Genomic DNA, 52,048 nt, shown 5'->3' with positions numbered 1-52,048 from the left:
CTCTTAGCTTCTTTCGGCGCTTGAAGAGGGAGTCCTCTCGGTGGGCATGATAGAAGCGGATCGCTTCATCGTAGTCCTTCACTAAGATCGTAATATGGCCAAATGTCCTGTTCAAGATGCAACCCTCCTTTCTCTCTTCAGGCCTCCCCTGACGGAGACGGCAGACAGCCCGATCTGGCCAGCTTACGGAATCAACAGCACCTTGCCCCGGCTGCGCCGCTGCTCGACCCAATCCTGCGCTTGGGCTGCCTCTTCCAGCGAAAACGTCCGATCGATGATCATGCGCAGCCGTCCAGAAGCGAGAAGCGCGATCACCTCTTCCCCGCTCTGACGCAGCGCCTCTGGACGCTCTCGCCGATAGGTCCCGAGACTGTACCCGAGAATCGAGCGGCAGCCAGGACTCAGCGAACCCCAAGAGATGCCGCCTGCCCCGCCCCCGGCGTTTCCGAACTGGACGAGACGACCGAACATTGCCAAACAGGAGAGGCTGTTTTCCAGGACTTGCCCGCCGATGGAATCCAGGATCACGTCGACGCCTTTACCGTCGGTCAGCTCTTGTACCTTGGCGGCAAAATCGGCGCGGTCACCGGCAATGACGAAGTCCGCACCAGCCTGATAAGCAGCGTCCGCCTTGGCTTCACTTCCAACCGTTCCGATCACCTGACGCGCCCCGAGAATTTTGGCGAGCTGGATTGCCGTCGTCCCCACTCCTCCGGCGGCAGCGTGGATCAGCACGGTTTCTCCCGCTTGCAGGGCAGCGGCTTTGTGAAGCATATTGTAGGAGGTAAACGATACGATCGGACAAGCCGCCGCCGTCTCCATGTCCAACGCGTCCGGGATGGCGTAGGTCAGCACCTGGTCCGCCGTCGTATACTCGGCATAAGACCCCCGATTAGGGAAGGCGATCACACGCTGGCCGACCTGAAATTGTGTGACCTCACCGCCGACCGCCTCGATCGTGCCGGCCACGTCCAGTCCCGGTATGTACGGAGGTGTCTTTGCTCCGTGGTACTTCCCGTATCGCGCTTTAATGTCGGCAAAATTGACGCTGGCTGCCGCTACCCGGATCAACACTTCAGTCGGTCCAGGGGAAGGCATGTCGGTATGTTGACAGGCTAAAACCCCCGATCCGCCAAATTTTGTTACGAATACTCCTCTCACAGTTGCCCTCCTTGATCAAAAGTAGCCTTCCTGCTGATTGCCTTCAGGCATGCTTCCCATTTTGAACACTCAACCTGTCTGAATTGTATCATTTATTCCGACTTTAGAGCTATAATCACGGTAGGAATCCATTATCTGCAATTAAAGGAGCCAAAGGATGTTTACCATACCCGGCTATCGGTTTCAGGAGTTGATTTTGGAAGAACCTCATATGTTTGTTTGCCGTGCCTTTTCTGAGCAGAACTCAAGCTATGTGACGATGAAAATTGTAAAGGACGGGCCTCGTTCCATCATCGAGAACGCAAAATTAATGCATGAATACGAAATAGCCGGCAATTTGCACATCCGGGGCGTCCTGAAACCGTATTCGCTGATGAGACAAGGAAATGTGCTTGTATTAACTTACGAATGGGTCAATGGCTTAACATTGCAGCATTATTTTCAAACCTGCGCCGTCCCCCTGCCGCTGTTCTTACAGTTGGCGATAAAGACCTGTAAAATACTGGATAATCTGCACCAACAGCAAATCATCCATATGAATATTCGGCCGGAGACGCTCATTTTGTCTCCATCGTCACAGCGAATCTACATCACCGGGTTTGGCCACGCGATCACAACGGCGAGGCAAGATCAAACACGGAGAAGCATCCCCATGATGGAGGGAAGCCCGCCCTATATGTCTCCGGAACGCACCAGACGCATGAGTTGGGGGATTGACGGCAGGTCGGACCTGTACTCGTTGGGAATTACGTTTTACGAATTGCTGACGGGAATCTTGCCGTTTTACGGAAAAGACCCGGTTGAATGGGCACATGCCCACCTGGCCAAACAGCCGCTCCCTTTTCCAGACGGGGTCTCTATCCCACCCATTGTTGGGGCCATCATTTACAAGCTGCTGCGGAAAAATCCTTCTGAGCGTTACCAAAGCGTTCGCGGATTGATCGCCGATCTCAACAGGTGTCTTGCCGGTTGGGAAAAAAACGGTACTTGGGATCATTTTGAGCTGGGAATGCATGATGCAGCAAACGCAGAACTCTTTGCCTATCCCGGGCAGACCGATAGCGGCGACCGGGGGATCCTCGCTGCAAACAGCGATCCGAATGAACCAAAAGCGGTGGACTCGCCAGGAGTAGAATATTCGCAATTGATCGATTTGGCCGCCGTGATGAAAGCGTCACAAGCTTTTTCACAGGAGATGGATCTGGATGCGCTCCTGCAGAAGCTGATGACGATTATTCTCGAAAATGCGGGAGGCCAAAAGGCATTTTTACTGTCTGTCCGGGATGGTCAGATGTATGTCGAGGCGGTCGCGAAAGCGGGCGAGCGGGTGAATTCCCCCGGGGAATCTGCGCCGTTGTCCAAATACGGCGATCAACTATGCCAAGCAATCGTGCAATTCGTCGCGAAGACATCTGAAGAATTCATTCTGAACGATGCCGCATGCCCAGCTTGGTGTCTTCAAGACCCATATATCGTCCAAATGCAGCCGAAATCAATCCTGGGGCTGCCCATCCCGATCCAGGGAACGTTGGCCGGGGTTCTTTACATCGAGAACAACCTGATCCAAAGCGCATTTTCCCAGGACCGAATCCATATTCTGCAAATGCTGGCCTCCCAGATCATGTATGTACAGAAGATGCAGCGTTCCTTTGCAAAACAGGCGAAGCAAGAACAGACAAAAAAACAGCTGCTATCTGAAATCAATCACCCTTTAACCGAACGGGAAAGAGAAGTGTTACTACTTTTGGCAGAGGGCCTGTCCAACTCGGAAGTGGCGGAAGCCCTGTTTTTGGCCACCGAAACCGTCAAGATCCATCTTAAAAAAATCTTTTACAAGCTTCAGGTAAACAACCGGACGAAAGCTGTAGCCAAAGCGAGGCTGCTTGGTTTGCTGCAAGACGACTAATCCGGGGGGGGGGGGGCTGGTCGCGGGAAGTGACGGTAAGGGAGCTGCCGGTCGCAACCACGCTTGCCGGCGTTAACATGCGTCTGACGCCAGGCGGCGGCCCTGGTAGAGATCGAGCCAGGGGGGATGCGGGAGATGCATTGGCACCCGAATAACGACGAATGGCAGTACTACCTCTCCGGCAAGGGGCGGATGACGGTATTTGCCGCCAATGGCAGTGCCCGCACGTTCGATTACCGAGCTGGAGATGTTGGATACGTGCCGTTTGCCTACGGTCACTACATACAGAACACCGGCAATCACAGCCTGTGGTTTCTGGAGATGTTCCGGAGTGACCGCTTTGTTGACGTATCGTTGAATCAGTGGTTGGCGCTGACTCCTGTGGAACTGGTTGAGGAAAATTTATGCGTAGGATCGGCGCTGACGGACGCGCTGCGCAAGGAGAAATGGCCTGTCGTCAAATACCCCTGGATGACAGAGTCATCCGACGAGTGCGAGTCTTCTTAAGCGTTATCCCAAGCATCAGCTAAAACGCTGCAAATACAAAAGGGCACTCCATGATCGAGTGCCCTTTTTACCGTTTGTCACAAATGGCTGGCTGCCTTCCGCACCTCTGCACAACGGCTTGGTTTTGGAAACAGTTTGTCAGGGTTCAATAAGTTCTCGGGGTTAAACACACTTCGAATCCGCGTCTGGGCCTGAATCTCCTCCTCGGTGAAAACAAAGCGCATCTCTTCCTGCTTTTCAATGCCGACACCGTGTTCTCCCGTGATGGAGCCTCCGACATCGGCACAAACCTTTAGTATCTCGGACCCGACCCGTGCAGCCAATTCCGTTTCTCCCGGCTTTCTTGCATCAAACAGGATCAGCGGATGGAGATTTCCGTCACCGGCATGAAATACATTGGCAATTCTCAATCCTGAACGTTGACTGATCGCCTCCACCTTTTCCAACACCTCTGGGAGCCGGCTTCTGGGAATGACGCCGTCTTGTACCAAATAGTCTGGAGAAATAGCCCCCATCGCCGGAAACGCGGTTTTCCGGTTTGCCCACCACTGGGCCCGCTCCTGTTCCGTTTCCGCCACCTTTACCTGAATAACGTTTCTCTGTTTGCATACCGTTAAAATTTCTTCTATTTGATCTTCAATTCCCGCTGAAATGCCGTCCACCTCTATGAGCAGCAGCGCTTGCAGACCCTGCGGGTGGCCGACCGGATAATTGCCGGCCTCTACTCCTTCAATGGCGGTTTTATCCATCATTTCCAATGCCGCCGGGACAATCCCGATGGCAATAATGTCGGAAACCGCGTAACTGGCGTCTTCCACACTGTCGAAGTAGGCCAGCACCGTTTTCTTGTCCTCGGGATTTTTCAGAATGCGGACCGTGATTTGGGTAACAATCGCCAGGGTTCCCTCCGAACCGGTTAAAAGCCCCATCAAATCATAGCCGGGTGCATCTGGAACTCCGCCGATTTCAATGATGTCCCCATTGGCCAGCACGAGCTCCATCCCCAGTACGTGGTTGGTGGTCACACCGTATTTCAGGCAGTGGGCCCCTCCCGCGTTTTCTGCCACATTTCCCCCGATGGTACAGGCGTATTGGCTGGATGGATCAGGGGCGTAGTAATACCCTTTACTCGCTACAGAGTTGGTCAGCTTCAGGTTGACGAATCCGGGCTGTACCACAGCCAAGCGATTTTCCCAGTCTACATGCAGCAGTTTTTTCATTTTTACCAGACTGATGATGACTTCCCCCCCTCGAGGGGAAGCTCCCCCGCTCAATCCCGTTCCCGCTCCGCGCGGAATAAATGGAATCTTCCGCTGATGGAGCAGTTTTACAACCCTTGATACTTCTTCTGTGGTAGCCGGAAATACCACCGCAAGCGGCTGCTGCTTGTGAATCACATAGCCATCGCACTCATAGGCTATTAGATCCTCTTCCCGGTACAAAACAGCTTCTTTTCCGACAATTGCTGCCAGCTCGCGAATAAGTGCGTCTTCAGCCTGCATCGCCCATTCCTCCTTTCCTCCTCATTTTCCGCTCTCCCCTTCTGCCTGGTAGGCCCGATCGAGCAGCTGTATCGTATGAACGACTTTTGCGCTGCGTCCATGCTTCCTGACGCCGACCGCCATCTGGAGCATGCACCCGGGGTTGCCCATCGAGATCAAATCCACATCCTCCGGGACATAACTCATTTTTTCATCCAAGACCTTCCCGGCCATGTCGGGGTTGGTTATATTGTAGATGCCCGCACTCCCGCAGCAGCGGTCGGCATAAGGCATATCGACCATTTCCACACCCGGGATATCCCGCAGCAGCTCTCTTGGTTCCCGGCGAACGCCTTGTCCGTGCGCCAGATGGCAGGCGTCGTGATAGGTCACACGCGTTTTTACCGTTCCTTGCGGCTTTTGGTACCCATGGTTCAGCAAAAAGGCGGACACGTCCTCTATCTTCCCGGCAAATTCGGCTGCTTTTGGCCCGTACTCCGGATCGGAATGAAGCAGCTCAGGATATTCCTTTAGCGCACAACCGCATCCAGCAGCATTGACGACGATCTTATCTACTCCTGCGGCCAAAAAGGCGTCAATATTTTGCCGGGCCAGCCGCTTCCCTTCGTCGCGGTCTCCCGCATGGACGTGAAGAGCGCCGCAGCAGCGCTGGTCACGGGGGACCACGACTTCGTACCCATTGCGGACCAGCACCCGGATGGTCGCCTCGTTGATATCGCCAAACATGACGTCCATCACACATCCGGTAAGCAGAGCGACCCGCATTTTCCTCTGGCCCTCGGCTGGAATGATTTCCGGGTATTTCTTTCTCACCGGGTCCTTCACTTCCGGCATGACTGCCTCCATATTTTGGAGATGCTGCGGCATGATCTTCAAGAGGCCCATACCGCGGACCAGAGTCTGCATGCCGCTCTTCTGGTACAGCTTGATCAGATTTCCCAAGGTATGCAGACGATTGGGATGCGGGAAGACCCCCCGCAGAAAGAACTTGCTGACAGCGGCCTTCCAACCGGTCAAGGGAATGGATTTGCGAATCTGACCGCGCGCCTGTTCGATGAGAGAACCGACTTGTACACCGGAGGGACATGCCGTTTCACATGCCCGGCAGTCCAGACAAGTGAAAATGGGATCTTCAAATCCTGCATTTAGTTCGATCCTGCCCTGGGCAACCGCCTTGATTAAATGCACACGACCTCTGGGGGATTGGTGTTCGTGTCCGGTTTCCAGATAAGTCGGACATGATTCCAGACACATTCCGCAGTGAACACATGCTGAGAACTTATCTTCATCAGGCGGATCTTCCCACAGGTAGTTGCTTTTCGTCTGGCGCTCCGGGTTGTCCTTTCGTTGGATACTCATGTTAAATCCCTCCTATAAACCGTTTTGGGTTTAACACGCTGTGGGGATCGACTGTTCTCTTGATGCCTTCCAGAAGCGGAAAATAAGCCGGCTTTTCTCCCCAAACATCAACCTTCTGACGGATCGGCAGTGGAGCGTGCTGGATGATGGCGTAACCGCCCCGCGATTCAGCATGGCTCCGTACCCCATGGACGAAGGCGAGCAGCTTCGACTCATTCCCTTTTACGTAGGCGCGGGAGATTCCATGGCCGGCCCCTCCGTGGCTGAGCACCTCTGCCTGAAGTTCCTGACCGAGCTGATGGCACAGCGAGACCACCTCGATCGTGTCCAAGTTCTTGCTGCCTACCTTCAGACCGATCTCCATCTCCTCTTCCGTACCAGGCTGGGCTTTATATGGAGGAATCCGGGCAAAACGATCCCACCATTCATCTGCCTCATCCTGTGACAGGACCGTGAGAGAAGCGTTCTTCGGGAGGTGGCGCTTCAGCCATTCAACCTGGTACTGAACTGCCTTTTCCACATCCTCGAACGCGATGGCCAAGCCAAACTCCCTCACCCCGTGCAACCGCTCGCTGAGGGATGGGCTTACCACCTCGAGTGATACCGGTTCATTTTGGGAGTCCAGGATGGCTGTGACGAATGAACGAATCGCTTGCCAGTCTCCATCGGGAAAAGTGAGGATGACCAGACTTTTATAAGCAGGACACGGGCGCAGCTTCAAGGTTAGTTCACTGATCACGGCAAGCGTACCCATTGATCCGACAAACAGCTTGTTCATATCGTACCCCGCTACATTTTTCACCACTTTTCCGCCTGTTCGGATCACTTGGCCGTCAGGGTATACCAGGCGAAGGCCGATGAGCAAATCTCGGGCCGAGCCGTATCGCAAACGCTTGGGGCCGCTGTCATTCGCGGCAACCACACCCCCGATCGTGGCATGCTCCGGCCAGAACGGGTCAATCGGGAGCATTTGCTTGTTCATTTTCAGGTAATCGGCTATTTCTTTGATCGTTGTGCCCGCTTTCACGGTAATCGTCAAATCTCCTTTCGAATACTCTACAATCCCCCGATGCCGTGAAAGCGACAACAAAAGCTCGGCCCGCTCTTCCGTTCCGCCAAACCCTCTTTTCGTTCCGCCGCCCATGGGAATGACCCTCAAGCCGCGTTCATTCGCATGTTGTAAAATGGCGGAAATCTGCCCTTCAGAATCGGGGTAAGCCATCCATTGTCCATTGTTGCCTAATGGATGGAATTCCCCCGGCGTGACGTGAATCTTTTCTTCTGCAAAAAGCTGATCCAAAGCCGTTAATACCATGCTCTTCACCCCCGGTACGCTTCTGCTGGCTGCCTCGTAATCTACTTTTCAGATATCAGATAAGTGATCTGTGAAATTCATTATATTTTCAGAATATTATTTTGTCAATTTTGCAATTTTAAAATATTCATACACATAAACCCTTCGAGAAATGCGAAAGGAGAAACATTTTATTGTTCCCCCTTCCTTGTCTAATGGATTTCAGATTTTCAGGAAGCGATTTTTTTGGACTGAATCGCATTCAACCGCTGCAGATTGGTACTGATGATATATACCGCTGCAAGCGCGATTGCGAAAGCGATAATCGTCCCGATGTTGAACAACCCTTTTTGCGAATACCATACGATCGAATATCCGATCGCCCCTGCCAGCAAGGCGTAGTAAGTGAAAGGCAGCAAGGTCTGGCGAATCACAAACCCTTCTTTTCCGACCAATCCCACGACAGCAGAAGCTGCGACGACGTTGTGGACGCAAATCATATTTCCAGCCGCTCCGCCAACAGCCTGGAGAGCGACAACCCATGTGGGATCCACAGCGATTCGCTCACCGACGCCAAATTGGAATAACGCGAACATCATATTGCTCACCGTATTGCTGCCGGCAACAAAGGCGCCGATGCCGCCGATAAAGGGAGCAAAGATCGGCCAAGCCGAACCGGCCAAAGCGGCTACTCCTTCCGCCAAAGCAATCGGCATGGTCTCAAACCCTGCTGCTCCGCCGCCGGAGCTGATGAATACCTGGACCATCGGCACCGTAAAGACCAGTGCCGTTGAGGCGGCCACTGTGGTTTTCAAAGAGTTCTTCCAAGCCTGCTTGTAACGATTTCCGTCCATTTGATGAAGGAAATACGTGATGAGCGAGACCGCGATAAAAATGGTGCCTGGCAGGTAGAGCGGCTGAAAGCTGGCGGTGATATCCGTTCCGAAGATATTCGAGATCTTCACGTTCCATGCTTGCAGCATGCCCATTAAAGGAAGCGTTTTCAATCTGGTGAGAACGAGAAACAGTCCAACCAGAACATAAGGTGCCCAAGCCTTCACTATACTCATGCCGCCATGTTTGCTTGCGACGTCCTGGATGACGATCTTTCCAGACCACTCGGAATCCCAGTTCTCTTTTTTATCAAAATCCCAGTAGTCTTCCTTCTTCGGCATCAGGAATCCCCGCTTTGCTGCGCTGATGACGATCGCCAATCCTAGCAGTCCGCCGGTCATCGAAGGAAATTCCGGTCCGAGCAGGTTTGCCACCAGCAAATAAGGGATTGTCATCGAAAAGGCCGCAAACAAAGCAAATTTCCATACCTTCAACCCTTCACGAAAGGTTTTGTTCTTTCCGTAAAACTTGGTCATCAATCCGACGACAAACAACGGCACAAGCGTCCCGGCTATCGTGTGCAGCAGGGCCACTTTCGTTCCTACCATCATAAGGAACTGGCTCCAATCTGAGTACCCGATGCTCGCGGCATACTGCTTAACGGAGTCGCCTACACTTAGTCCGTTACTGACGCCAACCACAATAGGGGTTCCAACCGCTCCAAAGGAAACCGGAGTACTCTGGATGACCATCCCGGCCATCACGGCTGCGATCGCCGGAAAACCCAAACCGACCAGCAAAGGCACAGCAACGGCTGCAGGAGTCCCGAAGCCGGATGCCCCTTCAATAAAGGAACCGAATAACCACGCAACAATAATGACTTGAATCCTGCGGTCGGGGGTAATATCGATAAAGCCTTGACGGATCGTTCTCAGGCCGCCGCTTTCCTGCAGCGTATTAAGCAGCAGAATCGCCCCAAAGATAATGTATAAAAGCGTAGCAGCCACAACCAGTCCATTCACCGAAGCTGCGGCAACCTGTGCCAACGGAACTTTCCAGACAACGAGCGCAAGCGCTGCCGCTACGATGTAGGAAATCGGCATCGCCCTGCTGGCGGGCCAACGCAAAACGACGAGAAACAGTCCGACAGCGATAATAGGCAGCAGGGACAAAAAAGACAGCATGCCTATGCCCATACCTTACCCTCCTTCACCTTACCTTTTTTTCCGATGACGAATGAGAATGAGCCAACCGTTAATCCTTTATCATCGCTCCCCTCCCCCTGGTTACTAGCTCTGTCAGCCTCCCCCTTCACTAGCGTTTGCGTTATAAGATATCTGATATGTGATAGGTTCTATGATATTTTAATTCTGACAATTTATTCTGTCAATTATGTAAATTCAAATAATTATAGCCGAATACAAAAAAACATCCCGTTTCACTGGATAAAGTGCAGCGGAATGTTTGTTTTGCCGGTTATTGATTGTCCTGGACTTGATTTAATAATGATTCAACATACGTCAGATGCTCCAGCATGCGCTGTCTGGCAGCTGTACTGTCTCCCTCTTCAATCGCTTTATAAATGTTTTCGTGCTGAGTTAAGATGTTTTGGCTTAGTCGTGAGTCGGAAAATATAATTCTGTGGCAGTCCATGATGGCCTTCTTCGTGGTTGACGATATGATCTCCATCAACTGTACGAGTATTTCATTTTGTGTGGCTTCCGCTATGGACAGATGAAATTCGTAATCAGCCTCCCAACCCTCGATCGAATTGGCTGACTTCATGCTCTCAATGGCGTGTTTCATCTTGGCCAGGTGTTCAGGCTGACGGTCAACGGCAGCTGACTCGGCGATACCCGCTTCCAAGATCTTGCGCACATTATAAATTTTGATGACATCATTCCGGTTTAGCAGGATCGATTCGTAAAACAACTGGGAGTAGTTATAGTGGCAGACATAAGTCCCTTCCCCCCGTTTTACATCGACGAGTCCCTTCCCCTTTAGTGTGGTAATGGCATCGCGAATAGCAGAGCGCCCGACGTCAAACGCTTCGCATAACTCCCGAACAGACGGGAGCTTGTCTCCTGGCTGCACCTTGCCTGATACAATCCACTGTTCGATCTTCTCCGAAACAATATCAGATATCTTCCTGTTAGGAATTTTCTCTATGTTCAATTCGTTCACTCCCCTTTGTTACAAGATATCTGATCCTGAATTAAGATCATTTAAACACAGAGAATTTGGCATAGCAAGGGAATCGAAAATACAAAGCCACCGGACAGGAATGGTCTCTGACCCGACGGCTCTTTCAAATAATCAAATTCGATTAGCAAGGGACCTCCATCCGAATATTACAACTCAACCGGCAAAACGCCTGTCTCCCCCTCGAAAGCCTTTGCCTTGTTCTTCATCGTAAGTCGCCGAATCTCCTTGAACCCTACAAATGACTTGCTCTGCTCATTCCAGACGCGAAACCGCAGGGACTGCAAGCTGGATGAGAGCGTGATGCTTGGAACCTCTTGCAAAAAAGAATTTTGGCTGTGAACCACAGGCAGATAGTAGTTCGGTACCCGCGGACTCAAGTGATGAATGTGGTGAAAACCGATATTTCCCGTAATCCAGTGCAGGATCTTCGGCAGCTTGTAAAAAGAACTTCCCTGCAGGGCCGCTTTCACGTAATCCCAATCTTCTTCCTTTTCAAAATAAGTGCCTTCAAACTGGTGCTGTACGTAAAACAGCCAGATCCCTGCAGCACCTGAAATGAGGAAGATCGGTCCTTGAACCAGGAGAAACGCCTGCCACCCCAGTGTCCAGCACAAAACCCCGGCAATCGCGGCGATGCTTGCGTTGGTCAGATAGGTGTTGAGCCGCTCCTTCAACCCGCAGCGCTTTCGGTTAAACCGGTAATCTATCAGGAAAATGTAGATTGGGCCCAGCCCAAACATCAATACCGGATTTCGATAGAGCCGGTAAACGATTCGCTTCCACAGAGGCGCTGACACGTACTCGTCCACCGTCAGCGTCCAGATATCCCCGGTTCCTCTCTTGTTCAGATTGCTGCTCGTGGCGTGATGAACGGAGTGGGTATACCGCCACTGCTCGTAGGGACAGCAAGTCAAGATGCCGGTGACCGTCCCGACGATGGCATTCGCTCTCCGGTTCCGGAAAAACGACTGATGACAGCAATCGTGGAAAATGATAAATATCCGGATCAAAAACCCTCCGGCCACAACAGCCAAAGGCAGGGTCAACCAGTAAGAAATCGACAGGCACAGGTAAGCGGCGTACCACAGCAGAGCAAACGGTACAAGCGTGTTGAAAAGCTGCCAGACACTGGTCCTGATGTGAGGCTTCTCGTAGGGGGCGATACTCTTTCGCCAGTTGGCTTGTTCTTGTTGACGTGTGCGGATTGTAATCTTCCTCTCTTTCGATTCTGTATTCCTACTAGTGTTATCTGGATTCCGAATCAAAGGGGGAGACTGATTCATGCCCAAATCTAGTATGAAGGGGATTTTTGACCTACATGAAGAGACTTTTGGATTTTTGGGAGGGCTTACAAACGTTTTATTCATTGTAGCAGATTGGAGGAAAAGAAGCGATGAACAATATTTTTCATAAGAGGATAGTTTGAGGCGAACTGCTGATGCCTGTGGCCATTGGCTCCCGATGGATGAGGAAAACCCCACAGGCATTGGCGCTCAATAAAGAAGTCGTATGCAGCAGATAGCGCTGCCCCAGATACAACTCGTCGCTTATCCGGGATGTTCAGATGGCAGAAGCACAGCTGCCACTTTTTCACGAAACCTCCCAAATGGCTTACCTTTTGCCGATACGCCGTTCACTCCTGCTGCGGCTTCTCGTTCTCGGGGTACAAGGTCACAATAATTCCTCCCATGTTGTCACCCGAAATCGTATAGTAGCGATTGACTGGCAAATCGATAGTCGTATCGCGTGAAACAGGGTAATAGATGATTTCATATGTTTCACCATCGACTTGAACCGACAAGTGCTCATTTTCTCTCACGTAATCCAGATACTCTTCCAAAGCAAAGTGATGGTCTTGAATAATCGCACTGTGCGGCAACCCTACGTAACGGTAATGCCAAGGTTCAAATACCGTGCCTGTGACCGCTCTTTTGTCCTCTGGGTAGCGTAAAATAAATCCGTATTTCCAGGCATTTTCTCCAAGCCATTTTCCTTCAGGAGCTTGTTCCATTTTCATCTGCGTAGACCCAATATCGATCGCCAAACCCAGATTATGTTCGCTGTAACCGCCTGGCATCGCAAGCTCTGGGCCCATTTCTTCATAAAGCTGTTCTTGTTCATCAAAATCGCGATAACCGCTGTTAATCATAAAATGGCTTACGTTATCTTTCTCGGCGGCTTCAACCATCTCTAAAAATACTTTCGCTACACTCTCTGATACTTTAATCGAGCTGTCGAGCAAACTGTACCCCCTTACCAGTTCCATATTATGGTACAGATCGACCACATCGGATTTTACTCCCTCGTTATGAACCGGATGCTCTCTATTCACCAGCAAGAGATTTCCTTGGTATACCTGATCCTTTGCTATTTTGATCGTCTGGTATCCTTCCTTAGGAGTCACCGCTTGCGTTTGCGTGTGTTCGCTGCCTGCATCCATAGGCAAGCCCCCAGCTATCTGTTGAAAGGCTTTATACCCCAGCAATAGGATGACAAGCCAAAAAACCCACTTTTTCATTCCAGCTTCCTCCTTCGTGCTTTACCCATTCAGGATAGAGAAAACCGTTTAAATAAAAAGTGGGGTAAACATAAAATATTTCTTAAATCATCGGGTTCGTTTCTAAACAGATTCTTCTGATAAACGCTCTTGCGGCAAACGCACTTCAAAGATCGTACGAACGATACTGCTCTGAGCTGTGATCGTTCCGTTATGCTGCGTGATGATATTCTTGGCAATAAACAAGCCGAGACCTGTACTTCCCCCTTGGTGGGTTCGCGCTTTGTCCCCGGTGACGAACATCTCAAAAATATGCGGCAGCACCTCCGGCGGGATCTGATCACCGTAGTTGATGACCTGAACAACCACCTCTTCTCCATCAAGATAGCCGTTGATATCGACAAACTGGCCGTCATTTCCATAACGGATGGCGTTAGTCAGGAGATTTTCAAATACGCGCGCTAATAGCTCTCCGTCGCCGCAGATCGGCAAATGCGGAATCACGTTCACTCTGGAGGTCAGTTCGTTTTTTTCAAAGGCGGGATACAGTTCTTCGTTTACTTGTTTGAGCAGTTCGCTCAAATCGATTGGTTTTTTTTCAATCGTAAGCATACCGTAGTTCATTCTCGTTATTTCGAATAACTCATCGATTAGTTTTTCCAATCGCTGGGACTTGGTAAAAGCAATGGTTGTATAATGTTTGACTTGTTCTTTCGTCAAGTGATCATCATTCAGAATGAAGTCCAAATAACCGATTACAGATGTCAACGGCGTTCGTAAATCATGGGCCAAATTCAAGATTAACTGGTCTTTGCTGCTTTCGGCAAAATCTCCTCTTTCTATCGCTTGCTTCAATTTTACGATTGCCAGATTAATGTCTTTGGCAATATCTCCAAATTCATCATCGGATGAGATCTGAACGCGGCTTGTAAAGTCGCCATTGGCAAGCTGATGAATTCCAGTGGAAATCTCCATAAAATAATCCGCATAACGTTTGGTGAGAAGAAAGAAAAACAAGATCGCAAGCGGGACAAAAATGATCAAAAATACGTTCACATCGCCAATATTCCTGATAATGGAGCGAACATCATGCAGGGAATCCTCGTAACGGACATTGGAACGATAATAAAGCTGGAGAGCTTTGTAGATCAAATAGGTAATCGCACCGGACAGAAGCATGCTTGCGCCCAACAAGACGATCATTTTAAACCGGAAGCTCCGTATCATGTTAGCCATTGAATGAGTACCCCACGCCCCATACGGTTTTGATCAATTTGTTTTTATTTTTATCTTCTCCAAGCTTTTTTCGCAAGGTTCGTATATGCACCATGACGGTATTGTTGCCGTCGTAGTACGCTTCGCCCCATACCTGCTGAAAGATATGTTCTGCACTATAGACTTTTTTGGGGTGACGGGCCAGCAGATACAAAATATCAAATTCTTTTGGCGTCAGCTCGATCGGTTCGCCATACAGACTGACCGTGCGCTGATCGGGCGAAATGACCAATCCGCCCGCCTCCAATACCGTGTTTTTCACTGCTGCCGGTTGATTCAACTGCTTGGCACGTCGCAGCTGAGCATTTACGCGGGCGACCAGCTCCATTGGATTAAACGGTTTGGTCATATAATCGTCTGCCCCCATCACCAGTCCTGAGATCTTATCCATGTCTGAAGTCTTGGCACTCAAAAAGATGATCGGCATGTTATGCTGCTCGCGAATTTGTCGGGTTACTTCATAGCCGTCCAACCTGGGCATCATGATATCGAGAATCGCCAGGTCGATCGTATGGGTTTGAACAGCGTGAATCGCTTCCTTGCCGTCGGACGCTATTACGGTATGGTAACCCTCTTTTTGGAGATGAAGGGCGATCAGCTCTGCGATCTCCGCCTCGTCGTCGGCTATTAAAATGGTAACCGGTCTCAATTTATCCAACCCCCTGTATAGCATCATTTCTATAAGTATATCAGGTTCAAGGCCAATCTACTCTATTGGGCTCTGCCGATTTTTATCCGCCTTCCGGTGAAAAACAAGAAAAAAGCTCTCGAAACACGGAAGGAATCAAGAGCTTGAGACCGATCTATATCAGGGCATCCCCGTTTAGCGATACTGCCCTTTTTTTATTGCGGCCGTCACTGCGGCAAAGCGTACGAACTTAGCCGCTTACGTACGTTTTGAAGCCTTCTACCGCCTCGGCCAGATCCTTTTCACTCAGCGGCTTTACACTGTTCAACAGGTGGCATCCAAACGCCAAGTGAGCCACCTCTTCAATGGCCTCTGCCCGTCTGAAAGCATCCTTTAACGTCTCACCTACGGCAATCACGCCATGGTTGGCTAATAAAACACCGTTATTGTCACCCAAGGTATTCACCGCATGGACCGCTAATTGTTCGGACCCATATCGCGCATAAGGCGCTACGTCAATCTTGTTGCCGATGTCCGCCGCTATATAATGGACGATCGGGATGGGAAGGTGGGCACAGGCAAACATGGTAGCGTAAGTCGAATGCGTGTGAACGATCGCCTTGATTCTGCTGTTGTGTTTATAGATATTGCTATGCATCGGCGTTTCGGATGAAGGCTTTCGCTTTCCTGCAAGAACGGCACCCGAAACAAGGTCAACCTCCAGAATGTCCTCTTCTTCCATTTCCGCATACGGCAGGGCGGATGGCGTAATGTACATCGTATTGTCTATTCTCACGCTGATATTCCCGGCTGTTCCAACGACCAGACCATTTGCCTCCATCAATTTTGCGTAATGGACGATGTCTTTTTTTACTTGCATGTTATCACTCCCGTTCGATTTTCTATCGTTCATCGTTCGTTTATCTGGCTTCGAAAAGCAGCCCATTTTTGATACAAGCTGTGCAAATGTTCATTATGAGAAGGGGTAAAGGTCTGGAGTACAGATTTGCAAGGAGATTCTATTTGCAGCGCTTCATTGCAGATGATGACTCCGCCTGCGATGGAGGCTTGTTTATATTCTTGCTTGATGCGAATTTCCTTTTGCAATAAATCTGCCAGCAATTGAGGCAGCACTTTTCCTTGAAAACCTCCGCCGCAGCCTAATATATAGTCCTTGCCGCTGGGTGAAATATCCAATAACACGTCGAAATTGTGTTTAATGGAGCAAGCGATGTCAAAGATGATCGCAAAGACAAAATCCGCAGCCGTTACATCCTGATGTGCCGGCGCGTCCAACAGGAAGCCTCCTTTGGACAACGGGAGGTTTTTGTCAAAGACCAATGTTCCGAAAGAAGCCACGCAGGTGGGATGTTTTAGTTGTAATACCTCATCTTCTATTTCAGCGTAGTCCTTATCCGGGAAAAAAACACTCTTTAACCGTTGATAGTTGAGACCGGATACGCCCGCATTCGTCTCTATTACAAATTCGCCGGGATTCACATACCGATTTCCCCAGCAGCGCGCCATAGAGTCCACTGTATATCTGTCGACGACCTTTGTAATCGGTGTGGTGGTGCCGGAAACAATAACGATATCGCCCAGTTCCGGTTGTGTTCCTTTCACCGCTAATTGGGTATCCGCTCCGCCGACAATAAACAGCGTCTCCGGCGATAGATTCAGTTCCTTGGCCAGCTCGGGTTTGATTTTCCCAAGTATGGATCCGCTCTCCCTGATCTCAGGCAGCCAGGCATACTCTATACCGAACAGTTCGCACAGTTCTTTCGACCACTTGCCTTGACCTACATCGAATAAAGATGTTTCCGATGCCTGTGACGGTTCATAGACGAGCTTTCCGGTGCACTCATATCCAATCCAGTCGCTGATACTCGTAAAGGCTGATATTTTCTCCCAGATATAGGGCTGTTTTTCCTTTACTCCGCGCAGTTTTAAGGCGGAAAAAAGCGTGCTGATCCAGCGGCCTGTCAATCCGTACACCTTGTCAAAATCCTTAATGTCACTCTCCCACTCTAATCCGCGGTTATCGATATTGGGGAATCCAATCAAGGAATTACCATCCCTGTCCAACAAGACAATTCCTTGTCTTTGGCTTGTGGAGGAGACAGCCAAAATCTCAACATCAGGCGCTTTTTTCTGCACTTCTTTTGCTAACTGTATGATGTTTTCCCACATTGGCTGCGATTGAAAAAAGTGGCTGTCGGGAAAATCAGCGTCTTTATGGTACTGGATGACAGAACTCTCCAGCGCCAACACTTCACCCGTGATCGAAGCAATCCCGACAGAGGCGTTCCCCGTGCTTATATCGACGATGAGATACCCTTTTTTCATAACGGATTTCACCCCTATTTATTGGGAACTAATGACTTTCTGTTGAAAATGTTTTGTTGACTTTGATGTTTCGCCCATTTCAGCAGACTTTCATTCATAATGACGGAGTGATGGTCTTCCACTTCATGGCTGGCTCCTGCGATATGGGGAGTCGCCAAGACATTCGGCAGCTGGATCAGCTCGTAATCCTGTTCACTCGGCGGCTCCTGATCGAACACGTCCAGGATGGCGCCTCTGATCTGGTTGTTTTTCAGCAGCTCCAACAGACTTGCATTGTCAACGACGACAGCCCGTGCCGTATTGACAAAAATGGCTTCTTTTTTCATCCTCTTCAGCAAATCGGCGGAAATCATTCCTTTAGTCTTGTCGTTTACAGGCAAATGAATCGAGACGATATCGCTCTGTTCGAAGATTTCTTCCAAGGCAAGCTGCTTGTAACCGACGGACTCGACAGCCACAAACGGATCGTAATACTGAATGGAACAAGGAAAGTGTTTGATCATATTGGCGATTTTTTGCGGAACCGCTCCAAATCCGACAAACCCGACTGTTTTCCCCGCCAGTTCATTCCCTTTAAAATTCAGGTAAGCGCTAAATGATTCGCCTTCCCAATTTTTCTCCGCCAACCATTTGGTGCTTGGAATGGTGTGCCGCAAAAATGAAATGACGTTCCCAATGAACAATTCTGCAACCGCCTGCGCATTGCGGGCAGGTGTGTGAAACACCGGGATGCCCTGCCCGGAAGCTGCCGCCACATCCACATTGACAGGATTCGCTCTGCATACCCCGATAAATTTTAGCTTGGGATGGCCGGCGATCACTTTTTTCGTCACTTCGTCCAATTCTGTGATCAGCCCATCAGCGTTGCATTCTTTTAGCAGTGCCAAGATCTCATCTTCGGAAAACTCTCTCCCGTGTTCCTTCCAGGACAAATATTTGACTTCGCCGAATTCTTCTTTTAACTGCTGCAGGCAAGCCGCGTTATAAGGAGCAGTCACCAAGATGTTCATCGATACATCCTCCTATTCTTCTACCAGCAATTGGGCCGTCTCCTCGTCTGTCAATAAAATATTGACGATCCGCCCCTTTAAAGCGCCTAAAATGGCATCTTTCTTATTCACTCCATAGGCCATTCCGACTCGAGTGGGTATTCTCATAAAATCCAGAGGGGAAGCGCCTATCACCCTCCCGGAAATCTCCGGCATCGTAAAATCTCCATTTTCATCGAAAAAATGCAGATTTACATCGCCTACGCTCTTTTCTTTGAGCTTTTCACTCGTCAATCCATTGATGAAATTCGCACTTAAAATGGCTGTATCCGGTTCGGTATTTCCTATGCCTACAATCGCCAGATCCACATTGCGAATTTCTTGATAGCTGTTTTTGATGTTTTCATCCTTCAGCAGAATGTCTCTGATTTCCTTGCTCTCCACGATCGTCGGAGCAGGCAGGAAGAATGGTTTGGCATCTATCGCATACGCCCAGGTTTGGATAAGAGCCGAGGCAGGAATCTCGTTTTCTTTCGTTCCCGCGCTGCCGCATAATTGAACCAGCTTCAATTGAGGGCGCGGTTCGCACAGGTGCATGAACTGACCGACAAAGTACATGGTTCTCCCCCAGCTTAATCCGACCGAGCCTTGGAGGGGCAAAATGCTGTTTAAATAATTCACGATCGTGGTTTCAAAAGAATATCCTTGATGCCGTTTTACCACGACGGCATCTTTTAATTTATATTGCATGACCAATTTCGCTTCCAAATCGCTTTTTCTTGCATGGTCTGTCTTGGACTGAATGTGAAACTGTACAATCCCCTCCTCCCTTGCTTCGTGTAAAAAGCGAGCAACCGAAGACCTGCCAATGTCCAATTGTTCTGCAATCTCTTTTTGGGTCAAACCAAGGATATAGTACATTTTGGCGATTCTCTCCAAAAAACCCCTCTCGGACATTTGCTCATTTTCAATACCTTTTCTCATTTTTCATCCTCCATTATACATACGGCAAATGCGTTTGCAAACACCATTTGTTTCTTAGCAAAAGGAAAATAATCCTCAAAACAGCGATTTTGATGGTATTTTTTAAAATCAACAAAAAATATTTGATATTATTCAGTCATCTTGCTAAAATCCAGCTATAGACATTATATCATTTTTTGAGCAAATGTCCAAAGTGTGGATCCGAGTTACTCAATTAGAAAGGGGTGCTTACGGACAAAAGTTTTTCACTAATCACTAGTACAAAATGAAAACGCTTTAGAAAAAAGGAGCATAGCGAATATGACAACCATAAACGGAAAAGGGAAATTTCTAGCCTCCATCGGAATACCTCCCAGTTTGTTCTGGGGCTATCTCGGCATCATCATTTTCATGATGGGAGACGGAATCGAACAAGGCTGGCTGAGTCCTTACCTGATTGAACACGGATTTTCAGTTCAGCAATCTGCTTCGTTGTTTACAGTATACGGGATTACCATCGCCATATCATCCTGGTTCTCCGGCGTCCTTGTGGAAATGTTTGGACCAAGAAAGGCAATGACGTTCGGATTGATCTTCTACCTTTTAGGCTCCGTCGCCTTTATCCATTACGGACTGCAAAACTTTTCTCTACAGTTGATGATACCGGCATACGCTCTAAGAGGATTTGGATACCCGCTGTTTGCGTACTCCTTCTTGGTATGGATCTCCTACCGAAGTCCAAAAGAGAAGTTAGGGGCCGCTGTCGGTTGGTTTTGGTTTGTATTTTCAGGCGGACTCTTTGTACTGGGTGCCTATTTTTCAAGCTGGGGGATAAATGCCATCGGACATATCAATACCTTATGGACTTCTGTCTTATGGGCGTTGCTAGGGGCATTCTTCGCTCTCGTGTTAAACCGCGATAAAATCGAGAAAACCGCCACAAGCGACAAAAGCTCCGGCAAAGCTGCAGAATTAATGAAGGGACTCCTCATCGTCAAACAAGAGCCAAAGGTGCTAATCGGCGGAATTGTTCGTGTGATTAACACGACGGCCGTTTTTGCGTTCCCCGTCTTTTTGCCTATGTACATGCAAAACCACGGATTTTCGACGACAGAATGGCTGCAGATTTGGGGATCGATCTTTACCAGCAACATTATTTTCAACTTGTTGTTCGGTTTTATTGGCGATAAGCTTGGCTGGAGAAACACCATTATGTGGTTTGGCGGAGTCGGATGCGGAATTACAACGCTACTGTTGTATTACGTTCCCCAATTTGCTCCCGGCAATTTCGCGTTGCTCCAGGCATTGGGACTTATCTGGGGAGCACTGCTTGCGGGTTATGTGCCTCTATCGGCGCTGGTTCCCTCATTGGTCAAAGAGGATAAAGGCGCAGCTATGTCGATTCTAAATCTGGGCGCCGGCCTGCCGACCTTTATTGGTCCCGCTATTGTCGGATTGTTAATCGGATACCTTGGAGAAACAGGCATTGTCTGGGTATTGGCCATCCTGTATTTTGTGGGTGCCTACCTGACGAAATTCCTTACTATGGATGAAAAGTGATTCAGACGCTGCTTTCTGCCGAAGTCAGTTAGCAATACCCGGTACGTATTCCGGAGTCCGTGCCAGTAAAAGGCATGACTCCGGTTACGTCTATTTTTCGCCGCCAGTGAAAGTCTCCTGGCTGCTTCAGCTTCGTCAGTCCTCCAGTTTAAGTTTGGCAAGAGCATCCTTGAGCGCGGTATTCATCATGCCGTCTGCTTCCTTTTCCTGCCCTTTCAGATATTGGGCTACTTCCCGTTTGGACATCTTGCTGCTTTTTTCCTTGTTGCGCCTCTCCTGGAAAGCAGACAGCTTCTCTCTGTGGCCGCAAACGCAGACGAACACTTGCCCCTCTCCCTCGCCTCTGAGCTCCAGCCGCTTGTGGCATTGCGGGCATCTTGCATTTGTCGATTTGGCAACGCTTTTCCGGTACCCGCATTCCCGATCCTGACAGACAAGCATCTTGCCTCTTTTTCCGTTCACTTCAAGCAAGAACTTCCCGCACTCCGGACACTTCGTCCGCGTCAGATTATCGTGCCGGAACCTCTTCTCGCTGTGCTTGATCTCCTGAACGACTGCCTTGGCGTAGTTTTTCATCTCGCCGATAAAGGCTTGCTTGGTCAGCTTCCCTTTGGCGATCGCGTTCAGCTTCTGCTCCCACTGTGCTGTCAGCGTCGGGGATTGCAGCTCTTCCGGCACCAGCTCCAGCAGCTGTTTCCCTTTCGACGTGATGAAGATGTGCTTTCCTTTCTTTTCGATCAAGAAACTATGAAACAGCTTTTCAATGATATCGGCCCGGGTTGCCACCGTGCCAAGCCCGCCCGTTTCCCCGATGGTCTGGATCAGCTCCTTCTTTTCATGGGCCATGTACTTCGCCGGGTTCTCCATCGCCGACAGGAGACTGGCTTCCGTGAACGGCTCGGGCGGCTTCGTCTCACCTGTTGTTTGGGTGACAGAGGTGATGGAAAGCCGATCCCCTGTGGAGATATCTGGAAGCAGTTGTTCGGCGACGCCGTCTTTGGCCTCCTCTTCCTCGTAGTCGTGATCGTACACCTCTCTCCAGCCTTGGGAGATGACCCGCTTCCCTTTGGCGACAAATGACTGATCGCCGATTTTGGCCTGGATCGTGGTCTGCTCGTATTCAAAAGGAGGAAACAAGACGGCCAGGAAGCGTTTTACTACCAGGTCAAAGATCTTCCGTTCCCTGTCGCTCAGGTTCCCGAGAAAGACAGTCTGCTCTGTCGGAATAATGGCGTGGTGGTCAGATACTTTGCTGTCATCGACAAAGGATTTGTTTGCCTTGATCCCGCTGCGCAGGACTTTTGCCGCCAGTTGGGAGTACGGCTTGATCTGCACTGCCTTGACCCGGTCGGCCAGCGTCTCCACGATATCGGAGGAGAGATAGCGGGAATCGGTGCGCGGATAGGTCAGCACCTTATGATGCTCGTAGAGACTCTGCATAATAGAAAGCGTCTCCTTGGCGGAAAAGCCGAAGAACTTGTTGGCGTCCCGCTGCAGCTCGGTCAAATCATAGAGCAGAGGCGCGTAGCTTTTTTTCTGCGCTTTCTTGACCTCGGTCACCTCCGCCTCTTTTCCCTTGATGGACTTGATGATTTGCTCGCAGGTCTCCTTGGAAAAGGTCTTGATATCCTTCGTTTTCGCCTCCTGCCAAACCAGCCGCAGGCCGTTCTTGGCCACAGCTGAGATTCCGTAGTACGGCTTCGGCGTAAACGCGTGGATTTCTTCCTCCCGCTTGGCGATCATGGCAAGCGTGGGTGTCTGCACGCGGCCGCAGGAAAGCTGGGCATTGTGCTTGCTCGTCAAAGCCCGCGTCGCGTTGATACCCACCACCCAGTCCGCTTCCGCGCGGGCGGCGGCAGCCGCGTAGAGCTGCTCGTATTCTTTTCCGTCTTTTACCTTCCGGAAACCCTCCAGAATTGCTTTATCGGTCACTGACGAGATCCAGAGGCGCTTGACCGGCTTGTTTACCCGCGCCATCTCGAGAATCCACCTGGCTACAAGCTCTCCTTCCCGGCCCGCGTCGGTAGCGATCACGATCTCCTTTACATCTTTGCGGCCCATCTGCTGTTTGACCGCTTGAAACTGCTTGCTGCTCTCCCGAATCACCACTAGCCGGAAGGAAGCAGGCAGGATCGGCAAATCCTCGATCCTCCATGAACGGTATTGTTCGCCGTACGCTTCCGGATCGGCCAACGTGACGAGATGCCCCAGTGCCCACGTCACGATATATCTATCTCCTTCAAAGTAACCGTTTCCCTTTTTTGGACATTGCAGTACTCTCGCGATGTCCCGTCCAACCGAAGGCTTTTCAGCCAGTACCAGTGTTTTGCTCATTTGCGACTCCTTTCAAACCTTCTCACATTCAATATTTCCATTCTAAACAAAAAATACGGTTGGCGGGGAGTTAATCTTTGCTGCAAATGGTCAAAAAAGAATCAATGAACGTTTGTGCGGCTTGCGATAAAGCGCTATGTTTCAGCTTGATAATCCCGATCTTCCGAGGCGGAATCTGCTCTTCCAACTCCAGCTCAAACAGCATGGGAGAACGGTCGTAATCGATAAATTCCCGAGTTATGCAGGCGACTCCCAGACCGATTCTGGCGAACTCTACAAGCAGGTCCAAATTTCCCAGCTCAAATTCCGTTACAATATCGTATCCATATCGCTGAAAGTAGCGATTGATGTATTGACGCGAAATGCTGCCTTCTTCGAGCAAGATAAGCGGGGCGGCAAGCAGTTCGGAAAGACTGATTGTCCGGCCTTTCAATTGGGCAAAACTCGGTCCTGCTATAAAGCAGTCATGTACCTCAACGACCTCTTTGATCTCAAGCTGGGTATCGTTCAAGGGCTTCCGGATAGCAGCCGCTGTTTAATAGTCTTCTTCCTGTTGTGCTGGGGTTATTTTTGCACTTTCACGGTGGTTTGACCGATTACCAGGTTCCCATTTACGTAACCGCGGAACTCAACAAGCACATCGGATGGGGTCCAAGTGAAGTCGGACCGTTCAAACTTGAACTGGCCGGGCTTTGCCTGATTGAAATACCCGTTGTTGCTTGCAAGTGCCTTTACGCCGTTTAGTGTTGCAGTCTTCAGGTTAAAAAACAATTCAGCCAAACGCATCATTCCGTACTCTTTTAAAGCCTCTACCTTCGCCATTACTTATGATACGGTTTCACCATGACCATAAATAAGGCAAATAAAAAAAGGAGGGGCCCCAGACCCTCTCCTCAACCAGCTAAGTGAATGCTGTTTTGTTCCCAAGCCCCCATTGTTCGGGCAACTCACTGTCCCGTAATGGTGTACACGTTGGCGCTTCCTACCGGGGCTGCATTAAAATAGGCATTATTTACGACCCCGCCGGGAAACTTTACCCCGTAGGTAATACCGCCAACACCATCTTTGACACCGACGATTTCGACGATACTCGGAATGGGAATATCAAGTACCGCGGGTTCGTGAAAAATCCCTAAATTGTCGGCAAGAACACTGCCATTTACCTTTATTGTGACGACATCCCCGTCTTCTGCGGCAAAATCCCATATCAGAAGCCGGCTTGTGGTCAGCCCCTTCTTCATTTCGATATTGAAGTCCCTGGGCTGCATGTCTATATCATCGTCAGCTGCAGCGAGCGTAACACCGGCTCGCATTCCCTTGCCAATACCGGATTGGACGTCTTTCAGTCTGCCACTTCCCGTATTTTCAAACATAGTAAACAGCACCATCAATAACGCGGTAATGCCCATCCAAAACTGGTGCTTCTTTTTTCGATAAAAAGGCTGTCGATGTGTATCTTCAGTCAACCTTTGTTGTTCTGAATGTATATCCCTCTCTTCTGACCACTGTCGCTGAATATGTTTGTTTTGCTCGTCTCTCTCTCGTAATTCTGAACGCTGCGGCAAGCGGCTCTACCTCCTAATCGCCTTTTCCGTCTCATTAAAACTTTGAACAAGAGGATATTTCCAATAAAGAATCGACATCAGCAATCGAACGACGAGTATAGCGAGAATCGCCAAAACAATTGCCAATCCTTTGGAATAAGAGCCTTGATCGGCCCATTTGTTTACAAAGAAGAGCCCTGCATTTAGAGCGATGCAAGTATATAAAAACATCTGCAGCAAGGGAAGCAGGATCGTCAACTTTCGGTATGGTTTACCGAAAAATTGGCTTTTCATGGCAATATAGACCCAGAGCGCCTCCAGGCCCATAAGTGAAAATGTAAAAGGACTAGTCGGTACTTCTTGTGTGAGAATTTGCTTTAGATCACTAAAGAAAATAAATGGCTGCAAAAAAATAAGTAAAATAAACAACACCATCATTGGATGATAGAATATCGCAAACACCCATTTCATGGAGGCCCTCTCCTTTTACTCTACAATATCTTCGGGCATCAGCGTGGATAGCTCCTCAGTCGTCGCATCGGCCCTCTGGCTTATCCTCAGTGCATGGCTTCTTAGCGCCTTTTCCATCAAGTTGCGCACGAGCCGCCCATTACCCGCGTTCACATCAGACTCATAATTTCTGAATATGGAGAGGAGTTTCAATTCCGCTTCCGGAGCCATGACGTACCCTTGCTTATCTAGCATCATGTGCGAGATTTGCAGCATTTCTTCCCCCGTATAATCGGGGAAAGTGATGATGTTAGGAAATCTGGACCGAAGTCCTGCGTTTCGATCCAAAAAACGCTCCATATCCTGATCGTAACCGGCCAGAATAACGATGAGCCTGTCGCGATAATCGTCCATCGCCTTCACGAGCGTATCGATCGCTTCCTGACCGAATTGATCCCCCTCCGCCAAAGCGTAAGCCTCATCGATAAACAAGACCCCGCCGAGAGCCCGCTCGATGACTTCCCGCGTCTTAAGCGCAGTCTGGCCGACATAGCCCGCAACCAAGCCGGAGCGATCGGTTTCGACCAGTGTATCTGACTTAATGACACCCAATTCCTTTAAATGACGGGCCAAAATCCGGGCAATCGTGGTTTTTCCGGTTCCCGGGTTTCCTTTGAACACCATATGAAGGGTCTGAGCGGCAGCTTTTGGCAGCCCCAGCTCTTCCCGGCGCTTCGCCACCTGTATCTGAGCAGACAGACTCCTGACAAAATCCTTCACGGAAGCAAGGCCAATCACCTTATCCAACTCTCCGAGCGCATTCACACTGCCGCTGACTGAGTCTGCTTTTGCCGATAATCCAAAATCCTCGGCAGTCAGCTCATTCAGCTTTTCCGCCTCAATCTCTGGGTCATCAGCCAACCGCTCCGCCTGCCTGCGAATGGCCTCTTCTAACGTATTGCGGACAAGTCGGCCATTGCCCCCGTCCTTTTTTCCGGGCACCTGCTTTTGGTCAAAGTACCCTCTTAACTGCTTAGCTACATCTTCAGCCATTCTAAATCCGCGAGACTTTACCATAATGGAACAAATCCGTACCATTTCCTCAGCGGTGTAATCCGGAAATTCAATTTGCAGCGGAAAACGGGAGGACATGCCGGGATTGACCTGAAGAAACCGTTCCATATCTTCCGTATAACCCGCCAGAATAACGACCAAGTTGTCCTTGTGCAGCTCGATCAAGCGGACAAGCATATCGATTGCTTCTTTGCCAAAACCCCCGCTGCCATCCTGTACAAGCGCATACGCCTCGTCAATGAACAAGATTCCGCCTAGGGCTGATTCTACCACCTGTTTGGTCTTGGTCGCCGTCTGACCAGAATACTCTGCAACGAGATCGGAGCGATCCACTTCTACCAGATGCCCTTTTTTCAGATATCCCATCGATCGGAACATACCAGCCAATAAACGCGCCATTGTCGTCTTTCCTGTACCTGGATTTCCGGAAAAGATCATGTTGATTGACTGTCCCGTATCTACCTGAATACCCGCTTCCTTGCGCCTTCGATCGACAATCATTTGTTTTTCCAGCGTTCTGACGAAGGCTTTCACCTTATCCAATCCAACGATTCCGGCAAGCTCGTTCTCCAGGTTGAACGCTTCCTTCTCGCCAATCCCGAAATCAGCCCCTGTAAGCAGCTGCAAATCCGGTCCGTCTGCTGATGATGATTCAACAATCCGGGTGGCTTGCTTGCGGACAGCCTCCTCAAACAAATTACGAACCAGCCGGCCGTTTCCGCTGTCATTGCGGCCGGGGATCTGCCTCTGATCGAACAGCTCCGTCAACCCGTCGTAAATGTCCGGATCAATGCGGAAGCCGTTGGCATCTGCCATCCGAATCAAAATCTCCAGCATGTCAGATGGCTTGTAATCCGGGAATTCTACAATGAACGGAAATCTCGACCGCAAACCGGGGTTCGTTCGCAGAAAGCCCTCCATCTCCTGTGTATAGCCGGCTAATACAACAACCAAATTATCCCGATGATCCTCCATTGCTTTGACAATCGTATCGATCGCTTCCAGGCCGAACGTATCGTGGTCATGGCGAGCCAGCGTATAAGCCTCATCGATGAACAGTACGCCGCCCAATGCTTCGTTCACCTTCGCCATCGTTTTTGGTGCAGTAGAGCCAACATATTGTCCGACAAGATCCTGCCTCGCCACTTCGACAAGCTGTCCTTGCGATAGCAGTCCCATCGCTTTGAGTATGCGGGCGATCATACGGGCTACTGTCGTTTTCCCCGTACCGGGATTTCCGGTGAACACCATATGGAGAGCCATCGCCATAGAGTTGCCGCCTTCTCTGGCTCTAAGCTTATTGACCTCGACGGTCTTCATTAGCTCTTTCACGAACGATTTCACCGATTCCAGGCCGGTCAACATGTTTAATTCCGCCAAGACATCGTCAACAGATTCCGTACGGGCGAAGGAAAGAGCCTTGATCGGAACCTCAAGCGCTGGCGTCTCTACATAAAAAGAACCGTTGCCAAATCTGATGTTTACCTTTTCATTTCGTCGTATCTCGTTTCTGGCCCGAAGATTTGAAACTACTGCGTTCAACTCCTTATCGATCCAGTGCTGGACAGCCTCACCAAATGTTTTATTCATGGTGGCCATGCCAGCAAGCGCTTCATATACGGTTGGATCGACGGAGATGATCGTCTGCGTATCGCGAGCGAGATTGCTTACCGCCCGATCCATCAAGTTTTTAGCGATCAGCCTCATCGTTTCCTGATCGACAGGCGAGGATATAGCCGCAGCCTGAATGCCTTGTAAAATCGGAACGGGCACATGGCTGGCCAGTTCGGCTGGAATCTGTCCATACTGGCTGGGTGCGGTGACAGCATGATCCATATAGAAAATAAGAAAATAATCTGAAGCGCTTATCCGCACGCCTTCTTTGGTTCGAAAGCTGCCTTCCGCCACAAGCTGTGAGACTAGGCTGAGTATTGCCGGATCAGCCTCCTTGATACCGCGGAATAAGACCGTGCTGTCAAACTCTTGAAAGGCGAAGGCCATATCTTGAATAAAATTACCGGAAATTTCATCTGCTTCATACCGGCTTAAATCAATGTCCGCAACTTGGGGCGACGATGTCAACTCATGAGCAAACATCGCTCTTACCAAAGCGTCAAGTGCCGTCTTCTTTCCTGTACCAGCGGCCCCCGCCAGCAGGATAACATTACGTGGCTTATCCTTGCGCCCGTTTATGTAACCTTGCTTATATGCCGCAACCAAATCCGTTACAAATGGCTTCTGTCCAATGACAGAGCGGTTTACTTCGTCCTCCGCTTGCCGGAATATTCGATCAAGCTCGCTTACAGACCAACCCTTTCCAGTCATTTTTCGATCGGGCCCTAAGTCTCTGTTTGTGTGAGATTGGCCTGGATTGGGTGAAGCAGACCGCAGCGGGCCCTGCCCGGCAACCGCCTCGGTGTAAGAACCTGCATAACTACGGTTGGCTCCTTGCATAGAGGGCTCTGCCGATTGCCGGGATTGCGACGATTCGGAAAAGATTTCTTTCTTTGCGATCATTCCTTCTCGTTGAACCAACTCAAACAATTGAATTTCCGGGAAGAGAAACCTGATTACTTTCTTGATTGACTTTAGGTTGTTGTTCATACTTCCCCGCGACCCCTCCTGCGGCCGATTGGCAGCTTCGTCTTTTAGGTATATTGTACCATATTCTCTTGGGTGTTACTGTGTATTCGTTGCGGCAGGCAGGCTCGATGCCCTTTAATCAGAAAAACGTTGTGATGAAACAATCTGAAAACGAAAATCGTCAAATTTCCACTCCCCTTATGAAAGTACACATCGCCGTCCTACTCCGACATAGAGCAAGAACGGCGACAACTTTTGAGTCATTATTTAAGCGGCGTTTCATCCGTATCACTTTGCATAGCTAAGAGGCCATTTCCGTCAACAGCTCGCCTAGTCGGTCGAGATTCTGTTCATTCCCTTCAACGCAGTAAGGCTTGGCTTTTTCGAATTCTTCTTTTATCTTGAAACGCTGACGGAATGTAACATTGGTACGGCCATCCAGGTCCTCGAAGGAAGCCGTTATGCGAAATTCGTGACCGGATAGATGATCAAGCACGATCCGCTCAAGCGGTACGATCTCAACAAATTCGTTATGGTTCGGGTAATCCACGCCATCCGGTCCATGCATGGTGAATTTCCACGTGCCGCCTGGCTTTATATTGCACTCGTGAAACGTATTCGTAATTCCATGCGGCCCCCACCACCGAGCCAGCAATTCTGGGGTTGTCCAGGCTCGAAACACAAGCTCCCGGGGTACGTCGAACACGCGTGAAGTAGATAATTCAGTCTCACCTATTGTCATACTGATTCCTCCCCTTCCAATGACTTGCCAAGTGCGTCCAACATGATGTTTGTACCGTGTTCCCGTATTTCCGGCGTATCGTGCCCGTCAAAGAAAGCTCCTTGCTCGGTAAAAATCAGTTTCGTGCCGCCTTCTACCTTGATAAGCTCGACTGTAGTATTCGAAACGGAGATGCGCGTGCTTCCCGAATCCAGGGTGTACGTATAGACAATGCGCTGCTCTGGAACAAGCTCCTGGTAGATGGCGTCAAAGGTAAAGATCGGCCCCTCCGGCGGCCCGCCGGTGCTATATTCGCGTCCGCCAACCCGAAATTCGAAGATGTCCGGCTTCGAAAACCACTTGGCTTTAGCAACCGGGTCGGCCCAGGCTTGGTAAACACGCTCTGGCGAAGCGGCATAAGTCCGCTCGACGGCGAAGGTCGCATGCTTGACGAATCGTTCGTTCATTGATTTTCCTCCTTAGGTTTTGGCATTCCGCTCTCCTCGTTCAAAAAGTCTCCCAACAGGTCCAAATGTCGCTCCCAAACCGTTTGCCGCTCAATGACCAGCTTCTCAAATGACATTTTCATTGCCTGCAGAAGATTCGTAAAGTCTTCAACCGTTAATTGCGCCTTGCCCTGCATCAGCTTGGATACATGTTCGAGCTGCTCCAATAGCTTCTGCTGCAATTTGATCTGCTCTTTGATTCGGTTCATCTGCAGGTTGACGATCTCGAGCGGACTGATTTGTCCGTCGGTTAAAACCGATTTAATCTCCTCAAGCGACAACCCCAGTTCCTTTAGCGATAAAATCTGGTGCAAACGCGACAAGTCCGATTCGCTGTACAGTCTGTGGCCGGATTCCGTCTGTCCCGACGGAGAGAACAACCCGATCTGATCATAATACCGCAATGTTCGTACGGTAAGCCCCGTCAGATTGGCGAGGTCCCCGACCTTCCAATACCTCTTCATTCACCATCTCCACTCTTTGGCGCTAGCTTTATACCGGTTGCTTCATTATAAAACCTTACGTTACGTAAGGTTCAAGTAATTTTTTTGTAGTCATGGATTCCGCTAAAAGCTGGTCATGTATTTTTTGTCATAATGAAAAAACCCTCCAAAAGGAAGGTTTTTTCCATTTACCCTAATTTTCTTTGGCAGTTTCACTATATTTTTTAAAATTGTCTAGAATCGCCTGCCAGCCTGCTTCTTGCATCTCAATGGGATTGGTGCTTTCTGCTTCGAAAGTTTCAATTACCTTCGTGTCGCTTTCTTGACTAATAAAAGTGATCGAAACTTTTCTTCCATCTCCCAGCGTATAAGAAATAAACTCGTTTGTTCTCACCTCATCATAAACTCCACCAAAATCAAATCCAAAGCTGCCATCCTTAGCTTCCATTCTAGTAAGAAATCTCCCGCCAACCCTTAGATCATTTTCGGCATGTGGCGCGTGCCAGTCATCAGAAGCATTGCACCATTTTGTTATATGGCGCGGCTCATTCCAATATTCCCAAACTTCTCCAACCGGTGCATGAACTGTGGTTTCTACCGTTATTGTTGCTTTATTACCTGTCTCCATCTTACATTACCACCTCGCTACGAAGAATCTAAATCTTTAGTCAATTATATAATAACTTCATATAATGGTTCCATATAAAATTCTTTTCTTTTCAATCTCTTTACATAGAAACAATTGTCCATTGATGAAAAAGTTTAAGCAACATTTTTCATCAATGGACAATTGCTTATAATCCAAAGTATTAACTAAAGACCGGTTCTTTTTCGCTTAAACCCAGCGTCTGCGCTGTTGAAGTATAAATTTCCTGGAAAAGCTCTGGGTTTTCCACGAGTGACACGCCATAAGATGGAATCATTTCTTTTATTTTCGGTTCCCACTCTTTCATATGTTGCGGGAAACATTTTTCTAATACCTCAAGCATAACGTGAACGGCAGTAGAAGCACCCGGAGAAGCGCCAAGCAGCGCAGCGACCGAGCCATCAGCAGCACTGACAACTTCCGTACCGAATTGCAGTGTTCCCCTGCCAGCCTCAGTGTCTTTGATAACTTGCACCCGTTGTCCCGCTACTACTACATCCCAATCCTCGCTTTTCGAGTTCGGAATAAATTCGCGTAATTCTTCCATGCGCTGTTCATTCGATAACAGTACTTGCTGGATCAGGTATTTGGTCAATGCCATCTCTTTTACGCCTGCCGCCAACATCGTGATGACATTATGCGGTTTTACGGAACCGATCAAATCAAAATTTGAACCCGTTTTTAAAAACTTTGGCGAGAAGCCGGCAAACGGTCCAAACAGCAATGTTTTTTTGTTGTCGATATATCTTGTATCCAGGTGCGGAACAGACATGGGAGGAGCCCCGACCTTGGCCTTACCGTATACTTTTGCATGATGCCGCTCTACAACTTCCGGATTGTTACATACCATAAACAGTCCGCTTACCGGGAATCCCCCAATATGCTTTGACTCAGGAATCCCTGTTTTTTGCAGGATAGGCAGGCTTCCTCCCCCGGCGCCGATAAAGACGAATTTTGCCGTATGGGTTTCGATTTTACCGCTGTCGATATCTTGCACTTTTACTTCCCACAAGCCGTCGCTCGTACGTTTCATATCCTTAACGCTATGCTTGTAATTGATCTCGACGTTTTTGCTCTTTAAGTGGTCAAACAACATGCGTGTCAAAGCACCGAAGTTGACATCCGTTCCAGAATCGATTTTTGTTGCCGCAATCGGTTCATTCGTTGTACGGCCTTCCATGATAAGCGGAATCCATTCCTTCAGTTTTTCCGGATCATCGGAAAATTCCATGCCTTGAAACAGGGGATTGTTTGACAGTGCTTCAAAACGTTTTCTCAAGAAGGCAACATTTTTTTCCCCTTGTACGAGACTCATATGCGGCAATGGCATGATAAAGTCCTGCGGATTGCGAATCAGATTGCTGTTTACAAGATAAGACCAAAACTGTCTTGAAAGCTGAAACTGTTCATTGATTTTTATCGCTTTGCCAATAGCTATAGATCCGTCAGGTTTCTCGGACGTATAGTTAAGCTCGCACAGTGCAGAATGGCCCGTACCTGCGTTATTCCATTCGTTCGAGCTTTCTTCTCCTGCGTTTGCAAGTTTCTCAAACACTTTGATTTCCCAATCCGGTGCTAACTCTTTCAGTAATGATCCCAAGGTCGCACTCATGACTCCGGCACCAATTAAAATAACGTCTGTTCTTTTTTGTATGCTACTCATGATAACCTTCCTTATCCCCTATATTTGGACAATAGAGTAGGCGCTCCTGCTTAGGTATTACTAAAAGCAAGGCGCCACCGAGGAACACACCTTATCTGTCTCAAGTATAACTATACCATAGTCTATTATAATGATTAATAGATTAAAATATCTACTGTTAGCTGATATTTATCGTCTATTTATAGCTGGGAAATCTGGTAAAAAAGTGAGCAATCCGTTCGCAAGGCCCTGGGAACACAAAAAACCAAGGCCTTACCTTTGCTTTTTGCAGCGGTTAAGGATTTGGTTTGGCATTAGTAAACCTACGCCTTCCAATTTTAACCACTACTTGATAAGGCTCTCAGTGCAATTTGTATCCGAAAGTTTTTTCAACTGATTAGTACCTCCCCAAAAAAAGGGCGGTATATGTCTACCACCCTTTTATCCTTTCTATAAACTATTTGGTTAAAACCCTCGAATATTGTATTGTTTAGTAAGAACAATTATTTTTCAATTTTTAATGTTGCTGGGCATAAACCACTTTGGGGTCCTTAACTCTATAATAAATTACCCCACCGTTTTGCGTAGTCTTCTCAATTAGGCCTATTCTCTCCATACCTATAACGTAGTTTTGTGTTGATCCCCCTGTTTTTGCTTTTTCATTAAGTTGATTCCTAGTGAAAACAGGACTATCTAGTTTTAAAAGATGGGCAGTGTATGAATAAAAATCCATAGAGTTAGCCCGAGCGTTTTGCTTTCTTGGGTAATACTCAAAATAATTAAACGTTGTTACAAAATCAACAAACGCAGGTTCAATTGAAGTTAGAACAATTCTATTAGAGTTGGGGTTCAATTTATATTGGCTTCTCATTAATTTGTTAAATAAATGCCACAAATCACGAGGGTTATTATTGGCTAATTGAAAAATCTTATCCTCTAGCTCCAATGTTAATTGTTCACTAAATAATTCCCTGAAATCTTTGATCTTCCCATTGGTAAATATCTCCAAACGTTTATTTAGAACTGCTACTAGGTCAGCTTTGTACCAATTCAATGTTGGGCAATTATGTTTTTGGGTTCTTACATGTTCTACCAGGTAATTAAAAGGAGTCGACCACATAGAAACAACTATTTGAATTGATGGATTAAGTAGTAATTTGTTATCAGTCAAAATAGGCTTTACAAAATCCGCTATTTTTTCGGAATTGTTGTCAAGTCTACCATCTTCGTCGAGTTTATCAAGTAAAAGGACAGTTTTTTCATAACCTAGTTTAGATATTACTTTTAGCACGTCATTTAATAATTGAAAATTTATGTACATATCATTAAAACTATCGTCAACTGTCAAAGGTAATTCCGGAAAGAAAGATTTAATATTTACTTCCGAATTAAGATCAGGCAGGCCTTTAAAATGTTTAGCGATATATTGATCTATTAGTGTAACTCCCACTGTTGCTCCCCAATTAAATATACCTCTCAAGAAATTATATACGTTCCGTCCTACTCTTTTAAGATTAGATACCTGAAGTCTTTCAATTTTCTCCTTAATTATTCTTTTTGATACTATAGGAACGAAATTACTAAGAAGATATGAAAGTAAAACTTTATCTTCTTGATCCAGCCTTTTTAATCTTTTGGTTTCTAAAGCAAGTTCTTCAAAAAGAACTATTGAAATATTCATAATCAAGAACTTGTAAAAATCACCCAAGTTAAAATCCAATTTTAGAGAACTAAAATCATCGATAGAACAGAAAATGGTTTTCTGCTTATCAATTTCTCTATCGAAGTCTAATAATATTGCTGTTTTTCCTGTTCCCCTATTACCAATAAGGATCATAGACTGGTTCTGATGAAATCCTTGAATTATAGGAGAATAGTCACTTGGGGGCACGAATAGTTCAGACTCTCTGCCTTTTTCGTTTTCAGTTGTATATGTTGAAAACGGGTATTCTGTAAATCCAAAATTACGTATAAATTCCTCAAAGGTCTTCATCTATAACCACCCTTATTTGTCGAACTTCTACTTACAAGGTCCTATTGCCTACATTATATAATAATAAGGAAAAAAAACCTATTTTCGTATAGGTATTTGTATTTAGTGACACTGATGAATTATCTAGTAAATGAAGGCATTTTAGTTACATTAACATCGAACCGACATGAAAAAGCTCCCCTTAAGTAACAGGTTTTATAACTTCACCAGTCTACTTAATGGGGAGCACACCAAACAGGGCCGATTACTATCGACCCTGTTTTTTAATTCAAAACAGTAATTCCATATTTTCCACTACATAATCAGGATAAATTTGTACTTTTTCTATATCTTCCTTACGAGAGGCCCCCGTTAAGACAAGGCAAGTTCGAAAATGATTGGCTTTTCCTAACTGGATATCCGTCTCGAGACGGTCGCCTATGATGATGCAGCGATCGGTCTTCATCTGTAATTTTTCAAGAACCTTTTCTGCGTAAAAAGAGGAGGGCTTCCCTACAATTTGATCAATTGATTGACCTGATGCAACCTCTATTGCGCTAGCAATCGCCATTGTATCGGAAATGAAACCTCCAGGAACCGGGCAAGCTGGATCGGGATTGGTCAATATGAGTTTTGCGCCATTTCGTACCGCATTCATTGCGAAATTGAGCTTCTGATAAGTAAAAGAACGGTCTAAACCGACAAGAACGTGCGTCGCCTTCATCGGATCTTTTGTTGTGCTTAACTGAAAATGGCTAAACTCCTCCTCAATCGCTTTTTCACCGACAATATAAACAAGAGCGTCAGGATGTTCCTCCATAAAATATACAGCAGATACATAAGCAGCAGTCATTACTTCTTCAAGATTGGCGGCAATCCCCAATTTCCGTAAGCGGCTTTGACATTCCCGTCTCGTTAAAGTGGGCGAATTGGTGATAAACAGTATTTTCTTGTTGTTCTTTCTCAAGCGGTCAAATGTTTCCTTAACCCCAGGTAAAAGCTCATCCCCAACATAGATCGTTCCATCTAAATCAAAGCAAAATGCATCAAAGTCGTGAATATTAACCAACGTATGACTCCACCTTTATTTAGCAAAAATCTCTTTAAAGATGTATTTGGAGCATATTCCAAAATGTACTGGCATTATTCGTATACAATCGAAAGGAATCATTACGCTAACTCTTTTGGATATCCGATCGAATTGGTTGTTTCGCGGTCAAAAAGATGAATATGTTTCATGATTGGCCTTACGTACACCACCTCCCCTTCCGCCCAATGTTTATCATCACTGATCGCAATAATTTCATGACCGTGTAAATCGACATAAATCACCGTAACCGCTGCCCAGGTTTTCCACATATTTTACGGTTCCTTGCAAAGCGTTTTCTTCAGCCGTTTTAAAAATTTCCAGATGCTCGGGGCGAATGCCAAACACAAGTCTGTCTGCCCCGCTTTGGTCAATTTGTTTCACCCACATTTGATTCAATTGAAAAGGCTGCTTGCCAATCAAAACCGTGTCATTTTGATAATCGACATCTAGCACATTGGTCGGTGGTGAACCGATAAACTTTGCAGTGAAGATGTTCGCCGGACGATGATAGACATTTTCCGGGGTATCAAGCATTTGCAATTTCCCTTCATGCATTAAGGCAATCCGGTTACCGACCGTCATCGCTTCAATTTGGTCATGTGTTACATACACAATCGTTTGTTTGTACAACTCATGAATTTTGACTAGCTCCTTCCGAGCTGATACGCGCAGCTGTGCGTCTAAGTTAGATAATGGTTCATCAAGCAAGAAGTAATCTGATTTCTTTACAACTGCCCTGGCCAGTGCGACGCGTTGTCTTTGTCCGCCAGATAAATCTTTTGGCAATCTGTTTTCATAGCCTTTTAGCTTTAACATGTCTAATGCCGCATGCAAGCGAGCTTTCATTTCCTCTTTTGGAACCTTTTGAACTCGTAATCCATACGTAATATTGTCAACTACATTCATGTGGGGATATAGGGCATAGTTTTGAAATACCATGGCAACATCTCTTTTTCCGCTGGGAACATCATTTACTTTTCGGCCGTTCATATATAAATTGCCTGAAGTAATATCCTCAAGCCCTGCAATCATCCGCAGTGTCGTTGATTTGCCGCATCCAGACGGTCCTAGTAGAATGAGTCGTTCGCCCTCTTTTATGGTGAGATGTAACCCTTTTACAACCTCTGTTTTCCCATAAGATTTGTAGACATTTTCAAATCGAATTTCCTTCATGGTAAATCCCCCATTATTTAATTCCTGATGACGCAAATGTTCCGATAATGTACCTTTGGAAAAGTAAATACAAGGTTAAAGGAATGATCATGGTCATAACGGACACTGCCATCGCTACAGTGAAGTTCGTTCCGCCTTCTGAGCTGATATACATTTGTAAAGCCAAGGGCAACGTGTAATTTTCGGTTGTTTTTAAGATCAAGACTGGCCAAACATATTCGTTCCATGAGCTGATAAAGAACCAGATTCCCGTTGACGTCACAGCTGGCCTGACTAGCGGAAGAACAATATCCTTCATGATCCGGGCATGGCCCAAATCATCTAATCGCGCTACTTCGATTAATGACAGGGGGATCGTTTTCATCGATTGTCTTATTAAAAAAATCCCCATCGCATCAGCAAGCTGCGGTAAAATAACGCCCCATATACTATCTGTTAAACCGATCTTGGAAATAGCCAAATAGTTGGGAATCATCGTAACCGTAAAGGGAATAAAGATGGTGCTAATCAGCAGAAAATACAGGAGATTCTTCCCTTTAAATTGAAAAAAGACAAAGGCATACGCAGCTAAAAAAGATGTCAACAGCTTAAAAATGGTCACAACAGATGCGATGATGAACGTATTTGCCGCTATTTTAAAAGCCGGTAGGCTCTTAAAAAATGTTTGATAGTTTTCCAGCGTAGGCTGAATCGGAATGATATTTACGACATTGTTATACGCCTCTTGCAATGATTTAAATGAAGAGCCGATGGCGAAGATGATCGGAAACAGCAAAATACAAATGGTAATGATAAAAACAATGTGCCAAGGTACCGAAATGAACCGATTAATTTTCATAGTAGATACCTCTTTCAACGAACTTACATTCAATTATCAAGAGCATCAGGAAAATAATCATGGTTAATATCGATAAGGCTGCCGAATGACCTGTCCGATACAAGACAAACGCTTCATGGTAGGCATGATAAATCGCGTTCGAGCTGGCATAATTCGGCCCTCCTTGCGTTATAACCTTTATCGGTGTAAACACATATTGTAATCCTTGGACGATCGTAATAATAAATACATAGATACCGGTCGCACTACTCATCGGTAAAACGATCTGAAAAAAGATTCTCCATAACGGAACATGATCCAAACGGGCCGCTTCAATTAATTCTCGAGAAATACCGCTAATCGATGCATAAAGAACGATAAAGTTATAGCCGAATACCTTCCAGGAAGTGATTAAGCTTAATACGAATATGACCCAGCCATCTAATTTGCTCCAAATCGGCATTTCAATCCCAAACCAGCCAAACAGGATCGAAACAGGTCCAGAGATGGGATTTAAAATCCACGTAAACAGAATGGATCCTACCACTAAAGAAATAAATGCCGGCAAAAACAGAGCCCCTTTATAAAAGCCGTTCCATTTTTTCAAAACCATATCAATCACAAAAGCAAATACATACGGCACCAGACAGTTTAAAATGAGCAGGATCACAATATACAGAAACGTATTGCCCAGGATCTTATATGTTTTCGGATCTGATAACACATCCATATAGTTTTGAAACCCGACAAATTTTTTGATGGGACTAATCATATTCCAATCAAAGAAGCTCAGGTAAATGGTATAAACAAACGGCCAAAACATGAAGATAGCAAAAATCAAAATGGAAGGAAATAATAAACAGTATGCTTTCCAATTCTCTCTGTTCAGTCGCCTTATTCCTGCCGTGATAGCACTCATTGTTTTTATCCTCCAAGCCTTAATTGTGAAGGTGACTTCTAACAAGTCACCTTCACCAATCCCCTGCATTGCATTCGTTACTTTAATAGTTCATTGATTGCTTTTTCTGTTGATTTCAAGCCTTCTTCCACCGAAACTTTTCCACCCAGAATTTGATCACGAACATCTAATAAAAGTTGTTCTGCTTGCAAGCCGGCGTCACCTGGGAATGATGTCCAAGGAACAACACCCTCCATTTGTTCGACGGCTGCATTCATCATCTGATTTTCTTTCAAGAAAGCTTTCAAACCATTTTCCGCTTCAGCCACATCTTTACGCGGCGGGACATATCCTGTTCCTTCCGTCCATTTCGCCATGGATTCAACACTGTAAAGATACTTCATAAATTCCCATGCTGCTTTTTTCTGATCTTCATCTTTCGCCGTAATTGCTAGCATCGAACCACCTGCAGGCAGCCTTACCGGTTTTCCTTCCCAAGCTGGTGATTTAATCGCTGCTACATCGAACTTTGCGTTTGTTTGAATGTTTGAACGCCGTGCAATCGTTGTATACGCCATTGCTATATTTCCATCGATAAAACTTTGTACACCTTCATCCCAAGATAAATGAGCGGCTGATTTATCTTTTAAAACCATATCAGCCAATAATTGATAAGCTTGAATTCCTTCTTCTGAAGCAAATGTTGCTTTGCCGTCCGTGATCATTCTGGCCCCGTTACTTTCGAGTACGGATTGCGTAGCCCAGTTATCTGCCGGTTCTTGTACATACAATCCGTATTTACCCGTTTTGTCCTTGATTGTTTTCGCGAATTCCTTTACCTCTTGCCACGTCTTTGGGCCATTTTCATCCAATCCGGCTTCTCGTAAAAGATCCCTATTGATATAAAGAACAGGTGTACTTAACGAGTAAGGAATCCCTACTTGTTCTCCTTTGGAGTTTTTCGCCAAACCTAATACATTCGGTAAGAAGTTATCATGTAAAAAGGTTTTATCTTCCGGAAAGTATTGATCAATGATTTCTTGGGGCGGAGTATACGCAAAATTATTCGAGAAATAGTTTAGAAAAGCCCATCCAATTTGTACGACTGCTGGTGATTTCCCAGCGGCTGCTTCCGCCTGTAAATTTTGCATTAACCCTTTGTACATATCTGGATTAAATTTCGCAACAACCTCTGTTGTCTTGCTTTGTTGATTAAACTCTTTCACTAATTCTTCAACGGTTTTTCCGCCTTGGGTCTCTGCGTTAACATGCCAGTACTCGATAACCGTTTTCTTATTTTCTTGCGATCCCGTTTTGCTTGCTTGATTACTTTGATTACCTGTTGCTTGATTATTTCCACATCCAGCTAGGACACATATGGCTAGGAATGCACTGAGTAACTTTGATAGTCTCTTCATTTCTCCTACTCCTTTACACTTTTATTTTTTGGAGCTTCCAAACTATCCATTTGGATCATTCACAGTCAATACTTGTCCTACTCACCTCACATAGATGCAAAGTACAAAGAAATAAGACCTCTAATAAAATGTATACATTCTATACATTTTGTTGGAGGTCTCTCTGTTCGCACCAGCAATCTATTCACTTTATGTCTCTACTATAACCAATGAATATGAATGTAATATCAATTACAGGTAAACGATTGTATATATTGTGCAAATGAAGCGTTACAGGTTGTTTACATTCCACTTCCACATTTCCGCATTTGAGGTAGTAACGGCCATTGCCCCATGATCAAGCGCCTCCTTTGCATGCTCAGGCGAATTTAATAGACCGCCTGTTATAACAGGAACCGGTGATACCTTTGATAATCTTTGTATAAAATCCGGCGCCCTGCACGGCATGACCTCAATCATATCTGCCACAATTTGATCGTTGATGGCGTCCTTTTCCAAATGTGTAAAAACGTCCGTATCGATTAAAAAGACCCGCTGAATCACATACAACCCGCTTGTTTTTGCCTTTTTAATAACACCGGATTTTGTTGTCACGATTGCGGATGGTTTCACATTTCTTTTGATAAATTCAATCCCGTCATGATCCATTTGTAATCCCCCAATCTTATCTACATGAAGGATTACTGGCAGGCCATGCGACTGGAAGAAATCTACATATCTTTTTACCGTTAAAATTGTTCCGGTCATGAGCAGGACCGCACTTAGATGATCTTTATACAGTACCGCCTGCTCCATATTTTTGGGGTCCTTTATCGCTGCCACCATTTTGTATTTTTCCAGTCTGCTTAGTAATTCGGTCCCTTCATTCATTTGTTTTTCCCTTCTTTTATTCAGTATGCCGTTATGGTCTGTCTACCTATATAGTAATAATCCAATGTATTCATTTGTGTAAATTTCACTTTGAATCCTTGTTAATACTATGTAAATACTTTGATAATAACGAAATTCAATAGGCAAGTAGGTGTATATTATGATTGATTTGCAATACCAATGAGGGGATTGAGGAGAACCATGAATGAACATATCATAGCCTTACTATTAGGAATCGTAGAAGGAGTCACTGAATTTTTGCCGATATCATCTACTGGTCATATGATTTTAGTTGGCAGCTTATTAGGGTTTGAAGGTGAAAAGGCCAATACTTTTGAAGTAATCATTCAACTTGGTTCTATGCTGTCTATTTTAGTATTATATTGGAAAAGATACCTTTCTCTATTAAATTTCAGTTCAATCGGAAAACCAGAAAAGAAATTAGACGCGATTCACATCATATTGGGGGTCGTACCTGCTGCTATAGTAGGTCTATTGCTGCATGACTTCATTAAAAACCAACTTTTTTCACCTAAAGTTGTGGTAGTCAGTCTTGTGGCAGGAGCCATTTTGATGATATTTGCCGAAAAAAAACATGGAAAATTCACCTCTAACACCGTTGATGAATTGAGTTACAAGCAAGCTTTTACCATTGGACTATTTCAATGCTTAGCCGTAATCCCTGGTTTTTCTCGTGCTGGATCGACAATATCCGGGGGATTACTAGTTGGTGCTAATCATAAAACGGCAGCCGAATTCTCCTTTTTGGTTGCACTTCCTATTATGGTGGGTGCCACTGGCTTAGATTTTATGAAGAGTCTACATTTTTTAGATACAAGCGACATTCCGATGTTCGCGATCGGTTTTATCACTGCATTTGTTGTAGCAATGTGTGTAGCAGTCTTGTTCCTTAAAATACTAGGGAAGATTGGTTTAACCGTTTTTGCCTATTATCGAATTGTATTGGCTGCCGTATTCATTGTTTTTGTATTGCTTTAAATAATGGCGAGTTATGATTTGTTTCGTCAGGTTCTCCTTAGATTTTCTACATGCAAAAAAGGCTTACTCCAACATCAAACAACTGGAATAAGCCTTCTAAGTGTGGTTTTATCATTATCGATCACCCAATCGGGTTCCATCAGGCCTCTTTCTTCTGTTCTGGTTTACGAGAACGTTTGAAGGCAAATAAAAGAAAGACTAAAAGGCCACAGGTGCCGATCCAGATTAAGACGAATGTCGGATGATTCATGCGTAGCCTTTGCCCAAAGAAGAACAACTCGCGCAGCCCTTCAAGTGAATTCCCGTTTGCACTATGCGTACCGATTGCATTCACTTGGATAACTTCGCTAACGATTGGTGAAGCTAATGCAGCGGCTTGTTTCGTTAAGATCGCAGCGCCTTGCTGATCGAAAGTCGCCAATAGCTCAGTCCGCATCTCCTCGTTTATGCCACTAATCGCTTGATTCAGCATTTCTCCAGCCATACTCGATGCCGATGCATTCATGCCTTGGTTGACATAAATCCGCACCCGGGGTGAAGACGGATCCGGCGTCATCAACGATGCTTGCTTCTTGCTAAAATCCTTGGGAATCACGAATGCAGCATAATATTCCTGGTTATCGAGTCCTGCTTTTACTTCTTCTTCGCTACCAACTTCGATCCATTTCATCGCCGGCTCTCCATCCGAATTTGCAGAGGTTGCCGACTGAATGCTAGACACAACTGTCTCGCCCATATTTACGTTTGAGGTCGTCAAGCCTTGATCCTCATTCACAATGGCAATGGGCAGGTTATGAGCTTGCGATTCAGCTGCACCAACCTCAAAATCTACTGTTCGAATTCTTTCGTTTTTCTCCCGGCAGTATGGCCTCGATGACGTCCCAATGTTCGGCGATCTTTCCATTCTCCACGCGGAACAAATCGTAGAAAGCGGTAGGCTGACCATCGAAGAGGCCCTCACTCACCGTAAGCACAAAATCGCCTTGTCCGATTACCTGATGGACATAAGTATATTGAAATTCAATATTTTTCTCCTCCAGCGCCTGTAAAGCAGCATGAAGACCGGAAAGGCCGTCTGCAATATGTGGACTATGCTGAATGTAGTTATCGCCATCAAAGTAAGAGGCAAGCAGGTCGGGGTTCTTACCAAGCAAGATGTTCTCAACATAGCTTTTGACAAATATTTTGTTGGCATCCGTCTTGTCGATATCCTTAATCGTGACCGGTCCGTCAATCATCGTATGATTACTTGGTGTCTTTTCCGCCATCTCTTGCAAATTGTCCCAATGCTCGACGATTAGTCCATTCTCAAAACGGAAGATATCAAAGGCGATTTTAGGGCCGTGAAAATCATATACAGAATGAAGAGCCACATAATCTCCGTCGACTAATGTACGCTTAATGCTTACCTTTGTACTAATTTCCTTTAAATGATCAAGTGCACCAAGCATGGCTTCACGACCATCGGGTAAGGCCTGGTTGTGCTGAATATATTGATCTGGATGAACGTAAGCCGTAATCGCTTCGGGGTTGCCGCTCTCTAAACTTTCCAGCACGGCGATTGCCTTACGTACAAGCTCATTTTGATGATTGAATGTCATTGGAATATCCTCCTTAGAGTTTATAGTCATTAGATAAATAATGAACAATACGTTGTTTATTTATCTGTCGCTGATTATAATGGAGGTTAATATAACGATCAATATTCAATATTTCTAGTTTTGAACGATAACAGACAACTCATAAAACTTTGTCGCTTAACGACTCTAAATAAATTTAGGGGAGAACGAAAACAATGAACAAGAAAACCGACTTAAGAATACTTCGCACGAAACAATCGATTCGAAAGGCGTTTTATGAGCTTATTCAGGAAAAAGGATATGAAGCGATAACGATCCAGGATATTGCCGATCGGGCTATGATCAATCGAAACACTTTTTACCTCCACTACCAAAATAAGCCTGATCTATTAGATACATGTATGAATGAATTGTTGAGCGAATTAAAGGATGCAGTCGTTCTTTGTCCCATCAGCATGAATCCTTTCAGTATTTCTATTCTCGAGACAGTCATGCAAACTGTACTGGAACATATTTCGCGCAACACCACCTTTTACTATGCCATGTTAATTGAAGAGAATAGAATCTATCAGTTTCGAGTAAAAATGGAGAATATCATTAGAGATAAATTAAATGGGGGATGGAATCCTGCTCAGGGAAATTCCCTTTTAACGATATCCAAGGAATTACTGCTCGAATACCTCGTATCGTCTTTCATGGGTATTGTAATTTGGTGGATTAAAAACGAAAAACCCCTTCCTGCAGATGAAGTTTCATCTCAGTTTAGTAGAATCGTTGCTTACGGGCATTTGAAAGCTGCCGGCATCACCGTCGAGGAATAAAATAAGCGAGGGTAGAAGGAGCACCGGTTTCCTTCAACACCTTGACTGCAAAATATTTTTTAACCGTCACTTATGATAAGGCTCACCTTAACGAGTCTAAGGCGAAAAAGTAAGAAGGAGCTTGTCGCGCCGCGACAGCTCCAAGAAACCCCAAGTTGGTTAACCGTAGATCTACTTCTATTCTCTTCGCACTCCTTTACATTCGCCGCCAGATGTTTTTTACATCCGTGATTCTCCTGGTTGCAATACCCCGCTTCTGAGACAGCCCTTGTTTCATTTTATCCCGATTCTCCTAACGCTTACCGCTTCTTCCTCGTGAACAATAACCCGAATACGGACAGAACACCTAAACCGCCGGTACTATAAATATTGATGAGCACTCCCCGGTTCCCCGTTCCCCTACCGTAGCACGTCGACATGCTCGATGTTCCGGATCGCCATATACGCGACGGCCGCTCCGAGGAGTGCCAGGCCAATCGGCACCGCAATGACGGAGTATAAGGTGAAGCCGTCGACGTTTTGGCAGACGAGCGCCACGACGATAAGCGACGACACGATCGTAGCCGCGCCGGAATGCTTACGCATGCCGAAGTACAGCGGAATCAGGCTTAAGAAGCTGGTCGCCAGCGCGCTCATGACGACCGTCAGCAGAGATTTGGCTGCAACTGACCATGTTAATGGCTCCGGAATAACAGACGCGAACAGATTTAATATATAAAAGCCAAAGCCAACAAACAGGTTTGCCGCAATATCCGCAACTAGCGTAAACAGCACGACGACAAGCAGCTTGGCCGCGATCAGTTTTTTGCGATTGATCGGGTACATAAACAGCACCGTGATCGATTTGTTGCGAAACTCGTCAATGACAAGCCGTGAAATGAGCACCGAAGCGAACACGATATACGTCCCCCGAACGAAAGTATCGATAACGGAGAACGCCATGCTGTAGTCCGTAAAAGACACCCCTTCTTTAATTTCTTCCGTCAGACTGATCAAGCAGATTAAACCTAAAATCACGATATTGGCGATCATCGCCGCCCGAATGTAAGACCCTATGCGAAACTTGCGCATTTCGAGCTTCATGAGCTTAAGCAACAATGCCACCCCCATTCAGGATGGACAGGAAATAATCCTCGAGCGACCCTTTTTTCTTATGAACTGCTTCGATCGCGACATCGTTTATCACCAAAACCTTCATCAGCTCGCTTTGCGGAATGTTGCAATCGTAAACGCGGATTTGGCCTTCGTCGGTGATGCGAACATTGGATATATGCAAATGGTTTTCAAGCACGTAAGCCGCTTTACTGCTTTCGTTCGTTGTAATTTCGATATATTCCATCGTTTGCTTGGCGATATGGTCCATCGAAACCTCCTGCAGCAGCTTGCCGTCGTTCATGACGGCGATCGTGTCGGCGATCAGCTCGATTTCCCCAAGTATATGGCTGGAAATGAGAATCGTAATCCCATATTGCTTGCACAGTATTTTGAACAGATCGCGAATCTCCTTGATGCCTAACGGATCGAGACCGTTAATCGGCTCATCGAGAATTAGCAGCTCCGGTTTCGTCGTGATCGCCCGCGCGATGCCAAGCCGTTGCTTCATTCCCAGTGAAAACGCCTTAACCGCTTTCCTGTCGATCCCCTTCAAATTCACCAGCTCAAGCGCCTCGTCGATCGACTTTTTGTTATGGTAGCCCATGTATTCGCAGTGCAGCTCCAAATTTTCGCGGGCCGTCAGCTTTTCGTAAAAAATCGGGCTTTCGATGATCGTGCCCATCCGCCCCAGCAGCCGATACGACGTATCGGTCAACTTTTCGCCAAAAATTTCAATTTCGCCCGCCGTCGGCTTCACCAGGTTGGTGAGCATTTTCATGACCGTTGTTTTGCCCGCTCCGTTCGGACCGAGCATGCCGTATATTTCACCTTGCTTGATGTTCATATTGACGTTCGAAACAACTTCCTTGCCCTTGTAAGCCCGGGTCAGCTGATTCGTTCTTACGATATGCGTCATCGTTCGATGCCTCCTTCGTTCGTTACAAGCTTTAGTGTAAGCATCGAATTTTGCTTTTTTCTTACCCGATTCTTACAAAATTCTTAAGTCGCGAAGGCGATACGTTTCAGCTTGATGGTAAACACCGTTTTTTCGTAAGGCTTGCTAAGGATGCGGATCGTCCCTTCTTGCGCTTCGACCAGCCTTTTTGTAATCGTCAGCCCGAGACCGCTGCCCTGATAGGATTTGTTGCGGGAATCCTCCAGCGTGTACATCCGCTCGAACACCCGGTCTTGATGCAGCTCGTCGATCCCTTTACCCCGATCCCATACATCCACGTACACAAACTCGTCGTCACTCCTCAATGTTAATCCAACCGCCATTCCCTCCCCGCCATGCTGAATTGCATTCGCGATCAAATTGTTCAGGACGCGGTCCAGCGCTTCCACGTTGCCCCACGCAAGCAGCGGCTTGTCCGGGATCTCGATGATGACTTCGAAGCCTTTGGCCGTCAGCGTGTCGTAGAAGGCCAGTATATTTTTTCCGCAAATATCGTTCATGTGAATCCGTGAAAGCGGAATCGACTTGTCCCCCGACTCGAGTCTCGCCAAATCGAAAAACTGGCGGATCATCTCCAGCACCTCGTTTGCCTTGGCGTGCACCTTGGACAGCAGAACCTTTCTTTCTTCCGCGTTCATATCCGGGTCTAGATTGATCGTTTCGATATAACCAAGCACGACGGTAAGCGGCGTCTTCAAATCATGCGAAATGTTCGAGATCATTTTACGCATCGACTGCTCCATCTTCAGGAAATTCGCCGCCCTTTGCTGGTTGTGCTCCAGCAAATGATTGATTTTGTTCAAGATCGGTATCAATGCGCGATCGTCCGTAAAAACGAGCAGCTTCTCGCTTGTGCCGCCCGTAATAATATCGTTTAATTTGTTGTGTATTTGCTCCAGATTGGAGCTTCTAGTTCGATAGGCACGGTATTGAATCACAATCACTACTGTCAAAATAACGACGAGCACAGCTAGCGCGATCACCATGTCATTGACCTTCCCACTTGTAGCCGATGCCCCACAGCGTCTTGATATACCGCGGCTCGGATGGCTTGTCTTCGATTTTTTCGCGCAATCGGCGGATATGGACGTTAATGACGTTTTCGTCGCCGTAATACTCGTCGTTCCATATAAAACCGTACAGCTGCGCCTTCGTGAACACGCGATTCGGGTTTGTGGCGAACAGCTTCAGGATTTCAAATTCTTTAGCCGTCAGCTTCAGATCGACATCGTTTTTCGACACTGAAAAATTGTCCAGATCAATGCGCAGCTCGTCGAATATAAGCACTTTGGTCTGATCTGCAGTCGCGGTCCCGGCCGGTCCGGCATTTGAATAAGTCGTGGCACGGCGGATCGCCGCTTTGATCCTGGCCGACACTTCAATGAGAGAAAACGGCTTCGCGATGTAATCGTCGGCACCGAAGCCGAGACCGATCGCCTTATCGACGTCACTGTCCTTCGCCGACATGATAAGGATCGGTACCGAGCTGTTTTCTCTGATCAGCTTAATCACCTCGATACCGTCCAGCTTCGGCATCATAATATCGACAAGGACGACATCGAAGGCGCTTTGCCGGAACAGGGCGATACCGTCCACTCCGTTAAACGCCGTCGAGACGTCGTAGCCTTCTTTAACCAGATAATTTTGCAGCATTTCAACGATTTGGGTGTCGTCCTCGATCAGCAATATATTGTGCGCCATGTTGTTCTCCCCCCACTATATCCATACTGAAAAGTATAGACCGTGGCAGGCGGAATGCCTATACTTTGCGCAAAATAGAAAGAAACCCCTTGAACTTTCCACACCTAGCAAGCAGCTAATATCAGAAATTTCGCCGTTACTTATGGTATGGTTCTCCGCTCGTCACTAACTGGTAAAGCGGTAACTATGAGTTCATCGTCTTCTATAAACCAGAAGACGATGTTTTTAATACCCTTTCTGTCAGCTTACATATGGATTTCCTTTTTGAGGAACAGCGATCATAAGAAAACCTCCAAAGCAACAAGGTTGTTGCATGATTCAGTTATTAACTGGAATTTCCTTACCAAAAAAGACAATTGATGTGATTTCCTTGTCATTGATCACATTTTCAAACGTTTTAACCATAAATAAGTGAGTGCCATTCTCCGTCAAATGCATTCCGCTAAATAGGCCTTTCGTTTCTGATGTACCGTCCTGGTACTTTATCGTGATTGGGTAGTTATCCAAGTATTGATCAGCACCAATTTCCTTTAATGAGCCAGCAGCTTCGTTAATTTCATTCATTGAACTGCCCTCAATCTTTAACGAAATCGAAATCGGCGAGACGGAGATCGTTTTAAGTACCGCCCCATAACCAAACATGGTAATGTTTTTGTTGACTTCATAAGGAGTAGAGTACTCCTTGAAGTCCAGCTTAAAATCTGTTTCCCAAACGTCTGGTATGACCGTGGTAAAAATGCCTGGAAACGGATCTGCCGCTTGTAAATCTTTGAGTTTTAAATGAACGTTTTGACCGGCTATGGAATTTTTCGTCATGATACTCATAACCAAACTAATTTTGTTGTCGCTCTGGTTGCCATCGTCTAGCACTTTAAATTCCACGCTCTGAAAGTTCTGATTTGTCGTTATGTCGTCCTCTAAAAAGCGGTACCGAGCTGCGTCTAATACCGTACCCTCCGGTGCAGAAAAATCCATTAAAATATAGGTCAGATTACTGTCGCCGATCACTTGCTTAATTTTAAGCGTCCCATTCTTGTTTTTTACCTGTTTATCAACCACATAAGCGCCATTTGACAAATATTCTGCCTGCTCATGATTTACCGGATTAAGAGATTTCATAAACGTTTCATCCAATCCCATATATGCCGCTGCAAAAGCGGTTGTGGCTAAACAAACCATCAACACGGCTGCCAATACTGCGGGTCTTAAACGTTTCGTAAGAGTATATCCCCTGTGCCTTTTATTTCCATCTTTGCTTTGCACTAGAATGTTATGAAACATCTTTTCTTTTTGTTCGATGTTGGGCTTAAGAGCTTCGAAAAGTCGATTGATATTTTTGTTACTCATGGAAATTCCCTCCTAAGTCAAATTTAAGGCGTCTACGACCTCTGGATAGTTGCGTTTGAATCGTGCTTTCTTTGTATCCCAACATCTCTGATATCTCTTTTACCGTGTACTCCTCGAAATAGTACAGATATAAAACGGTTTTGTATTTTTCGGGAAGTGAAAGCAGTCTTGCAAGCACCTTCCCCGATGGTTCATCGCCATTCCAAGAAGAAACCTCAGGTAAAATGTCTAATGCAACGCGACGGGTTTTCCACCAATATTTAAGAACATCTTTACAGTAATTTCTGGTAGTTACCGTCAACCACGCTTTTTCATGCTCGTGGTCATTGAAAACCTTTTGATATTTGAGCAGTTTTAGAAATACAGATTGAACAGCGTCTTCTGCATCAACGGGATTTTTCAAATAGATATAGCATAGCCTGTAAACTAGATCTACATGCCGTTGATATAGTTCAGCCAATTCTTTATCCGTACGTAATAAAGAATTGTTCTCCATTTTTTCGCCTCCTGCATATAACACGATTGGTGACTCGAAAAAATCTCATTTTTGTTTAATTTTTTTACAGTACGAAATTGTTGTTTTGTTCCAATACAAGTTTATTAATTCTATTTTACGGATAGAGAAGCAGAGGAAGCGTCAATTAGCCCCCTCCTTGTCTCGTCGCGTTTGCAAATCACAAAAAACGAGGAGGAGAAAGGCGAGGTAGATCTTTTCCTTGACAGGAACCTCCAATCGGGAAAGCTGAACTTCGCAATTGCCAAAGTCGCCTTCGTTCCGTTTGTGCAGAAAAAAAATCTTCCTCAAATCATTCTGAGGAAGATTATCCTAAGTTTTATAGGTCACCATAGGTGTGAAATATTTGACAATTACTTATCCAGGTAAGTGCAGCTACTGAACTATTTTCTCACTCCCATTTGCAGATTTAGTATTGCTACGTCAACCTTCAGTTCCTGCTTTACCACTATTCGTGACAAGGTTCTCGTAATAGCTTGCTTATGTAGTACTGTCTAGTACAATCTCGTGTCTAATATGTTTTACCATCACTTATGATAAGGCTCCCCCCTCCCAATCCGAAACCCCCTATAAACCTGCTCCACCAACACCAACCGCATCAACTGATGCGGAAACGTCATCTTCGAAAACGACAGCCTCACATCCGCCCGCTTCAACACTTCAGCCGACAGCCCCAGCGACCCGCCAATGACAAAAGCCACCTGGCTCTTCCCATGCAAAGCCAGCCGGCCCATCTCAGCGGCCAGCTTCTCCGACGACCACATCTCTCCATCGATGGCCAGCGCAATGACATACTGATCCGGCTTCAACTGAGCGAGGATCCGCTCCCCCTCTTTCCGCTTCACCTGCTCCATCTCCGTCTGACTCAACTCTTCCGGGGCCTTCTCATCGCTTACCTCAATAAACTGCAGCTTGCAATAGGCAGACAGCCGCTTGCTGTACTCCTGAATGCCATCCTTCAGATACTTTTCCTTCAACTTGCCGACAGCTACGATCGTAATTTGCACCTGCTACATTCCCTTCACGCGCAAAAGCACCGCTTGTCCCTTTGCTCCGCAGACCATACACGTATCCTCAATAGCAGGATCATCTATATCCTCGCGTCGAAATACATCAGGTGCCGCCTCATATTGGTTCACGTAGTCGTCAATTTCCCGCTCCAGGTGCTCCAGACAGCTCACCCGAACCGGGAAATCGGCGTAAATCTCAGTCTCTTCGCCTTTGATATGTATCGTTCGCACTTGTGCGTCATCATTCGCATCTTTCACGTTCCTGGTCATGTACATTCCGTCCCTTCCTTGCTGCTACGCTTCCCTTATTTTATCCAATCCCGTCCACAAAAAGAAGGTGCAGACTTTCACATTTTACGTTTTAACACCGCTATCCAGCGGGAAAAGGTAAATCAGTCCTGCCCGCTGCCCAACCATCCACAGTAGAAAGAGGGATTGCACCTTGGTTCAGTACAAAAGTTCAAAAGGATCCACATTTCTATATATGAAGCCGGACAAGAACGCCATGCTGGGACTGGGCTCGCTAGTCGTCGCCAGAAACAAAGCGGAGATTTTTCTGTTTCCCGGCGTTTTCCTCAGACTGCATGCCGCTTATATCGGCTATCGCCGCGGGGAAATCCCGCCGAACGACAAATTCAAAATTACCGAGGACGACATTCATCCCTCCACGATCTATGTTACCTTTTCCAACAGCAAAATCACTCTTCAACAAATCCCTAAAAATGGAAATCAGACAACCATTTCGTTGGAACTGATCGAGTTCTTTGAACTGCTGAAATTTGCCCTGGTGCTTGGTTACAAACAACACCTGGCAGGCTT

At 46.7% G+C, this 52,048-nt stretch carries 49 protein-coding genes and 1 pseudogene (1 of these 50 running past the window's edge); 7 read left to right on the top strand and 43 right to left on the bottom strand.

All coding sequences use genetic code 11. The features are described from left to right. Nucleotides 1–183: 183 nt before the first annotated feature. Nucleotides 184–1,161, bottom strand: a complete 978-nt coding sequence (locus ACI7RC_RS15890) for a quinone oxidoreductase family protein (RefSeq protein ID WP_408109208.1) — start codon at nt 1,159–1,161, stop codon at nt 184–186. Between the two features lie 157 nt (nt 1,162–1,318). Here ACI7RC_RS15890 and ACI7RC_RS15885 point away from each other — a divergent pair, with 157 nt between their 5' ends. The 3 genes and pseudogenes from ACI7RC_RS15885 to ACI7RC_RS15875 form a co-directional block, all read left to right on the top strand. Beyond that, nucleotides 1,319–3,067: a protein kinase domain-containing protein gene (locus tag ACI7RC_RS15885; protein ID WP_408109207.1), complete on the top strand. Its 1,749-nt coding sequence runs from the start codon at nt 1,319–1,321 to the stop codon at nt 3,065–3,067. A gap of 29 nt (nt 3,068–3,096) precedes the next feature. Then, a complete protein-coding gene (locus ACI7RC_RS15880) occupies nt 3,097–3,222 on the top strand; it encodes a hypothetical protein (protein WP_408109206.1) in 126 nt (41 codons plus the stop codon). Then, nucleotides 3,161–3,574: pseudogene (locus ACI7RC_RS15875) on the top strand (cupin domain-containing protein); the annotation flags it as partial. The gene ACI7RC_RS15880 and the pseudogene ACI7RC_RS15875, both read left to right, overlap by 62 nt. A gap of 77 nt (nt 3,575–3,651) precedes the next feature. Here the strand turns inward: ACI7RC_RS15875 and ACI7RC_RS15870 are convergent. From ACI7RC_RS15870 to ACI7RC_RS15805, 14 genes are all read right to left on the bottom strand, one after another. Next, on the bottom strand, nt 3,652–5,076 hold the full coding sequence (locus ACI7RC_RS15870) for an FAD-linked oxidase C-terminal domain-containing protein (protein ID WP_408109205.1): 1,425 nt from the start codon (nt 5,074–5,076) through the stop codon (nt 3,652–3,654). 21 nt (nt 5,077–5,097) lie between these two features. After that, nucleotides 5,098–6,435, bottom strand: a complete 1,338-nt coding sequence (locus ACI7RC_RS15865) for a (Fe-S)-binding protein (protein ID WP_408109204.1) — start codon at nt 6,433–6,435, stop codon at nt 5,098–5,100. Nucleotide 6,436: 1 nt separating this feature from the next. After that, nucleotides 6,437–7,750 (bottom strand): FAD-binding oxidoreductase, encoded by a 1,314-nt coding sequence (locus ACI7RC_RS15860; protein WP_408109203.1) that lies wholly within the window; start codon nt 7,748–7,750, stop codon nt 6,437–6,439. Between the two features lie 209 nt (nt 7,751–7,959). Continuing rightward, on the bottom strand, nt 7,960–9,759 hold the full coding sequence (locus ACI7RC_RS15855) for an L-lactate permease (RefSeq protein ID WP_408109202.1): 1,800 nt from the start codon (nt 9,757–9,759) through the stop codon (nt 7,960–7,962). A 280-nt stretch (nt 9,760–10,039) separates the two neighbouring features. Continuing rightward, on the bottom strand, nt 10,040–10,738 hold the full coding sequence (locus ACI7RC_RS15850; RefSeq protein WP_408109201.1) for a FadR/GntR family transcriptional regulator: 699 nt from the start codon (nt 10,736–10,738) through the stop codon (nt 10,040–10,042). A 176-nt stretch (nt 10,739–10,914) separates the two neighbouring features. Next, the gene (desA, locus tag ACI7RC_RS15845; RefSeq protein WP_408109211.1) at nt 10,915–11,973 is read right to left on the bottom strand and encodes a Delta(5) desaturase DesA; all 1,059 of its coding nucleotides are present in this window, start codon (nt 11,971–11,973) and stop codon (nt 10,915–10,917) included. A 158-nt stretch (nt 11,974–12,131) separates the two neighbouring features. Continuing rightward, the gene (locus ACI7RC_RS15840; RefSeq protein ID WP_408109200.1) at nt 12,132–12,362 is read right to left on the bottom strand and encodes a hypothetical protein; all 231 of its coding nucleotides are present in this window, start codon (nt 12,360–12,362) and stop codon (nt 12,132–12,134) included. Between the two features lie 39 nt (nt 12,363–12,401). Next, on the bottom strand, nt 12,402–13,286 hold the full coding sequence (locus tag ACI7RC_RS15835; protein ID WP_408109199.1) for a M15 family metallopeptidase: 885 nt from the start codon (nt 13,284–13,286) through the stop codon (nt 12,402–12,404). Nucleotides 13,287–13,388: 102 nt separating this feature from the next. After that, entirely contained in the window at nt 13,389–14,501 is a 1,113-nt protein-coding gene (locus tag ACI7RC_RS15830; RefSeq protein WP_408109198.1) for a HAMP domain-containing sensor histidine kinase, read from the bottom strand. Then, nucleotides 14,494–15,189 carry a response regulator transcription factor gene (locus ACI7RC_RS15825; RefSeq protein WP_408109197.1) on the bottom strand — a complete coding sequence of 232 codons (696 nt, stop codon included), beginning with the start codon at nt 15,187–15,189 and terminating at the stop codon, nt 14,494–14,496. Before ACI7RC_RS15825 ends, ACI7RC_RS15830 begins: the two co-directional genes overlap by 8 nt. 229 nt (nt 15,190–15,418) lie before the next feature. Further along, complete coding sequence (locus ACI7RC_RS15820; RefSeq protein WP_408109196.1) at nt 15,419–16,048, bottom strand: class II aldolase/adducin family protein; 630 nt, start codon at nt 16,046–16,048, stop codon at nt 15,419–15,421. A gap of 29 nt (nt 16,049–16,077) precedes the next feature. Next, entirely contained in the window at nt 16,078–17,514 is a 1,437-nt protein-coding gene (locus ACI7RC_RS15815; protein ID WP_408109195.1) for an FGGY-family carbohydrate kinase, read from the bottom strand. A gap of 14 nt (nt 17,515–17,528) precedes the next feature. Next, nucleotides 17,529–18,524 (bottom strand): 2-hydroxyacid dehydrogenase, encoded by a 996-nt coding sequence (locus tag ACI7RC_RS15810; RefSeq protein WP_408109194.1) that lies wholly within the window; start codon nt 18,522–18,524, stop codon nt 17,529–17,531. A 12-nt stretch (nt 18,525–18,536) separates the two neighbouring features. Next, nucleotides 18,537–19,487 carry a sugar-binding transcriptional regulator gene (locus ACI7RC_RS15805; protein ID WP_408109193.1) on the bottom strand — a complete coding sequence of 317 codons (951 nt, stop codon included), beginning with the start codon at nt 19,485–19,487 and terminating at the stop codon, nt 18,537–18,539. A gap of 300 nt (nt 19,488–19,787) precedes the next feature. Between ACI7RC_RS15805 and ACI7RC_RS15800 the strand changes: the two genes are divergently transcribed. Further along, nucleotides 19,788–21,026, top strand: a complete 1,239-nt coding sequence (locus tag ACI7RC_RS15800; protein ID WP_408109192.1) for an MFS transporter — start codon at nt 19,788–19,790, stop codon at nt 21,024–21,026. A 135-nt stretch (nt 21,027–21,161) separates the two neighbouring features. On the opposite strand, the gene ACI7RC_RS15795 is transcribed toward ACI7RC_RS15800, so the two are convergent. The 18 genes from ACI7RC_RS15795 to ACI7RC_RS15710 all read right to left on the bottom strand — a co-directional run bounded on the left by ACI7RC_RS15795 (nt 21,162) and on the right by ACI7RC_RS15710 (nt 41,207). Next, nucleotides 21,162–23,360: a DNA topoisomerase III gene (locus ACI7RC_RS15795; RefSeq protein ID WP_408109191.1), complete on the bottom strand. Its 2,199-nt coding sequence runs from the start codon at nt 23,358–23,360 to the stop codon at nt 21,162–21,164. Nucleotides 23,361–23,430: 70 nt separating this feature from the next. Continuing rightward, on the bottom strand, nt 23,431–23,883 hold the full coding sequence (locus tag ACI7RC_RS15790; protein WP_408109210.1) for a LysR family transcriptional regulator substrate-binding protein: 453 nt from the start codon (nt 23,881–23,883) through the stop codon (nt 23,431–23,433). A gap of 41 nt (nt 23,884–23,924) precedes the next feature. Further along, entirely contained in the window at nt 23,925–24,149 is a 225-nt protein-coding gene (locus ACI7RC_RS15785; protein WP_408109190.1) for a hypothetical protein, read from the bottom strand. Nucleotides 24,150–24,307: 158 nt separating this feature from the next. Next, complete coding sequence (locus tag ACI7RC_RS15780) at nt 24,308–24,925, bottom strand: Sec-independent protein translocase family protein (RefSeq protein WP_408109189.1); 618 nt, start codon at nt 24,923–24,925, stop codon at nt 24,308–24,310. Between the two features lie 6 nt (nt 24,926–24,931). Beyond that, nucleotides 24,932–25,375 carry a hypothetical protein gene (locus tag ACI7RC_RS15775; RefSeq protein ID WP_408109188.1) on the bottom strand — a complete coding sequence of 148 codons (444 nt, stop codon included), beginning with the start codon at nt 25,373–25,375 and terminating at the stop codon, nt 24,932–24,934. A gap of 15 nt (nt 25,376–25,390) precedes the next feature. Then, complete coding sequence (locus tag ACI7RC_RS15770; RefSeq protein ID WP_408109187.1) at nt 25,391–29,032, bottom strand: AAA family ATPase; 3,642 nt, start codon at nt 29,030–29,032, stop codon at nt 25,391–25,393. Between the two features lie 280 nt (nt 29,033–29,312). After that, nucleotides 29,313–29,753: an SRPBCC family protein gene (locus ACI7RC_RS15765; RefSeq protein ID WP_408109186.1), complete on the bottom strand. Its 441-nt coding sequence runs from the start codon at nt 29,751–29,753 to the stop codon at nt 29,313–29,315. Then, on the bottom strand, nt 29,750–30,199 hold the full coding sequence (locus ACI7RC_RS15760) for an SRPBCC family protein (RefSeq protein ID WP_408109185.1): 450 nt from the start codon (nt 30,197–30,199) through the stop codon (nt 29,750–29,752). The genes ACI7RC_RS15765 and ACI7RC_RS15760 overlap by 4 nt, the downstream gene beginning before the upstream one ends. Next, a complete protein-coding gene (locus ACI7RC_RS15755; RefSeq protein WP_408109184.1) occupies nt 30,196–30,702 on the bottom strand; it encodes a MerR family transcriptional regulator in 507 nt (168 codons plus the stop codon). Before ACI7RC_RS15755 ends, ACI7RC_RS15760 begins: the two co-directional genes overlap by 4 nt. Before the next feature lie 172 nt (nt 30,703–30,874). Then, nucleotides 30,875–31,309, bottom strand: coding sequence for an SRPBCC family protein (locus tag ACI7RC_RS15750; RefSeq protein ID WP_408109183.1), 435 nt, complete (start codon nt 31,307–31,309; stop codon nt 30,875–30,877). A gap of 181 nt (nt 31,310–31,490) precedes the next feature. Then, nucleotides 31,491–32,990 carry a malate:quinone oxidoreductase gene (locus ACI7RC_RS15745; RefSeq protein ID WP_408109182.1) on the bottom strand — a complete coding sequence of 500 codons (1,500 nt, stop codon included), beginning with the start codon at nt 32,988–32,990 and terminating at the stop codon, nt 31,491–31,493. A gap of 496 nt (nt 32,991–33,486) precedes the next feature. Beyond that, nucleotides 33,487–34,962 (bottom strand): anti-phage protein, encoded by a 1,476-nt coding sequence (locus ACI7RC_RS15740; protein WP_408109181.1) that lies wholly within the window; start codon nt 34,960–34,962, stop codon nt 33,487–33,489. A 268-nt stretch (nt 34,963–35,230) separates the two neighbouring features. After that, nucleotides 35,231–36,010: an HAD-IIA family hydrolase gene (locus tag ACI7RC_RS15735; RefSeq protein ID WP_408109180.1), complete on the bottom strand. Its 780-nt coding sequence runs from the start codon at nt 36,008–36,010 to the stop codon at nt 35,231–35,233. Between the two features lie 234 nt (nt 36,011–36,244). Next, a complete protein-coding gene (locus tag ACI7RC_RS15730) occupies nt 36,245–37,204 on the bottom strand; it encodes an ABC transporter ATP-binding protein (RefSeq protein WP_408109179.1) in 960 nt (319 codons plus the stop codon). 13 nt (nt 37,205–37,217) lie between these two features. Beyond that, a complete protein-coding gene (locus ACI7RC_RS15725) occupies nt 37,218–38,042 on the bottom strand; it encodes a carbohydrate ABC transporter permease (protein WP_408109178.1) in 825 nt (274 codons plus the stop codon). Beyond that, on the bottom strand, nt 38,032–38,940 hold the full coding sequence (locus ACI7RC_RS15720) for a carbohydrate ABC transporter permease (protein WP_408109177.1): 909 nt from the start codon (nt 38,938–38,940) through the stop codon (nt 38,032–38,034). Before ACI7RC_RS15720 ends, ACI7RC_RS15725 begins: the two co-directional genes overlap by 11 nt. 77 nt (nt 38,941–39,017) lie before the next feature. Beyond that, nucleotides 39,018–40,337, bottom strand: a complete 1,320-nt coding sequence (locus tag ACI7RC_RS15715) for an ABC transporter substrate-binding protein (protein ID WP_408109176.1) — start codon at nt 40,335–40,337, stop codon at nt 39,018–39,020. Between the two features lie 270 nt (nt 40,338–40,607). Continuing rightward, on the bottom strand, nt 40,608–41,207 hold the full coding sequence (locus ACI7RC_RS15710; protein ID WP_408109175.1) for a glycerol-3-phosphate responsive antiterminator: 600 nt from the start codon (nt 41,205–41,207) through the stop codon (nt 40,608–40,610). Between the two features lie 201 nt (nt 41,208–41,408). Here ACI7RC_RS15710 and bacA point away from each other — a divergent pair, with 201 nt between their 5' ends. Next, nucleotides 41,409–42,206, top strand: coding sequence for an undecaprenyl-diphosphate phosphatase (gene bacA, locus ACI7RC_RS15705; protein ID WP_408109174.1), 798 nt, complete (start codon nt 41,409–41,411; stop codon nt 42,204–42,206). Nucleotides 42,207–42,345: 139 nt separating this feature from the next. On the opposite strand, the gene ACI7RC_RS15700 is transcribed toward bacA, so the two are convergent. Together ACI7RC_RS15700 and ACI7RC_RS15695 are read right to left on the bottom strand one after the other, a co-directional pair. Next, on the bottom strand, nt 42,346–43,110 hold the full coding sequence (locus ACI7RC_RS15700; protein ID WP_408109209.1) for a YhgE/Pip domain-containing protein: 765 nt from the start codon (nt 43,108–43,110) through the stop codon (nt 42,346–42,348). After that, on the bottom strand, nt 43,028–43,807 hold the full coding sequence (locus ACI7RC_RS15695; protein ID WP_408109173.1) for a nuclear transport factor 2 family protein: 780 nt from the start codon (nt 43,805–43,807) through the stop codon (nt 43,028–43,030). Before ACI7RC_RS15695 ends, ACI7RC_RS15700 begins: the two co-directional genes overlap by 83 nt. Nucleotides 43,808–44,001: 194 nt before the next feature. Between ACI7RC_RS15695 and ACI7RC_RS15690 the strand changes: the two genes are divergently transcribed. After that, nucleotides 44,002–44,607: a TetR/AcrR family transcriptional regulator gene (locus ACI7RC_RS15690; RefSeq protein ID WP_408109172.1), complete on the top strand. Its 606-nt coding sequence runs from the start codon at nt 44,002–44,004 to the stop codon at nt 44,605–44,607. Nucleotides 44,608–45,006: 399 nt separating this feature from the next. Here the strand turns inward: ACI7RC_RS15690 and ACI7RC_RS15685 are convergent, their stop codons facing one another. The 8 genes from ACI7RC_RS15685 to ACI7RC_RS15650 form a co-directional block, all read right to left on the bottom strand. Then, nucleotides 45,007–45,711, bottom strand: a complete 705-nt coding sequence (locus ACI7RC_RS15685) for an ABC transporter permease (protein ID WP_408109171.1) — start codon at nt 45,709–45,711, stop codon at nt 45,007–45,009. Then, entirely contained in the window at nt 45,695–46,618 is a 924-nt protein-coding gene (locus ACI7RC_RS15680) for an ABC transporter ATP-binding protein (protein WP_408109170.1), read from the bottom strand. The genes ACI7RC_RS15685 and ACI7RC_RS15680 overlap by 17 nt, the downstream gene beginning before the upstream one ends. Before the next feature lie 83 nt (nt 46,619–46,701). Beyond that, on the bottom strand, nt 46,702–47,643 hold the full coding sequence (locus tag ACI7RC_RS15675; RefSeq protein WP_408109169.1) for a sensor histidine kinase: 942 nt from the start codon (nt 47,641–47,643) through the stop codon (nt 46,702–46,704). A gap of 1 nt (nt 47,644) precedes the next feature. Then, entirely contained in the window at nt 47,645–48,358 is a 714-nt protein-coding gene (locus ACI7RC_RS15670; RefSeq protein WP_408109168.1) for a response regulator transcription factor, read from the bottom strand. A 318-nt stretch (nt 48,359–48,676) separates the two neighbouring features. After that, the gene (locus tag ACI7RC_RS15665) at nt 48,677–49,705 is read right to left on the bottom strand and encodes a hypothetical protein (protein WP_408109167.1); all 1,029 of its coding nucleotides are present in this window, start codon (nt 49,703–49,705) and stop codon (nt 48,677–48,679) included. Next, nucleotides 49,698–50,201, bottom strand: a complete 504-nt coding sequence (locus tag ACI7RC_RS15660; protein WP_408109166.1) for an RNA polymerase sigma factor — start codon at nt 50,199–50,201, stop codon at nt 49,698–49,700. Before ACI7RC_RS15660 ends, ACI7RC_RS15665 begins: the two co-directional genes overlap by 8 nt. Before the next feature lie 545 nt (nt 50,202–50,746). Further along, nucleotides 50,747–51,226, bottom strand: a complete 480-nt coding sequence (gene rlmH / locus ACI7RC_RS15655) for a 23S rRNA (pseudouridine(1915)-N(3))-methyltransferase RlmH (RefSeq protein ID WP_408109165.1) — start codon at nt 51,224–51,226, stop codon at nt 50,747–50,749. 3 nt (nt 51,227–51,229) lie between these two features. After that, a complete protein-coding gene (locus ACI7RC_RS15650; RefSeq protein ID WP_408109164.1) occupies nt 51,230–51,505 on the bottom strand; it encodes a CxxH/CxxC protein in 276 nt (91 codons plus the stop codon). A gap of 166 nt (nt 51,506–51,671) precedes the next feature. Between ACI7RC_RS15650 and ACI7RC_RS15645 the strand changes: the two genes are divergently transcribed. Then, a protein-coding gene (locus ACI7RC_RS15645; RefSeq protein WP_408109163.1) for a hypothetical protein crosses the window boundary here: on the top strand, nt 51,672–52,048 show its 5' portion. It continues 151 nt past the right edge of the window; the window shows 377 of its 528 coding nt (coding positions 1–377); its start codon is at nt 51,672–51,674; its stop codon lies off the right edge, out of view.

It is taken from the genome of Brevibacillus sp. B_LB10_24 (assembly GCF_046036945.1).
GTDB lineage: Bacteria > Bacillota > Bacilli > Brevibacillales > Brevibacillaceae > Brevibacillus_C.
This window is presented reverse-complemented; position numbering and strand designations above follow the sequence as displayed.

Coding starts and splice junctions, on each gene's coding strand:
- ACI7RC_RS15730 (WP_408109179.1), bottom strand. CDS start 37,204: ATGAAGGAAATTCGATTTGAAAATGTCTACAAATCTTATGGGAAAACA.
- ACI7RC_RS15870 (WP_408109205.1), bottom strand. CDS start 5,076: ATGCAGGCTGAAGACGCACTTATTCGCGAGCTGGCAGCAATTGTCGGA.
- ACI7RC_RS15885 (WP_408109207.1), top strand. CDS start 1,319: ATGTTTACCATACCCGGCTATCGGTTTCAGGAGTTGATTTTGGAAGAA.
- ACI7RC_RS15785 (WP_408109190.1), bottom strand. CDS start 24,149: ATGATGCGTTTGGCTGAATTGTTTTTTAACCTGAAGACTGCAACACTA.
- ACI7RC_RS15865 (WP_408109204.1), bottom strand. CDS start 6,435: ATGAGTATCCAACGAAAGGACAACCCGGAGCGCCAGACGAAAAGCAAC.
- ACI7RC_RS15670 (WP_408109168.1), bottom strand. CDS start 48,358: ATGGCGCACAATATATTGCTGATCGAGGACGACACCCAAATCGTTGAA.
- ACI7RC_RS15770 (WP_408109187.1), bottom strand. CDS start 29,032: ATGAACAACAACCTAAAGTCAATCAAGAAAGTAATCAGGTTTCTCTTC.
- ACI7RC_RS15675 (WP_408109169.1), bottom strand. CDS start 47,643: ATGGTGATCGCGCTAGCTGTGCTCGTCGTTATTTTGACAGTAGTGATT.
- ACI7RC_RS15740 (WP_408109181.1), bottom strand. CDS start 34,962: ATGAAGACCTTTGAGGAATTTATACGTAATTTTGGATTTACAGAATAC.
- ACI7RC_RS15695 (WP_408109173.1), bottom strand. CDS start 43,807: ATGACATTCAATCATCAAAATGAGCTTGTACGTAAGGCAATCGCCGTG.
- ACI7RC_RS15800 (WP_408109192.1), top strand. CDS start 19,788: ATGACAACCATAAACGGAAAAGGGAAATTTCTAGCCTCCATCGGAATA.
- ACI7RC_RS15795 (WP_408109191.1), bottom strand. CDS start 23,360: ATGAGCAAAACACTGGTACTGGCTGAAAAGCCTTCGGTTGGACGGGAC.
- ACI7RC_RS15660 (WP_408109166.1), bottom strand. CDS start 50,201: ATGGAGAACAATTCTTTATTACGTACGGATAAAGAATTGGCTGAACTA.
- ACI7RC_RS15760 (WP_408109185.1), bottom strand. CDS start 30,199: ATGAACGAACGATTCGTCAAGCATGCGACCTTCGCCGTCGAGCGGACT.
- ACI7RC_RS15725 (WP_408109178.1), bottom strand. CDS start 38,042: ATGAAAATTAATCGGTTCATTTCGGTACCTTGGCACATTGTTTTTATC.
- ACI7RC_RS15805 (WP_408109193.1), bottom strand. CDS start 19,487: ATGAGAAAAGGTATTGAAAATGAGCAAATGTCCGAGAGGGGTTTTTTG.
- ACI7RC_RS15750 (WP_408109183.1), bottom strand. CDS start 31,309: ATGGAGACAGGTAATAAAGCAACAATAACGGTAGAAACCACAGTTCAT.
- ACI7RC_RS15665 (WP_408109167.1), bottom strand. CDS start 49,705: ATGAGTAACAAAAATATCAATCGACTTTTCGAAGCTCTTAAGCCCAAC.
- ACI7RC_RS15815 (WP_408109195.1), bottom strand. CDS start 17,514: ATGAAAAAAGGGTATCTCATCGTCGATATAAGCACGGGGAACGCCTCT.
- ACI7RC_RS15715 (WP_408109176.1), bottom strand. CDS start 40,337: ATGAAGAGACTATCAAAGTTACTCAGTGCATTCCTAGCCATATGTGTC.
- ACI7RC_RS15830 (WP_408109198.1), bottom strand. CDS start 14,501: ATGGCTAACATGATACGGAGCTTCCGGTTTAAAATGATCGTCTTGTTG.
- ACI7RC_RS15745 (WP_408109182.1), bottom strand. CDS start 32,990: ATGAGTAGCATACAAAAAAGAACAGACGTTATTTTAATTGGTGCCGGA.
- ACI7RC_RS15855 (WP_408109202.1), bottom strand. CDS start 9,759: ATGGGCATAGGCATGCTGTCTTTTTTGTCCCTGCTGCCTATTATCGCT.
- ACI7RC_RS15700 (WP_408109209.1), bottom strand. CDS start 43,110: ATGGAAAGATCGCCGAACATTGGGACGTCATCGAGGCCATACTGCCGG.
- ACI7RC_RS15710 (WP_408109175.1), bottom strand. CDS start 41,207: ATGAATGAAGGGACCGAATTACTAAGCAGACTGGAAAAATACAAAATG.
- ACI7RC_RS15860 (WP_408109203.1), bottom strand. CDS start 7,750: ATGGTATTAACGGCTTTGGATCAGCTTTTTGCAGAAGAAAAGATTCAC.
- bacA (WP_408109174.1), top strand. CDS start 41,409: ATGAATGAACATATCATAGCCTTACTATTAGGAATCGTAGAAGGAGTC.
- ACI7RC_RS15680 (WP_408109170.1), bottom strand. CDS start 46,618: ATGACGCATATCGTAAGAACGAATCAGCTGACCCGGGCTTACAAGGGC.
- ACI7RC_RS15650 (WP_408109164.1), bottom strand. CDS start 51,505: ATGTACATGACCAGGAACGTGAAAGATGCGAATGATGACGCACAAGTG.
- ACI7RC_RS15820 (WP_408109196.1), bottom strand. CDS start 16,048: ATGCAAGTAAAAAAAGACATCGTCCATTACGCAAAATTGATGGAGGCA.
- ACI7RC_RS15810 (WP_408109194.1), bottom strand. CDS start 18,524: ATGAACATCTTGGTGACTGCTCCTTATAACGCGGCTTGCCTGCAGCAG.
- ACI7RC_RS15765 (WP_408109186.1), bottom strand. CDS start 29,753: ATGACAATAGGTGAGACTGAATTATCTACTTCACGCGTGTTCGACGTA.
- ACI7RC_RS15720 (WP_408109177.1), bottom strand. CDS start 38,940: ATGAGTGCTATCACGGCAGGAATAAGGCGACTGAACAGAGAGAATTGG.
- ACI7RC_RS15835 (WP_408109199.1), bottom strand. CDS start 13,286: ATGAAAAAGTGGGTTTTTTGGCTTGTCATCCTATTGCTGGGGTATAAA.
- ACI7RC_RS15775 (WP_408109188.1), bottom strand. CDS start 25,375: ATGAAATGGGTGTTTGCGATATTCTATCATCCAATGATGGTGTTGTTT.
- ACI7RC_RS15755 (WP_408109184.1), bottom strand. CDS start 30,702: ATGAAGAGGTATTGGAAGGTCGGGGACCTCGCCAATCTGACGGGGCTT.
- ACI7RC_RS15690 (WP_408109172.1), top strand. CDS start 44,002: ATGAACAAGAAAACCGACTTAAGAATACTTCGCACGAAACAATCGATT.